The sequence below is a fragment of the Micromonospora sp. Utrum1 genome, from assembly GCF_057197805.1.
This window is the reverse complement of sequence record NZ_CM170071.1, coordinates 7385359-7435118: the sequence shown is the minus strand read 5'-3', so window position 1 is coordinate 7435118 and position 49760 is coordinate 7385359. Positions and strand designations below refer to the sequence as shown.

Genomic DNA, 49760 nt, shown 5'->3' with positions numbered 1-49760 from the left:
GGAAGCTCCTTGTCGCAGGTTCAGCGGATGGGGCGCGGGATCGGCGGTGGACGCCCGCTTCAGCCGGCGACGTGCCGGGCGGCGAGCCGCTGGACGCGGGCGCGCCACTCGCCGTAGTCGGCCGGGGTGGCGCCGGCCCGGTCCAGGCCGTGCCGGGCCTGCCAGGTCCACTCGGCGGCGGTGTCCGCGGACACCCCGGTCAGCGTCCGGGCGGCGTCGACCGCCGGGCCGGCCGTGCCGTCCGCCCGGCGGGCCTCCGCCGCGAACGCGGCGCCCTGGGCCAGGGCCGGCCGGTGGTTGCCGGCGAGCCGGAGCAGCAGGGCGTGGTCGTCCGGCGAAACCCCGTTGGCGTACGTGGCGGCGAGACCGACGCCGCTCCACACGTCGCCGCGGTGCGAGGCCGGCAGGCCGGCGATCCGCTCGGCCAGGGCGGCCGGGTCTCCGCAGTCGCGGAACCAGAGACAGCGGCCCAGCCCCTGGTAGCGGATGGCGCACGTCGGGTCGCAGGGCTTCCGGTGCCGGCGCCAGCCGGCGAGAGTCGGATCCTTGACGAAAAAGACCTTGAAAAAGCCATAGCCGTCGTACGCCAGCCAGCGGAGCAGCCCATTCTCCGAGCCGAGCCGGCCGAGCCGTCCCAGCGCCCCGGCCGAGATGGCGTCCAGCTTGGCCAGCGCCCAGCCCGCACCGACGTGCAGCAGATAGTCGTGGCGCGGGTGCCCGCGCAGTTGGGCGGCGAAGCGGCCGTGCCGCCGCGGGGACAGCCGATCCAGCAGGACGGCCGACATGGCCGACCCCTCGGCGGCGAATCCGCGCAGCTCAGCGGGGATGCCGTCCAGTGTGGTGGGCTGCCCGTAGGGCGTGTCTAGGCCCCGGTTGTAGCCGTTCAGGAAGGCGGTGGCGGCGCGTTCCAGCACCGCTCTCGTCTCGGGCCGATCGGTCCGGAAACCCCGGTTGGCGAAGTCGACCAGATCCGGACTCAGGGCCAGCCGGCTCCGCCAGCCGCCGGGTCGGTGCACCGCGTCCCGCGCGAGCGTCGATGTCATGTGGCTCCCCCTTGGTCTGCGCCCGGCGCAAGTTCCACGCCGGGGGCGGCAAACATGAAGCAGCCTGACACGAGCGGTATGCAGCATTCTTGAAGCGCATATAGTGGGACGCTCACGCGCCGCAACGATCCATGTCTGGAAAGTGATCGCCGTAGTGCCTACGCTGCTGTGGAGACAGGCGACCGGAAGGATCACCGATCCCGTGAAACGTCAGCTGTCGGTCACCGTGCTCGGCGCGGTCCAGGTCCACGACGGCACCGCCCCGGTGGATCTCGGCCCGTCGAAGCAGCGTGCCCTGCTCGCCCTGCTGGCCGTGCAGGTGGGCGAGAACATCCCCGTCGGCACGCTCAGCCTGGCCCTGTGGGGCGAGAACCCCCCGCCCAGCGGCAGCCACCTCCTGCACACCTACGTGGCGCGGCTGCGGCGGGCCCTGGAACCGGGCTCGCCCCGGCACGCCCGGACCAACGTCATCGCGTCGTCGCCGCGGGCGTACCGGTTGCAGCTCTACGCCGACCAGGTCGACCTGGCCCGGTTCCGCCGGCTCACCGAGGCCGCCCGGGAGCTGGTCCGCCGGGACCGGCGCTCGGCCGCGTTCGAGCTGCTGGTCGCGGCCGCCGCCATCTGGACCGACCCCGACCTGACCGACCTGCGGGCCCTGCTGCCCGGGGAGGAGGCGGTCGCCGCGCTGCGCCGCGAGTGGGTCAGCGCCTGCCTCGACCTGGTCACCCTCGGGCTCGAGCTGGACCGGCCGACCGAGGTGCTGGCCACCGCAACGCACCTCGCCGCCGCCGAGCCGCTGCACGAGGCGGTGCAGGCGCGGCACCTCACCGTGCTGGCCCGCACCGGCCGGCGGGCGGCGGCCCTGGACCGGTTCGCCGAGATCCGCGCCCGGCTCGCCGCCGAGCTGGGCATCGAGCCGGGCCCGGAGCTGACCGCCGCCCATCGCGAGCTGCGGCACGGGCCCGCCGCCGCCCGGCCCGAGGCCCCGCCGGCCCGCTGCGTGGTGAGCCGGCCCCGACCGCCCTGGCGGGGCCCGCGCCCCGACGCCACCGAGCTGATCGGCCGGGAGACCGACCTGGCCCGGGTCGCCGGGCTGCTCGCCGACCACCGGGTGGTCACCGTGGCCGGGCCGGCCGGCTGCGGCAAGTCCGCGCTGGCCCTGGCCGCCGCCCGCCGGGCCCACCCGGAGTACGCCGACGGCGTCCTCTCCGTCGACCTCGCCGCGGCCCGTACGCCCGGCGACGTCACCCGGGAGATCCGCCGGCTGCTCCGCCAGCCCGGCCCGGAGCGGGGCGGGCTGCCCCGGCTGCTGGCCGACCGCCACCTGCTCCTGGTGCTGGACAACGTCGACCACCTCACCGACAGCTGCGCCGGCCTGGTCGACGGCGTCGTGCAGGTGGGCCGCCGGGTGTCGGCGCTGGTCACCTCGCGGGAGCCGCTCGGCCTGGCGTACGAGTCGGTGTGGCGGCTGCCGCCGCTGCCGGCGCTCAGCACCGGCCCGGACGGCGTGCGGGGGATGCCGGCCGTGCAGCTCTTCGCCCGCCGGGCGGCCCAGGCGCGTCCCGGCTTCGAGGTGGGCGCCAAGGAGGTCGGTACGGTGGCCGTGATCTGCGGGCTGCTCGACCGGCTCCCGCTCGCCGTGGAGCTGGCCGCCGACCGGATGGCCGACGAGAGCCTCGACGAGCTGCTACGCCGGCTCGACGATCCGCTGACCACGCTGCGCCGGCCCGGCCGGCGGGGCCAGCCGGCCCATCAGACCTCGCTCTCGGCCGCCCTCCAGCGCAGCCTGGACTGTCTCACCCCCGCCGAGCGCTGGTGCTTCGTCCGGCTCGGCGCGCTGCCCCGGCTCTTCGGCCGCGACGAGGTGGACCGGGTCTGCGGTGCCGCGCCCTGGTGGCGGCTGCGGACCAGCCTGGTCCTCGACGGCCTGGTGGCCAAGTCGCTGGTGACGGTCCGCCACCACGCCGGCCGCCCCACGTACACGATGCTGCGTACCGTGCATCAGTTCGCTGCCCGACTGCTCGCCGGCGAGCTGGGCCAGTACGCCGCCGCCCCGGCGCTGTCCGGCCGGGCGGGCTGAGTGTCCCCGCCCGGCGTCCGGCCGGCCGGCGTGCTGCTCGCGGCCGGCGCCGGCCGCCGGTACGGCGGCCCGAAGGCGCTGGTCCGGCACGGCGACGGCCGGCTGCTGGTGGAGCGGGCGGCCGGGGTGCTGGCCGACGGCGGCTGCGCGCCCACGGTGGTGGTGCTCGGCGCGGCCGCGGCCGAGGTGCGGGCCCGCGCCGACCTGTCCGGCGCGGTGCTGGTCGACAACCCGGAGTGGGCCGGCGGGATGGGCTCCTCGCTGCGCGCCGGGCTGGCCGCGCTGGGCCGCACCGACGCGCCGGCGGCGGTCGTGCTCCTGGTCGACCTGCCCGGCGTCACCGCCGCGGCGGTCCGCCGGGTGGCCCGGCGCGCCACCGCCGACAGCCTGGTGACGGCCGGCTACCCGGCCGGCCGCCGGGGGCATCCCGTGCTGCTCGGCCGCCGGCACTGGCCCGGCGTGGCGGCGGTCGCGGTCGGCGACACCGGCGCCCGCGCCTACCTGCGGGCGCACCACGACGAGGTCCGGGTGGTCGACTGCGCCGACGTGGCCGACGACGCCGACCTCGATTTGCCGCCGGGGCCGGCGGATGCGTGACGTCCTGCCCGACCTGCTGCGCTGGTGGCGTGCCGGGGCGCCGGTCGGCATGGCCACGGTCACCCGCACCTGGCGCAGCGCCCCGCGCCGGCCGGGCGCCGCGCTGCTGGTCGGCCCGGGCGGCAGCGCAGCCGGCAGCGTCTCCGGCGGTTGCGTGGAGGCGGCGGTCTACGAACTGTGCCGGGAGGTCGTCGCCGACGCCACGCCCCGGCTGGTCCGCTTCGGGGTGAGCGACGACGACGCCCTCGACGCCGGCCTGACCTGCGGCGGGACCGTCGAGCTGTACGTCGAGCGGGTCGACCGGGCGAGCTTCCCGCAGCTCGACCTGGTCGCCGCCGAGGTGGCCGCCGGCCGGCCGGTGGCGGTGGCCACCTGTGTGGACGGCCCGCCCGGGCGGCGGGGCCGGCGGATCGTGCTGGCCGGGCAGGACCGGCACGGCACCCTGGGCGCGTCGGCCGTGGACGCGGCGGTCGACGCCGAGGCACGGGCGCTGCTGCGCGCCGGCCGTTCCGGCGTGGTCCGCCCCCGGTCGGCCGAGAATCTGTCCGTGCTGGTGGTGGCCCATCCGGCGCCGGCCCGGATGCTGGTCTTCGGGGCGATCGACTTCGCGGCCGCGGTGGCCCACGTCGGCCGGTTCCTCGGCTACCGGGTGACCGTCTGCGACGCCCGGCCGGTCTTCGCCACCGACCGGCGGTTCCCGCAGGCGCACGAGGTGGTGGTCGACTGGCCGCACCGCTACCTGGCCGCCGAGGTCGCGGCGGGCCGGGTCGACGAGCGGACCGTGGTCTGCGTGCTCACCCACGACGCCCGGTTCGACGTGCCGGTCCTGCGCCACGCGCTGGACCTGCCGCTGGCGTACGTCGGGGCGATGGGCTCGCGGCGCACCGCCGAGGACCGGCGGCGTCGCCTGCGCGAGGCCGGGGTGGGCGAGGCGGCGCTGGCCCGGCTGCACGCCCCGATCGGCCTGGACCTGGGCGGGCAGAGCCCGGAGGAGACCGCGGTCAGCATCGCCGCCGAGATCGTGGCGGTACGCCGCGGCGGTGGCGGCGCGCCGCTCTCCGCCCGGTCCGGCAGCATTCACGGCGAGGGCCGGGTCCCGCATCCCTAGCGGATTGTTCAGTCCGCCCGGTGCAGCGGCCCCCACTCCGTGGACGGCTGCGCCTCCACCGCCCGGTGGGCCTCGCGCAGCGCCCGTTCCGACACCCAGGCCACCGGGCGCCGGCACTGCACCAGCGGCTCGTTGTCCGGTCCCCGCCCGCACTGCTCGCCCACCAGCACCCAGGGCCGTACCCCCGGCCCGCGCAGGTCGCGCAGGTGGCAGTAGTCGTAGAGCCGGCGGGCCACCCAGAGCCGCAGCGGGCGGTCACCCCACCAGGGCTCGACGGCGAGCGGGTTGGCGGAGAGCCCGGGCAGCTCGATGCCGGTCAGGGCATCACGGCTCGACTGCGCCGACCCCGGCCCGTCCGGCAGGTCGGCGACTGGGCCCTGGGACCACCGGACGTACAGCTCCTCGTCCGGCGCGCTGTTCCGGATCAGGGCGACGAGCCGGTCCAGGTCGTCGACCACCGGCATCACGGAACCTTCCCGCACGTCGCGCATGACCCCCATGTGCCCGGCCGGGCGTCGCCCATTCATCCCGGTTTCGGGTCACAGCCGCTCCGGGGTGCGGATGCCGAGCAGGTAGAGGCCCTGCGCGAGCACCCGTGCGGTCAGGTCGCAGAGCGCGAGCCGGCTCTCCCGGACCGGCTCGTCGGCCCGCAGCACCGGGCAGCGTTCGTAGAACGCGCTGAACGCGGCGGCGAGCCGGGACAGATACCCGGTCAGGTGGTGGAACTCCAGGTTCTCCGCCACCGCGCCGACCACCGCCCCGAAGCCGACCAGCTCGAAGGCGAGCGCCCGCTCGGCCGGCTCGGCGAGCGAGATCCCCGCCTCCGGCCGGGCCGCCACCCCGGCCCGCCGGAAGATCGACCGGATCCGGGAGTACGCGTACTGGAGGTAGGGCGCGGTGTTGCCGTCCAGCGACAGCATCCGCTCCCAGTCGAGCACGTAGTCCTTGTGCCGGTCGCTGGAGAGGTCCGCGTACTTGACCGCGCCGATGCCGACCGCCCGGCCCACCTCGGCCGCCTCCGCCTCGCCCAGCTCCGGGTTCCGCTCGCGGGCCAGCGCGGTGGCCCGGGCCACCGCCTCCTCCAGCAGCCCGACCAGCTTCACCGACCCGCCGGCCCGGCTGCGCAGCATCCGCCCGTCCGGCCCGAGGATCGAGCCGAACCCGACGTGCTCGGCCCGCGCCGGCGGGGCCAGCCAGCCGGCCTGCGCGGCGGCGGCGTAGACCATCTCGAAGTGCCGCCGCTGCGGCAGCCCGACCACGTAGAGCATCCGGGTCGCGCCCAGCGTGCCGGTCCGGTGGCGGATCGCCGCCAGGTCGGTCGCCGGGTAGCCGTACCCGCCGTCGGACTTGCGCACGATCAACGGCAGCGGCTCCCCGTCCCGGCCCACCGAGCCGGGCGGGAACACGCAGGCCGCGCCGTCGCTCTCGCGCAGCAGCCCGAGCCGGTCCAGCTCATCGACCACCGGGGCGAGCAGGTCGTTGTAGCTGCTCTCGCCGTGGAAGTCCCGCTCGGTGAGGGTCACGTCGAGCAGGTCGTACACGCTCAGGAAGTAGCGCTCGGACTGCTCCACGAGGAGCCGCCACAGCCGCAGCGTCGCCGGGTCGCCGCCCTGCAACGCCACCACCCGCAGCCGGGACCGCTCGCGGAACGCCGCGTCGGCGTCGAACTTGGCCCGGGCCGTCTTGTAGAACGAGTCCAGGTCACCCATCGACAACTCCTGCGTCGCCTCGGCCTCGCCCAGGTCGACCAGGTGCTCGATCAGCATGCCGAAGGGCGTGCCCCAGTCGCCCAGGTGGTTGGCCCGCAACACCCGGTGCCCCAGCCACTCCAGCAGCCGGGCCGCCGCGTCCCCGATCACCGTCGAACGCAGGTGCCCGACGTGCATCTCCTTCGCCACGTTCGGCGCCGAGTAGTCGACCACCACGGTCTCCGGCGCGGCGGCCACCGGCACCCCGAGCCGCGGGTCCGTGGCCAGCGCGGAGACCAGCCCGGCCAGGGCGCCGTCGGCCACGGTCAGGTTGAGGAAGCCCGGGCCGGAGACCTCCGTGGCGCTGCACAGGTCGGCCAGCTCCGCGCGCTCCAGCACCTCGGTGGCGATGGCGCGCGGCGGCCGGCCGAGCCGCCGGGCCAGCGCCAGCGCCGCGCCGGACTGGAAGTCCGCGCGCTGGGAGCGCCGCACGACCGGGTCCACCGGCCCGCCGGCCACCGTCGCGAACGCCGGCGCCAGCCGGTCGGTCAGCAGTTTCTCCAGATCCATGGGTACGCCGATCTCGCTCGGATCCGCCTCACGCGGATCACCGGAAGGGGATGCGGGCGGACCGAGGACGATCGGAGATGACCGGCGGCTCGATCCGCCGGTCGCAGGTGAGGAATGCTCAGCGCAGGCGGTCGCGGGACCGCCGGCGTCGCAGCGCGCCGAACAGGACGTCGGAGGACGCCGTCGGGAACGCGTGCGAGCTGGTCATGCGAGCAGCCTAGCGGGCCGGCCCGGGGGCGGCGCAAGGCCGTACCCGGGCCGGCCGGCCGGCGTACCCGGAATCTCAGGCCGGCGTGCCGACGGCCTTGCGGTAGCGCTCGGCCCGCCGCCGCACCTGGGTGTACGCGCTGGTCAGACCCATCGCCCGGCGGACCTCGACCAGGGTGCGGCGCACCTCGGCGCGGGTCCGCTCGGTGCCCTCGAAGATCAGCTCGTCGACCAGGCCGGGCTGCCCCTCGAACCGGGCCCGCCGCTCCCGGATCGGGTCGAGGAACCGGTTGAGCGCGCCCGCCAGTTCCTCCTTGACCTCGACGTCGCCGACCCGGCCGGCCCGGTAGCGCGCCTTGAGCTCGTCGACCTTCGGCCGGTCCGGGTGGAACACGTCGTGGTACGCGAAGACCGGGTTCCCCTCGACCGTGCCGGGCACGTCGGCCCGGACCCGGTTCGGGTCGGTGTACATCCCCATCACCTTGCGCCGCACGGTGGCCGGGTCGTCGGAGAGCGCGATGGCGTTCCCCTTGCTCTTGCTCATCTTCCCTGCGCCGTCGGTGCCGACCAGGGTGGGCGTCTCCGATATGATCATCTCCGGCACCGGGAAGACCTGGCCGTAGAGGTGGTTGAAGCGCCGGGCGATCTCCCGGGTCACCTCCACGTGCGCGGCGTTGTCCTTCCCCACCGGCACGACCTGCCCCTTCACGCAGAGGATGTCGGCGGCCTGGAGGACGGGATAGCCGAGCAGCCCGTAGGGCATCTCGTCCTTGCCGGCGTCCCGGCTCATCTCCTTGAGCGACGGGACCCGTTCCAGCCGGGGCACGGTGACCAGGTTCTGGAACAGGGTGTTCAGGTCGCCGACCTCGGGGATCGCCGACTGGAGGTAGAAGGTGGCCCGGTCCGGCTCGACGCCGGCGGCGAGGATGTCGGTGACCATCTCGCGGGCGTTGCGGGAGACCTGCTCGATGTCCTCGCGGCTGTTGCGCGTGGTGAGCATGTGCAGGTCGGCGATGATGAAGAAGCTTTCGTAGCGCTGGTGCAGCTTCACCCGGTTGGCGATGCTGCCGACGTAGTGGCCGAGGTGCAGCCGCCCGGTCGGGCGGTCACCAGTGAGCATCCGTGCTGCGGACATGGTCGTACGCCTCTCGTGCTGTTCGGTAAGGACGCGCGGGCGCGCGGAGAAGACCCGGGGTGTGCCCGGATCAGTGGGGTTGGCTCGTCAGTGCGAGCGCCGCCATCGCCCGCCGGCGCGGAACCGCAGCCCACCGGCACGGAGGACGTCGAGGATCTGCTCCCGACCGTCGTCGACACGGGCCGGGAGAACCGGAGCGGCAGCCGCCGGGAGACCGTCGAGGGTCTCCGGGGCGCAGGTGCTCGGCCGGACCATGCCTGACACGGTAGCCGGTCCATCGCTCTGTGCGCAGACCGGAACGCGCGACGGCCCTACCGCCCGCCGCGTGCTCCGCCCTGCTCAGTCCCGCCGGTAGCTCTCGGCGTAGTAGTTGCCGACCTGCTCGCGATACTCGACGCGGCGGAAGCCGTCCGGGTCGAAGGCCGGTGACTCCTTGACCTGTTGCCGGGTCCGGTCCACGTGCACGACGCGCTCCAGGTGGTCGACCCGGGCCACCGTGCCGGCCGGCAGCAGCACCTTCCGGCCGAAGATCCACGGCCCGGTGTCCACCACCAGGTAGCCGGCGCCGGCGTCCTCGCTCGCCTCGTCGATCGCGCCGATCCGGCCGTCGGTCGCCTCCACCCGGTAGCCGGTGAGGTCGATCGGGGTGCCGGGGCCGGGCGCGTCGGGGCCGTCGTCGGCGCCCGTCGACCGCTGCCGCGGCACGTCGTCCGGGCGGGTCTGCTCGTAGCCGCCGGCGAGTGCGGACGGGTCCCGCCAGGTCCACGGATTGAACGGCTGCATGGTGACCACCTCCGTGTCGTCCTGCTGGAACAGTGCCCTCCGATCGAATGCGGGAAACACGAATGCAATTTCAGTTTCATCCGGAAACGGTTCTGCGAGATACCTCATAATCGGTGTCCGCCGATGCGAAGCGCCGCTCCCGCCCAGGCGAGCGGCCGTTCCGCAGCCTGCTCGCACACCGGAACGCGGGCCGGAGTGTCCATCGCGCACATTCGTCCGGGCCCGCGACCACACCATTCTGGTCCCGTACCAGCCGGCACGAGGAAAGGGAATGCAGATGCAGCGGGTCATTCGACGAATCGGGATCGCGGTGGCCGGGGCGGCCGTCCTGGTGCCCGTGGCGGGCACCGGCGCGCAGGCCGCGGTGGTCAACCCGTACACCCCGGAGTCGCTCTGCGGTCCCGGCTTCGCCGCGGTCGACCAGGACCCGATCCACGACGCCGCCGGCGCGCGGCTCGGCACCGTTCACCTGCTGCGCAACCCCTTCACCGGATACGGCTGCACGGTCACCGTCAAGTCCGCGTACGTCGGCACGCTCACCGGGACCCGGGTCTACCTGGACCCGGAGTGGACCACCTTCGGCGTCGACGAGGGCAGCCGGCGCTACGCCGCCGGCCCGGTCCACCGGTACCTGGGCGCCGGCTGCGTCATCTGGGGCGGGTCGATGACCGACCCCGCCGGCGCGGTACACCACCACGACCGGGCGAACCCCGCGATCGGTGGGGCGGTCACCTGCTTCTGACCCCGTGCGGCGGCCCGGGTTCGCGCGGCGCGCGGCCCGGCCCGCCGTTAGGTTCGCCTGGTGGGCAGGATGCGGGGAATCCACGAGCGGCCGGCGGGGCTCACCTACCAGCCGGACCTGGTCGACGACGACGAGGAACGCTCCCTGCTCGCCACCCTCGACGCGCTCGACTTCCGCGAGGTCCGGATGCACGGGCAGATCGCCCGCCGCACCGTCCGGCACTTCGGATACGACTACGACTACGGCTCATTCCAGCTCACCGCCACCGAGGCCCTCCCGGTGGCGTTGCGCGGGGTCCGCGAGCGTTGCGCGGCGCTCGCCGGGGTCGACCCGGAGGCGCTCGCCCAGACCCTGGTCACCCGCTATCCGCCGTACTCCGTCATCGGCTGGCACCGCGACGCGCCCGCCTTCGGGCCGACCGTCGTCGGCCTGTCGCTGGGCTCCGCGTGCCTGTTGCGGTTCCAGCGGGGCAGCGGGGAGAACCGCCGGGTGTACGAGCTGGAGCTGGCCCCCCGCTCGGGCTATGTGCTGACCGGGGCGGCCCGGTCGACCTGGCAGCACAGCATTCCGCCGGTGCCGGCGCTGCGCTATTCGCTGACCTTCCGCATGCTCAGGTCCGCACACTCCTGACCGCGGCCCGGGCCGATACTTCGCTGGCATACTGGCCAGCCATGGTGCTGTCGCGTGGCTGGTCACTGTTCCTGGTCGGAGTCGGGGTCTGGACCTGGGTGATCTGGCCGAGGTTCGCGGTCGCCATCTGGAACGACCCGCGGGCGTGGTCGGCCGGCACGGTCGGCGAGGGCAGCCCGACCAGCTTCCTCTGGGTGCACGCGCTGCTCATCGCGGCGTCGCTGGCGATCGGCACGACCGCCGGGGTGCCCGGCGTCCGAGGCTGGCTCGCGGCCCGGCGCCGGACGACCACCGACTGAGCGCCACCCGACGCCGCCGCCTCGCGAACTGCGGGGACTTCGCCGCCGGCCGGGAATGCCGAGGCCACCTGGAGCGCTATGCCTCCTGCACGCGGGTGTCCGGCCGGACCGGACCGGGGAATCCCCGTCGTAGCATCGTTGAGCAGGGAAGATAGTCCTGCGGTGATGATGTGACGCGGGACGCCACCCCTGGATTTGACGATCAAACCCGAACCCGCGTAACTTTCTCTCTGCCAGCGCGGAACGGGGCAAACAGGACGAAGGTCCTGGGGCTCACGAGTCGGGAATGGCACCGGGTCCGAAGGGGTTGTGCCTTTCCACGGAGCCGGACCGGGCGGGGCCCGCCGAAACGCCGCAGGGCGGATTTGGCGGAGCGGAACCGACCGGGTAAGGTTGACGACCGGCAGGGCACCGGGCGAGCTAGCGGGAAACCGCAGCGGCCGGCCTGCCAAATCCGATGACCAAGCACAGCGGTTCGCCGCTGCGCGAGTTCAGCGGCGCCGACCCGTACGGAGCGTGACAGACCGGGACACACGGTTTGACACGGCAGAGACGGGAAGGTAACGTAGTAAAAGTGCCCGGCGCGAGAGCGGCGGGCGGTTGAACGAAATGCCCCGGATGGGGGTCCTGCTGGTGCGGGGTTTCCGGATGGTGTGTGGTTGTTCTTTGAGAACTCAACAGGGTGCTTGTTAAGCCAGTGCCAAATTGATTTATACCCCGGACTGGTCAGGCTTTTGGTTTGGCTGGTTGGGATTCCTTTGGCAACACTTTTGTTGTCAGGATGATTGTTCAACAAAGATTTTTGTTGGAGAGTTTGATCCTGGCTCAGGACGAACGCTGGCGGCGTGCTTAACACATGCAAGTCGAGCGGAAAGGCCCTTCGGGGTACTCGAGCGGCGAACGGGTGAGTAACACGTGAGCAACCTGCCCTAGGCTTTGGGATAACCCCGGGAAACCGGGGCTAATACCGAATATGACCTGGCCTCGCATGAGGCTTGGTGGAAAGTTTTTCGGCCTGGGATGGGCTCGCGGCCTATCAGCTTGTTGGTGGGGTGATGGCCTACCAAGGCGACGACGGGTAGCCGGCCTGAGAGGGCGACCGGCCACACTGGGACTGAGACACGGCCCAGACTCCTACGGGAGGCAGCAGTGGGGAATATTGCACAATGGGCGGAAGCCTGATGCAGCGACGCCGCGTGAGGGATGACGGCCTTCGGGTTGTAAACCTCTTTCAGCAGGGACGAAGCGTAAGTGACGGTACCTGCAGAAGAAGCGCCGGCCAACTACGTGCCAGCAGCCGCGGTAAGACGTAGGGCGCGAGCGTTGTCCGGATTTATTGGGCGTAAAGAGCTCGTAGGCGGCTTGTCGCGTCGACTGTGAAAACCCGCAGCTCAACTGCGGGCCTGCAGTCGATACGGGCAGGCTAGAGTTCGGTAGGGGAGACTGGAATTCCTGGTGTAGCGGTGAAATGCGCAGATATCAGGAGGAACACCGGTGGCGAAGGCGGGTCTCTGGGCCGATACTGACGCTGAGGAGCGAAAGCGTGGGGAGCGAACAGGATTAGATACCCTGGTAGTCCACGCTGTAAACGTTGGGCGCTAGGTGTGGGGGGCCTCTCCGGTTCCCTGTGCCGCAGCTAACGCATTAAGCGCCCCGCCTGGGGAGTACGGCCGCAAGGCTAAAACTCAAAGGAATTGACGGGGGCCCGCACAAGCGGCGGAGCATGCGGATTAATTCGATGCAACGCGAAGAACCTTACCTGGGTTTGACATGGCCGCAAAACCGGCAGAGATGTCGGGTCCTTCGGGGGCGGTCACAGGTGGTGCATGGCTGTCGTCAGCTCGTGTCGTGAGATGTTGGGTTAAGTCCCGCAACGAGCGCAACCCTCGTTCGATGTTGCCAGCGCGTTATGGCGGGGACTCATCGAAGACTGCCGGGGTCAACTCGGAGGAAGGTGGGGATGACGTCAAGTCATCATGCCCCTTATGTCCAGGGCTTCACGCATGCTACAATGGCCGGTACAATGGGCTGCGATACCGTGAGGTGGAGCGAATCCCAAAAAGCCGGTCTCAGTTCGGATCGGGGTCTGCAACTCGACCCCGTGAAGTCGGAGTCGCTAGTAATCGCAGATCAGCAACGCTGCGGTGAATACGTTCCCGGGCCTTGTACACACCGCCCGTCACGTCACGAAAGTCGGCAACACCCGAAGCCGGTGGCCCAACCCTTGTGGAGGGAGCCGTCGAAGGTGGGGCTGGCGATTGGGACGAAGTCGTAACAAGGTAGCCGTACCGGAAGGTGCGGCTGGATCACCTCCTTTCTAAGGAGCACCTTCACCCGAAAGGGTGTAAGGAGCCCGCGGCCCGCGAATGTCGGGTCGGGGTGCTCAATGGCGGAGACACTGGTTAGTCGGATGCCGGCAACGGTTACGGATGTCTAGTAGACGCCCTTCGGGGTGCAGGAACGACGGATGTGATGCGGCTGGGTTCGGCGTAAAGCACCCTGTTGGGTCCTGAAGGAACAACCATTGGTTGTCTTTCAGAGCCTTGAGCGGAGCGTGAGCTCCGTAGGCTGCCAGGCATGACCTGGCCTCGCATACCGCCGGCGGAATTGCCGGGCTGGTGTGGGGCGCATCAGGTTGTGGGTTGGTCGTTTGTTGAGAATTGCACAGTGGACGCGAGCATCTTTGTGGTCAAGTTGTCAAGGGCGAACGGTGGATGCCTTGGCACCAGGAGCCGATGAAGGACGTGGGAGGCCGCGATAGGCCTGGGGGAGCTGTCAACCAAGCTGTGATCCCAGGGTGTCCGAATGGGGAAACCCGGCACCAGTCATGTGGTGTCACCCACACCTGAACACATAGGGTGTGTGGAGGGAACGCGGGGAAGTGAAACATCTCAGTACCCGTAGGAAGAGAAAACAACAAGTGATTCCGTGAGTAGTGGCGAGCGAAAGCGGATCTAGGCTAAACCGGCTGCGTGTGATACCTGTCAGGGGTTGCGTGGTCGGGGTTGTGGGATCCCGCTGAGTGTACTGACATGCACTCGAGGAGTTACAAAGTTAGTGGCTAGTCGAACAGTCTGGAATGGCTGACCGTAGACGGTGATAGTCCGGTAGGTGAAAGTTGCTGACCTTCTGTGGGTGTTCCCGAGTAGCGGCGGACCCCTGAAATCTGCCGTGAATCTGCCAGGACCACCTGGTAAGCCTAAATACTTCCTGGTGACCGATAGCGGACGAGTACCGTGAGGGAATGGTGAAAAGTACCCCGGGAGGGGAGTGAAATAGTACCTGAAACCGTTCGCCTACAATCCGTCGGAGCCTTGCGGGGTGACGGCGTGCCTTTTGAAGAATGAGCCTGCGAGTTAGTGGCATGTGGCGAGGTTAACCCGTGTGGGGGAGCCGTAGCGAAAGCGAGTCTGAATAGGGCGCTGTAGTCGCATGCTCTAGACCCGAAGCGGAGTGATCTAGCCATGGGCAGGCTGAAGCGCGGGTAAGACCGCGTGGAGGGCCGAACCCACCAACGTTGAAAAGTTGGGGGATGACCTGTGGTTAGGGGTGAAAGGCCAATCAAACTCCGTGATAGCTGGTTCTCCCCGAAATGCATTTAGGTGCAGCGTCGCGTGTTTCTTGCCGGAGGTAGAGCACTGGATGGTCTAGGGGGCCCACAAGCTTACCGAAATCAGCCAAACTCCGAATGCCGGTAAGTGAGAGCGCGGCAGTGAGACTGCGGGGGATAAGCTTCGTAGTCGAGAGGGAAACAGCCCAGATCACCAGCTAAGGCCCCTAAGCGTGTGCTAAGTGGAAAAGGATGTGGGGTCGCATAGACAACCAGGAGGTTGGCTTAGAAGCAGCCACCCTTTAAAGAGTGCGTAATAGCTCACTGGTCAAGTGGTTCCGCGCCGACAATGTAGCGGGGCTCAAGCACACCGCCGAAGCTGTGGCATTCACATTTCAACCTCGCTGGGACTTGATTCCTTGTGCAGGTGTGTGGATGGGTAGGGGAGCGTCGTGCCGCGAGTGAAGCAACGGGGTGACCCAGTTGTGGACGCGGCACGAGTGAGAATGCAGGCATGAGTAGCGAAAGAAGGGTGAGAAACCCTTCCGCCGGATGACCAAGGGTTCCAGGGCCAGGCTAATCCGCCCTGGGTGAGTCGGGACCTAAGGCGAGGCCGAGAGGCGTAGTCGATGGACAACGGGTTGATATTCCCGTACCCGCGAAAGAGCGACCCTGACGAACCTCGTTGTGCTAACCACCCGAACCATCCAAAGTCTTCGGACTGCGGATGGGGAGCGTGGGAACCTGGCGGGTAGTAGTCAAGCGATGGGGTGACGCAGGAAGGTAGCTGAGCCCGGCCGGTGGTTGTGCCGGGGTAAGCGTGTAGGCCGTGCCGTAGGCAAATCCGCGGCGCATATAGGCTGAGACGTGATGCCGAGCCGATTCAGGTGAAGTCAGTGATCCTATGCTGCCGAGAAAAGCCTCTAGCGAGTTCTTAGCGGCCCGTACCCCAAACCGACACAGGTGGTCAGGTAGAGAATACCGAGGCGATCGGGCGAACTGTGGTTAAGGAACTCGGCAAATTGCCCCCGTAACTTAGGGAGAAGGGGGGCCGGAGACGTGAAGCCCCGCGCGGGTGGAGCGTTGTATGGCCGCAGAGAGCAGGGGGAAGCGACTGTTTACTAAAAACACAGGTCCATGCGAAGAAGTAATTCGATGTATATGGACTGACGCCTGCCCGGTGCTGGAACGTTAAGGGGACCTGTTAGCTCTTCGGGGCGAAGCGGAGAACTTAAGCGCCAGTAAACGGCGGTGGTAACTATAACCATCCTAAGGTAGCGAAATTCCTTGTCGGGTAAGTTCCGACCTGCACGAATGGCGTAACGACTTCCCCACTGTCTCAACCACAGGCCCGGCGAAATTGCATTACGAGTAAAGATGCTCGTTACGCGCGGCAGGACGGAAAGACCCCGGGACCTTTACTATAGCTTGACATTGGTATCCGAATTAGCTTGTGTAGGATAGGTGGGAGCCGGTGAACCATCAACGCCAGTTGGTGGGGAGGCAATCTTGAAATACCACTCTGGTTGATTTGGGTATCTAACTTCGGACCGTTATCCGGTTCAGGGACAGTGTCTGGTGGGTAGTTTAACTGGGGCGGTTGCCTCCTAAAGGGTAACGGAGGCGCCCAAAGGTTCCCTCAGCCTGGTTGGCAATCAGGTGTTGAGTGCAAGTGCACAAGGGAGCTTGACTGTGAGACTGACAGGTCGAGCAGGGACGAAAGTCGGGACTAGTGATCCGGCACTGGCATGTGGAAGCGGTGTCGCTCAACGGATAAAAGGTACCCCGGGGATAACAGGCTGATCTTCCCCAAGAGTCCATATCGACGGGATGGTTTGGCACCTCGATGTCGGCTCGTCGCATCCTGGGGCTGTAGCAGGTCCCAAGGGTTGGGCTGTTCGCCCATTAAAGCGGTACGCGAGCTGGGTTTAGAACGTCGTGAGACAGTTCGGTCCCTATCCGCCGTGCGCGTAGGATACTTGAGAAGGGCTGTCCCTAGTACGAGAGGACCGGGACGGACGAACCTCTGGTGTGCCAGTTGTCCCGCCAGGGGCACGGCTGGTTAGCTACGTTCGGAAGGGATAACCGCTGAAAGCATCTAAGCGGGAAGCTCGCTTCAAGATGAGGTATCCCACCCACTTTGTGGGGTAAGGCCCCCAGCTAGACGACTGGGTTGATAGGCCGGAAATGTAAGCCCGGTAACGGGTTCAGTTGACCGGTACTAATAGGCCGAGGACTTGACTACCAAGCTGCTACGCGTCCACTGTGCAACTCTGAACGAGCGAACAACCACGGGTTGTTTTGACATGTTCATAGAGTTACGGCGGTCATGGCGGAGGGGAAACGCCCGGTCACATTCCGAACCCGGAAGCTAAGCCCTCCAGCGCCGATGGTACTGCACTCGGGAGGGTGTGGGAGAGTAGGACACCGCCGGACAACCTTTCCAGTCAGGGCCACCCTTCGGGGTGGCCCTGACTGCGTTTGTGGCCCGCTTCGGTGAATCGCCCCGGGCACCCGGCCGCGTCTCGTACCGTCGGTGCGGGACCGCCCGCCTGCCCCGTCAGGCGGGTGGAAAACGTGACGTGTTGTACGCGTCGTCCGACGATCGGGGCGGACCGGTCCGGGTACCTGCTGATGGTTCGGCCGGAACTGACCGCCAGGCGCTGGCGGAGGCAGGAGTGGTCATGAAGATCGGAATCATCGGGTCGGGGCACATCGGAGGCACCCTCACCCGTCGGCTGCGCACGCTGGGCCACGACGTCGCGGTGGCCAACTCACGCGGGCCGCAGAGCCTGGCCGACCTTGCCGCGGAGACCGGCGCCAGGGCCGCCAGCCTGGAGGAGGCCGTCCAGGGCGCGGAGCTGGTCGTCATCGCCATCCCGCTCAGGGCCGTGCCGGAGCTGCCGGCGGCGCTCTTCGACGGCAAGCTGGTCGTCGACGCGGACAACTACTACCCCGAGCGGGACGGCGACATCCCCGAGCTGCTCGACCGCAGCCTCAGCTCCAGCCGCTGGACGGCGGACCATCTCAAGGGCGCCCGAGTCGTGAAGGTCTTCAACAACATCCAGGCCGCGTACCTGATGGACGGCGGGAAGCCGGCTGGCACGCGGGACCGGATCGCCCTCCCGGTGGCCGCGGACGACGCCGACGCCAAGCGGGTGGTCATGGAACTGGTGGACGAGCTGGGCTTCGACCCGGTGGACGCCGGCACGCTCGACGAGAGCTGGCGCCAGCAGCCGGGCACCCCCGTCTACGGCACCGACCGCGGCGCGGACGGCGTACGGCGCGGGCTGGCCGAGGCGCGGCCCTGAGGGCGTACGACAGCGGAAAGCCCCGCCGGTGACGTGGCCCGGCGGGGCTTTTCCGTGCGTGCGCTCAGCGGTCGTCAGGCGGGCGGCTCGGCGCAGATGAAGCGGGGCTCCGGGTCGTAACGCCAGCTGAACTTCTCCCGCTTCACCACCTTGCCGTCCTTCTTGATGACCCGGTAGGCGTCCTGGGCGAAGCCGACGCTGCCCGCGGCGGAGATGCAGTCCGGGCCGGGATCCAGGTAGACCGTCCTCGGCTGGGTGATGTTCCGGCGCGGGCCGTACTCGGTCTTGACGCTGTCGTAGATCTTGGTGCTCCACATCGAGACGGTGATCGTGCTGGACGTGTAGGACGTGTCGATGAGGACGCCGTACGGCGTGTTGTTGCGGAATTTGAAGTCGAGCTGAGGCCAGTAGATGGTCGACTCGATCACTGCGGGGTAGCGGCTGAAGTAGAACGAGTGCGGCTTGTGCTCGACGTCCTCCAGCCCGGCGTAGTAGCTGGCGTTGAAGAGCGTCGTGGTGAACTGCGAGACGCCGCCGCCCACCCCCGGCACCAGCTTGCCGTTCACGATGGTCGGCGCGTCCTTGTAGCCCTGGTCGTAGCCGCGCTCGCCGGTGTGGCCGTTGAGCGAGAACGTCTCACCCGGCTGCACGATGGCGCCGTCCACGTCCTTGGCGGCCTGGACGATGTTCTGGCTGCGCGGCGAGGAGAGACCGCCGGGGAACCGGGTGGTGAAGGTGGAGACCCGCTCCTTGATGCCCAGCTCGGCGAGCTTGGCCTCGGTCAGTTCGGGCTCGGCCGGCTTCAGCGCCGCGGTTACCGTGCGGCCGTCCGCCTTCGGCAGGACCGCGAGCAGGTCCCGGCCGAGCGCCGCGGCGTCGACCTGCCGGCCGGCCCGGGCCGGCACCACCTTCGGCTTGCCGCCGCTGATGGTCAGCCCGGCGTCCTTCGGCGCGACCTCGAGCTTCGCCAGCCGGTCGCCCAGCGCGGCCCGCAGCCGCTTCACGTCGACGCGGGCGTTCAGCTTGCCGGCGTCGTCGGCCGAGAAGCGCAGCCCCCGGGCGATGGCGGCGGGCGGGATGGTGACCGAGCCGCCCTCGGTGGTCAGCGTGACGGGCGCCGCGACGGCCGGCCGGGCCAGCTCGGCGAGGAGCCGGTCGACCTCCTCGCGGCTGCTCGCCGGCCACTTCTCGACCAGCGGCACGGCGACCGGCGCGCCGGCCAGCCAGCCGGCCTTCACGGCGTGGGCCGCGCCGGCCGCGTCGACGGTCAGCGCCGGCTTCGGGTAGACCGGCTTCGGGGTGGTGCCGGTGAAGATGATGGCCGGCATGGTCATCTCGCGGCCCTGCGCGCCCATGGCCTGGCGCAGCGCGGCCTCCAGCCGGGCGGTGTCGACGGTCACCACCGGCTCGACCGTGCGGGAGCCCACGAGGCGGCTCACCGGGTGCGCGTCGGCGGCGGCCGCCGCCGCCACGGTGGCGTCCACGTCGATCGCGAGCCCGACGTCGGCCGGCTTGAGCTCGGCCGTCTTCTCTCCCACGGTGACGGTGACGGGGGCGTTCAGCGCCGCCGCGCGGCGCGCCAGCTCGGCGTGGAGCGCCCGGGCCGCCTCGGCCCGGCTCCGCCCGCCCAGCTCGGCGCCGAGCACGGTGGTGCCCCGGGGCACGTCACCGGCGTACGCGTAGGCGCCCACGCCGGTGCCGGCGGCCAGCACGGCGGCGACGATCCCGCCGGCGAGCAGCATCCGCCCGCGGCGGAACCGCCCCGGCTTCCCGGGACCGCCCGGTGTGGGTGCGGCGGCCGGATCCGGCTCGACGTCCGGCCAGCTCACCGCCGTCACCTTCACGGTCGGCCGGTCGTCGGCGGAAGGCACCTTTTCGCCGTACAGCGTCACAGCAACCTCGATCGGAAGTACCACGTGGGGACCGCTTCCCCCACGGGAGACACCTACGTTAACCAACGCCCGGGCCGGCCGGGAGTCACAGCTCCGGCGGCCGGCCGGGTGGCGCCGTCCGCCGTTCGCAGGTGTCGCCGTCATCACCTCGTGGCGGGGTGCCCACGCCGGTCCGGATCGTGGGACGGTGGCCGGGTGTGGACGGACGAGCGGACCCTGGCATACGGCGGTGGCTGGCTGGACCGGGCGGGGGCGCTGCGCGCCGACCCGGCGTGGACCGAGGCGCGGCTGACCGACCCGGAGACCGTGCTGCTGCCGCTGTGGCGGGACCGCTGCCTGGTCTCGGTCGACCGGGCGCCGGTGCGCCGCTCCGCGTCCGGGGCGGCCGGGCTGCGCGCCGCCGCCGACGAGATCGTGTTCCTCGGGCTGGACGCCGGCCGGGCGGTGTTCGCCGTGGACCTCTCCGGCCTGGGCGAGGCCGAGGCGCGCGAGCTGGCCGGCGCGGCCGAGGCGGTGGACGTGCGGGCCCTGGTGGGCGGGCTGGGGCCGGCTGAGGCGGCCGTCCAGGCGTACGCCAGGGGGTTGCTGCACTGGCACCGGGGTCAGCGGTTCTGCGGCGGCTGCGGGGCCGTGACGGTGGCCGGCGAGGGCGGCCATACCCGGTCCTGCACCGGCACCGCCTGCGGGCGGCTGCTCTTCCCCCGGATCGAACCGGCGGTCATCGTGCTGATCGAGGCGCCGGGCGAGCCCGAGCGGTGCCTGCTGGCCCGGCACCGTGGCGCGGCGGAGGACTCCTGGTCCACCCTGGCGGGCTTCGTGGAGGTCGGCGAGAGCCTGGAGGACGCGGTCCGCCGGGAGCTGGCCGAGGAGGCCGGGGTGACGGTGGTCGACGTGGCGTACCAGGGCTCGCAGGCCTGGCCGTTCCCGGCCGGGCTCATGGTCGGCTTCCGCGCGACGGCTTCCTCGACCGAGGTGCGGGTGGACGGCGAGGAGCTGGTGGAGGCGCGCTGGTTCACCCGGGCGGAGCTGCGGGCGCGGGTGGCGGCGGGACGCCCGCTGGGCCGGATCGACTCGATCGACCACCACCTGCTGTGGTCCTGGTTGGACGGCCGGAGCTGACCAGCCGCCGGACGGTCAGCCGGGTCGGCCGGACGGGTGAAGGGACCATCACCCTCAGCGGCTTGTCAGCTGTCCGTTACCGAACTGTGACGAAGGCCGGTGATCGCTACCACAGGTGAAACGTCTCTGCCTTCCTGTCGTAATAGGGCCGTTTTGCCCTGAGCCCGTTGCTGTCGGGATGTTAACCGTTGGTAACCGAGGGCGATCTTGATACCACGGTTGTGTTACCCGCCAGTAGCAAGGGACTTGTGAGGTCTGTCGCTTCGCGGGAGCATGCAATCCGCGTACCGCGCGGTCCGTCGGCACAACGGCCCCGCGTCGCCCCGCAGCTTTCCCCGTCCCGCGTCGCGTCCCGCGCCGGTGACGCACCCCTGTCGAGGAGGACCTCGTGAGTGAATCGGACAACCGTCAGGTGAGCGGCGGCACCCGCTGGCGTCGCTTCGCCGCAATGATGGTGCCCGCCACCGTCGTGGCCGGCGGCATCGTGCTGGGCATGGCCAACGGCGCCATCGCGGCCTCGTTCGCCGTCTCGGGCACCACCTTCAAGGTCGGCGCCTCGAAGCTGGAGGGCACCGGCTTCAAGCAGTACGGCGGCATGGTCGAGGAGAAGAGCAGCCACAGCCAGCACCCGGTGGCCGTCTCCGAGATCGCCGACGCCAAGCTCTACGACCTCTGCCAGTCGGTCAACGCCAGCATCCCGGGTGTGCCGATCGTGCTGACCATCAACGCCGGTGGCGGGGGCAAGCCGGCCACCGCCACCAACCTGCTGATCGACATGGACTCCCTCGAGGGCGACGCCAGGTTCGAGAACATCCAGATCGGTCGCGACGCCAACGAGCTCAACCCGACGAAGGGCCAGCCCGGCGGCTTCGGGCAGAGCGCCGACACGGTGACCATCACCGACCTGGAGCAGGTCGCCCGTTCCACCAGCGCGGGCGTCTTCACCCTGAACGGCCTGAAGCTGAAGGTCAACGTGGGCAAGGACGCCAAGGAATGCTTCTGATCTGATGTCGAGGCCCGCGGAGGGCGCCCTCCGCGGGCCTCGTCCTTGTCTCACGCCGTCAGCACTGCCAGGAGGAGTACGTGACAACCGCCGATACGCAGCAGGCCGGGCCCGGTCGGGCCGGCCAGGCGTGGCGCGACTTCCGCCGGTGGCGGCGGACGCGGCCGTTCTGGGGCGGGCTCTTCACCGCGCTGGCCGGCCTGGAGATCTTCGGCACCACGCAGATGAGCCTCAACGGCCTCACCTTCCAGATGGGGCCCACCGGCTTCCTGTCCTGGCTGATCCCGGTCATCCTCTTCGCCTGCGGCATGCTGCTCTGGTTCAGCCCGCAGCAGCGGATGTTCTACTCGGTGGTCGCCGCGGTCACCGCGCTCTACTCGATGATCGGGGTGAACCTCGGCGGCTTCTTCATCGGCCTACTGCTCGGTATGGTCGGCAGCGCCCTCGGCTTCGCCTGGGTGCCGCGGAAGCAGCCGGCCGAGGAGCCGGCCGACCCCGTGGAGCCGGCGGAGGAGGACGACGCGGCCGGGGAGCCGGAGCCGGCCCTGGTCGACGAACTGCTGCCCCGGCAGCGCGAGGACGAGACCACCGGCGTCCTCACCGACATCCTGCCCGAGCCGCGTAACCCGCTGCGCGAGGCCGCTCCGGTGGACCCGGCCGGCCCCGCCGACAGCACCCAGGTGCTGCCCGCCGTCGGGCCGGACACGCCGCGCGGCGGCGGGCACCGGGACCCCAGGGCGTACGCGATCCTGTTCGTGGTCGCCACCGTCTCCGCGGCCGGCCTGCTCGCGCTCCGCGGCCAGGAGCCGGCGATAGCCGCGCCGGCCGCCTGCCCGACCGCCACGGCCCCGGCCCCGCGCCCGAGCGCGTCCGCCTCGGCCTCGGCCTCGGCGTCCGCGTCGCCCAGCCCGAGCACCGCGCCGGCCGAGGAGCAGAAGGACTCGGACGGCAACCTGCTCACCGACATCGTCGACGGCATCACCGACCTGTTCACCGGGGGCGACGACGCCGAGCCCTCGCCCAGCCCGAGCACCTCGTCCGCCCCGGCCGCGGCCGCCGAGCCGGCGGCGACCGAGACCACCACCGGGGCCACCCCGACCGGGAGCGCCACGACCACCACCGAGCCGACGCCGAGCGGCAGCGCCACGACGAAGCCGGCCGACCCGCCGAAGCCGGACGCCGACTGCGACAGCCCGGCGCCGACCAAGCCGAAGCCGGTCGAGGCGGGCAAGCCGCTGCCGAAGCTGGCCGCCGACCCGGACCAGCCGATCGTCGCGGACCCGCCGTCCAAGCTCACCGGCTCCAAGGTGACCATGACCGGGCTGCGGTTCGAGGGGATCGTCGAGCTGCCCACCCATGACGGCATGCTCAAGTGCCTGAAGTTCACCATGGACAAGGCCGTGACGGACGACTTCACCCTCCTGGCCAGCGGCCCGGCCGGCAAGAAGCAGCGGTACGTCACCGACCGGCTGACGGTCGAGGGCGACGTCGCCTTCTACGCCACCCGCTTCGTCGGGCACCTGCTCGGCATCAAGATCACGCTCACCCCGGACCTTCCGTTCCCCGACGGCCTCCCGATCACCTCGCCGATCCCGATCACCTTCACCGACCCGGTGATGGATCTGGCCTACGAGAACTCCAAGACGCTCACCGCCCGGCCGGTGCTCAAGCTCGACCTGGCCTGACCCCGACGGCCAAGCGAAACGGCCGGGAGCCGGAGGATTCCCTCCGACCCCCGGCCGTCGTCGTTCGCTCAGAGCCGGGCCAGCGCCCGCCGCAGCGGGTCGAGCCCCAGCGAGCCCAGGTCGAGGGCCTGGCGGTGGAACTCCTTGAGGTCGAAGTCGGCGCCCTTGCGGGCCTTCACCTCCTCGCGGGCCTGGAGCCAGATCCGCTCGCCCACCTTGTACGAGGGGGCCTGCCCCGGCCAGCCCAGGTAGCGGTTCAGCTCGAAGCGCAGGTTCTCGTCCGGCACCCGGCAGTGCGCCCGCATGAACTCCCAGCCCAGCTCCGGCGTCCAGCGCTCGTCCGGGTGGAAGCCGAACGGGTTGTCCGCCGGGATCTCCAGCTCCAGGTGCATGCCGATGTCGACGATCACCCGGGCGGCCCGGAACGCCTGCCCGTCGAGCATGCCGAGCTTGTCGCCCGGGTCCTCCAGGTAGCCCAGCTCCTCCATCAGCCGCTCGGAGTAGAGCGCCCAGCCCTCACCGTGCCCGGAGACCCAGCAGAGCAGGCGCTGCCAGCGGTTGAGCAGGTCGGCCCGGACGGCGGTCTGGGCGACCTGGAGGTGGTGACCCGGCACGCCCTCGTGGTAGACCGTGGTCACCTCGCGCCAGGTGGAGAAGTCGGTGATGCCCTGCGGCACCGCCCACCACATCCGGCCCGGCCGCGAGAAGTCCTCGCTCGGCCCGGTGTAGTAGATGGCGCCGTCGCTGGTCGGGGCGAGGCAGCACTCGATCCGGCGGACCTGCTCCGGGATGTCGAAGTGGGTGCCGTGCAGCTCGCTGATCGCCTTGTCGGCGAGCGCCTGCATCCAGTCCCGGAACGCCTCCTTGCCCTGGATGGTCCGGGCCGGGTCCGCGTCGAGCGCGGCCACGGCCTCGTCGATGCTCGCGCCGGGGCCGACGATCCGGGCGGCCACCGCCCGCATCTCACCCTCCAGGCGGGCCAGCTCCGCGAAACCCCAGGCGTACGTCTCGTCGAGGTCGACCCGGGCGCCGAGGAAGTACTGCGAGGCCAGCTCGTAGCGCTCCCGGCCGGCGGCCTGCTTCTGCCGGCCCTGCGGGGCCAGCTCGGTGCGGAGGAACTGCCCGAACTCGGCGGTGGCCGCCGTCGCGGCGGCCGCACCCTTGCGCAGCTCCGCGCCGATCGCGCCCTCGGCGCCGAGCCGCTCGGCCAGGCCGTGGAAGAAGTTGTCGCCGTTCGGGTCGACCCAGATGTCGCACTGCTTGGCGACCTCGACCAGCTGCACCTGCGAGCTGACCCGGCCGGCCGCCGCCGCCTCGCGCAGCGTGCGCTTGTAGCCCTCCAGCGCTCCCGCGAAGCGGTTGAGCCGGGCCGCCACGTTCGCCTTGGCGTCGTCGCCCTCGGTCGGCATGAGGTCGAAGACCATGCGCAGCTCGTGCAGCCCGCTGGCGATCACGTTGACCTCGCTGCTGGTCTCGCCGGCCTCGTAGCGGGCGAGGTCCAGACCGAGGCGCTCCTGCATCGCCTCCTTGGCGGTCCGCTCCGCCTCCGAGTCCGGCTCGGTCACGTCGAGGTCGGCCAGGGTGCGCCGGGTCAGGTCGGCGCGGGCCGCGTATCCCTCGGGGGTGAGGTCGTCGAGCTGGTCGTCGTAGCCGGCGATGCCGACGTAGGTGGCGCCGGTCGGGCTCAGCGGAGCCCAGTCGGCCACGTAGCGGTTGGCGAGGTCATCGATTCGTCCCACGTTGCGACCCTACGTGACCGTGCCACCCCGTTGTCGACCGTCTTTGCCGTGGTCGTCTGCACCCGCTCGCACAGTGGTTGCTGTGGCGGTCGACACGGCGTCCGAATTTCGCGGGACTTCGTCGTACCCCTGCGGCAGAGTGTCAGGGGTGACAGCCGATATCACTCCTGACCGGGCCCCGGCCCGGAGCTGGCTGCCCGGGTTCCTCGCGCTCGGCGTGATCTGGGGTTCCAGCTTCCTCTTCATCAAGGTGGGAGTGGCCGAGCTGCACCCGCTGCACCTCACCCTCTACCGGGTGGCCACCGGCGCGGTGACGCTGCTGGTGGTGCTGGCCCTGCTGCGCGACCGGCTGCCCCGCGAGCCCCGGGTCTGGGCGCACCTGCTGGTGGTGGCCGCCTTCGGCGTCGCGCTGCCGTTCACCCTCTTCGGCTTCGGCGAGCAGCGGGTGGAGTCGATGCTCGCCGGCATCTGGAACGCCACCACGCCGCTGATCGTGCTGCCGCTGGCGGTGCTGGTGTTCCGCACCGAGCGGCTGACCGTGCGGCGCGCGGTCGGGCTGGGGCTGGGCTTCGCCGGCGTGCTGGTGGTCCTCGGCGTCTGGGAGGGCGTGGGCGGGTCGCACTTCACCGGCCAGCTCATGTGCCTCGGGGCCGCGGCCTGCTACGGGGTGGCCATCCCCTACCAGAAGAAGTTCATCGCCGGCAGTTCGTACTCCGGGCTGTCGCTGTCGGCGGCGCAGCTGCTGGTGGCGACCGCGCAGCTCGCGGTGGTCGCGCCGCTGGTGGCGGGCGCCCCGCCGGTGCCCACCGGGCTCTCCGCGAAGGTGGTGGCCTCCGTGCTGGCGCTCGGCGCGCTCGGCACCGGGCTGGCCTTCGTGATCAACCTGCGCAACATCCGGGTCGCCGGGGCGAGCACGGCCTCCACCGTCACCTACCTGATCCCCGTGTTCGCGGTGCTGGTCGGCGCGGTGGTGCTCGACGAGCGGATGAACTGGCACCAGCCGGTGGGCGCCCTGGTCGTGCTGCTCGGCGTGGCCGTCGCGCAGGGGATGCTCGGCCGGCGCCGGCCGGGTCCCGTGCCGGCCGTCGCTCCCGCGGCGCGGGCCGCCGAGCCGGCGGCCCAGGGCTGACCCCTCAGCGGCGGCCGGCGGTCCACTTCACCAGGCGGTCGGCCTTCCAGGTGTTGACCACCCGGTTCGCCGGTACGCCGCAGAGGGCGGCGCGTTCGCAGCCGAAGCGCTGCCAGTCGAGCTGACCGGGGGCGTGCGCGTCGGTGTTGATGGCGAACTTGCAGCCGGCCTCCAGGGCGCGGCGGATCAGCCGCTTCGGCGGGTCCTGACGCTCCGGCCGGGAGTTGATCTCGACGGCCACGTTGTGCTCCGCGCAGGCCGCGAAGACCGCGTCCGCGTCGAAGTCGCTCTCCTTGCGGGTACGCGCCCGGTGCCCCCGGTCGCCCGGGCCGGTCACTCCGGCCGGCCGGGAGGAGACCATCCGACCGGTGCAGTGGCCGAGGATGTCGAGGTGCGGGTTGGCGATCGCGGCAAGCATCCGGCGGGTCATCTTCGCCCGGTCGTCGTTGAGGCCGCTGTGCACCGAGCCGACCACCACGTCGAGCCGGGCCAGCAGCTCCTCGTCCTGGTCCAGCGACCCGTCGGCGAGGATGTCCACCTCGATGCCGGTGAGGATGCGGAAGCCCTTCGGCAGCGCCTCGTTCACCGCGGCCACATGGTCGAGCTGCTTGCGCAGCCGGTCCGCGGTGAGCCCCCGGGCCACCGTCAGCCGCGGCGAGTGGTCGGTGAGCACCACGTACTCGTGCCCCAGCTCGACCGCCGCCAGCGCCATCTCCTCGATCGGAGAGCCGCCGTCGGACCAGTCCGAGTGGGTGTGGCAGTCGCCGCGCAGCGCGTCCCGCAGCTTCGCCGCGGTCTCGCCCAGGTCGGTGCCCTCGGTGGCGACCAGGCGGCGCAGGTAGACCGGCTCCTCGCCGGCCAGTGACTCGACCACGCAGCGGGCGGTGACGTCACCGACCCCGGACAGCTCGGTGAGCTTGCCGCTGCGGGCCCGCTCGGCCACCTCGCCGGCCGGCAGGGCGCCGAGCGCCTTGGCCGCCGACCGGAACGCCCGGACCCGGTAGGTGGCCTCGTTCGCCCGCTCCAGCAGGAACGCGATCCGCCGCAGGTCGGCGATGGGATCCCGCGCAGTCATGCCCTGCAACCTACGCGCCCGCGCCGCCGGCCGCGCGGTGCTGTGCGGAGGTGTCGGGAGTGGACGCCGGTCAGCCGGCCGCGGCGGAGCCGCTCGGCGCCTTCGGGCAGCCGTGCCGACGCTGCCAGGCGGTCACCTCGGCGGCCGGCCCACGGTTGCCCCGCCCGCGCCACGAGTCGAGGTACTTCGCCGGCCAGACCACGCCCCGCCGGATCCACCAGTCGTCGTGGCCGGTGCACTTCGGGGAGAGCCCGAAGTGCAGGTGGCACACGTTGTTGGCGTTGCCGGTCCGGCCCACCTTGCCGAGCTGCTGACCGGCCCGGACGCGGACGCCCGCATCGACGCCGCCGGCGATCGCGCTCAGGTGCGACCCGTAGTAGCGGACCCCGTCGTCGCCGAGCAGCGAGACGGACAGCCCGCCGTTGTACGGCCCGAGCGGTCCCCGCCGGCTGAACCGGTCCACCCGGCTCACCTCCAGGATCACCCCGTCGGTGACCGCCACCACCGGCTCGCCGCAATCGGCGAAGATGTCCGTCCCCGGGTAGCCGGAGTGGGTCGGGTGGTAGTCGACGTTGCCGGCGCGGACCGGGAAGACGTGCCGCAGCTCGGCGCGGCTCGGTGCCGGCGTGGGCGTGGGCGGCGCGGCCGACACCGGGGCGGTCGGCTCGACCGGCTGCGCGCCGGTGGCCGGCGCGCTCGGGCTCTGCCACGAGTTGCCCGGCGCCGCCGTGGGGCGGTCGGCCGGGGCGCACCCGGCGGCCAGCGCCACCACGAGCAGCAGGACCGGGTACGCCGGACGCGCGCGGCGTCCGATCGATGGCGAGCGCATCCGGTCATCCTGACAGACCACTACCGTAGGGACGAACGCTGAGAGCGGTCCGTCCCGAACGGTAGCTCTGCGTGACCTCGGTACGTCTACGGTCCGTGAAGGGGGCAGCGGTGACGAACGGGTGGCACGGCGTACCCGGGAAGCCCGGTGCCGGTCCGGTGCGCCCGCTGCCGCGTACCCCGTCGGGGCTATTTCCGTCCGGGGCGCCGATGCGGCCGAGCTACCGCGAGCCGTACCCGGTGACCGGCGCAGGCGTGGCGGTCGGCGCGGTGACCGCCTTCGCCTGGCTGCTGCTGTTCGGCCTGCTCGGCCGGGATGTGCCCGGCTACGCCTGGTGGACGCTGTTCGCCGGGGGGCTGGCCTGGCTGGCCGCCGCGGTGCTGGTGCGCCACGGCGACCGGGGGATGGCCACCGGGGTGGCGATCGTCACCGCGGGTGGCTGGAGCATCGCCGCGGCGATCATCGCGGTGCGCTGGGGGCAGACCGGCAACTGGCCGCTCTGGTGACGCTGCGTGCCGGTCTCGCTGCGCAGTGAAGGCCACCTTGACGTACGCGCGGTGACGGTCCACGCTCGCGGTATGGCCTGGACCACCCCGCCGCGGCTCGACCCCGAGCGGAGCCGCCGCCGCCTGCAGCTCCTCGCCGAGTTGGCCGGTGCCCGCACGGTGCGCCAGCGCAAACGGCCGCAGCGGGCCCGCACCGAGCGCCTACGTGAGCTGATCGCCACCCGCCGGCGCATCGCCGGCTGACCGACTTTCTCCAGGAACGGCCGGCCCTTCGGGGCGTTGACCGGTCGCCTGCCGACCCGACCGGTTAACGTGCAACGCGTGACGAGTCGGCGTGCTGCCGAGGCCAACTTGGGGGGACCGTGTCGTACTTCGCTGCTGCCGTGGCGCGCGTCGAGGGCGCCTGGACCGCCGAAGAGGTGAACCTGCGGGGGGTCACCGACATCGAGGAGGTGGCCGACCGGCTGCGCGACGTCGAGCCGGACGCCGACCTCTCCCTGCTCTTCGTCGAGGCCGACGACACGTACCTGGTGATCCTTCGCCTGGACGAGGGGGAGGACCTGCGGGTCTTCGGCTCCGACTCGGCGTACGCGGAGGAGTCGCGGCTGGGCGCTCTGCTGGTCGGCGACCTGAAGACCTCGGTCACCGGGCTGGAGGACGCCGACGAGCCGCGGCCGGCCGCCGCCGGCGACGAGGAGACCGAGCAGCCGGCCGTCGACCCGGAGGCCGACCCAGTGGGCGACGCGGACATCCTCGCCGACCTGGGCATCCCGGCGCCGAAGCTGCTCGCCCTCTGCGGCCACGAGGGGATGATGCCGGCCGACGTCACCGCCGAGATCTGCCAGGTGCTCGGCTGCGGCGACGAGGTCGAGGAGCTGCGTGAGGTCTGAGCCGCCCGGGTCGGCGTGGACCGGCGGGGCGGAGCCGGCCGACGCCACCGATCCGGCGCTGGAGACCGTACGCCCGGGGCAGCCCACCCCGGGCCGGCCGGCCCGGGTCGGTCCGGGCGCGGACGAGGGGTTCGCCGACCTCGACGGCGTGGGCCGCCGGCAGCGGCACGAGCTGTGGATGCGCCGGGCCCTGGAGGTCGCGGTGACCGGCCCGGACAGCGTGCCGGCCGACGGCGCCGACGCGATCGAGGACGTCCCGGTCGGCGCGGTCGTCTACGGCCCGGACGGCGCCGAGCTGGCGATCGGCCGCAACGAGCGGGAGCTGACCGGCGACCCGACCGCGCACGCCGAGGTGCTGGCGCTGCGCCGGGCCGCCGAGCGGCTCGGCCGCTGGCGGCTGGAGGGCTGCACCCTGGTGGTGACCCTGGAGCCGTGCACCATGTGCGCCGGGGCGATCTCGCTGGCCCGGATCTCGACGGTGGTCTTCGGCGCATGGGAGCCGAAGACCGGCGCCGTCGGCTCGCTCTGGGACGTGCTGCGCGACCGCCGCATCACCCACCGCCCTGAGGTGTACGGCGGGGTGTGCGAGGCGGAGAGCGTCGCGCTGCTGCGCGCCTTCTTCCGCTGACCCACCGGCCCGCTCAGGCGGGTTGCGGGGCGGGACGCAGCAGGGTGGCGGCGACGGCGCGCGCGGCCTCGGTCCAGGCGGTGGGGCGCAGGGTGGCCGGATCCAGCCGGACGATCGACCGGGTGCCCTCGGCGTAGACGGTGGCGCCGTCCACCGAGCGGAACTCGAAGGCGTAGCGGGCGCTGCTGGTGCCGAAGTGCTCCAGCCAGAAGTGCACCGCCACCGGACCGACGCCGGTGACCGGGGCTCGGTAGGTGATGGTGAACTCGCGGACCGCGTGGAACACGTCGGGGGCGCCGCGCAGGTCGCCGCGGAAGGCGACGCCACGCTTGGCCCAGTACGGCGTCAGGGCGCGTTCCAGCAGCACCGCGTAGCGGGCGTTGTGCAGGATGCCCATGGCGTCGAGGTCGTCGAAGTGCACCGGGACGTGCTCGACGTGACCGAACTCGTGGCTCATGACTGGCCTTCCGCTAGCAGGGTCGGATCCGGGCAGAGCGCCCGCAGCCGGTTCAGCAGGCCCTGGCGGGCGTGCCGGTAGGTGGCGTCCGGGTCGAGCATCCGAGACCGCATCACCGCGCTGATCCCCAGTGCGTCGATCTCGTACGCCAGCAGTGGCCCGTCCAGGTCGGCGGGGAGTTCGCCGAGCTCGACGGCCTCCTGGACGAGGCGTTCGAGGAACGCGGTCCACCGGCCGAACGCCTCGGAGAGCCGGTCCCGGACGGGGCCGGGGCGGGCGTTGTACTCGAACTCGGTGTTGGCGAAGAAGCAGCCGCCGGGGAGGACCCGGGCGGCGTAGAACTCGATCCGGGCCTCGTGCAGCGCGCGCAGCCGGCGGACGCCCCGGGGGGCGCGCAGGGCCGGGGCGACGATCCGCTCCTCCCACTGCGCCACGGCCCGATCGACGGTGGCGAGTTGCAGCGCCTCCTTGGAGCGCCAGTGCGCGAAGAGCCCCGACTTGCTGACGCCGAGCCGGTCGGCGAGCTGGGCGAGGGAGAGCCCGTCCAGGCCGACCTCGGTGGCCAGTGCCACGGCGGTGTCGAGCACCGCGGTGCGGGTGCGGTCGCCGCGGGCGATGCGGCCGTCGGAGGTCATGCCGGCAGCGTAACGGAAACAAGAACGACCGGTCGTATTCTCTTGTGTGACACCGGTAACGCGAGCGCCCCGCCACCGGTCGGTGGCGGGGCGCTCGAGGGTCGGGTCGGGTCAGGCGATGACGGTGTCGAGGGCGATCTCGACCATCTGGCCGAAGGTCTGCTCGCGCTCCTGCGACGTGGTCTTCTCGCCGGTCTTGATGTGGTCGCTGACCGTCAGGATGGTCAGCGCGCGGGCCTTGAACCGGGCCGCGATCGTGTAGAGCGCCGCCGACTCCATCTCCACCGCGAGCACTCCGTAGTCGGCGAGGGAGTCGTAGAGGTCCGGCCGGTCGGTGTAGAAGGCGTCCGCGGCCAGGATCGGACCGACCCGCATGGTGATGCCGCGCCGCTCGGCCACCTCGACCGAGGTGCGCAGCAGCCCGAAGTCGGCCACCGGGGCGTAGTCGATCAGACCGTCGAACCGCATCCGGTTCATGTTCGAGTCGGTCGACGAGCCGATCGCCGCGACCACGTCGCGCAGCTGGAGGTCCTCGGTCAGGGCGCCGCAGGAGCCGACCCGGATCAGCGTCTTCACGCCGTACTCGTTGATCAGCTCGTGCGCGTAGATGGAGGCGGACGGCATGCCCATGCCGGAGCCCTGGACGGAGACCTCGACGCCGTTCCAGCGGCCGGTGAAGCCCAGCATGCCGCGAACCGTCGTGTAGCAGCGGGCGTCCTCGAGGTAGGTCTCCGTGATCCACTTGGCCCGCAGCGGGTCGCCCGGCATCAGGACCCGCTCGGCGATCTCTCCCGGCTCAGCGCCGATGTGCGTACTCATGGCAAAGATCCTGCCAGGCCGGGCCCGGGGATACCGGTTCGGCGTCCGGACCCGGGGTCCTGTAGCCTACTCGGCGGTGGCGTGTCCGAGTGGCCTAAGGAGCACGCCTCGAAAGCGTGTGAGGGTTTACGCCCTCCGCGGGTTCAAATCCCGCCGCCACCGCTCGTGAGATACGCGAACGCCCGGTTGATCCGTGAGGATCGGCCGGGCGTCCGTCGTTCGGAGCCGGCACGACTAGGCGTCGAGCGGATGCGCGGGGATCACGAGGCGTCCGCCCGATTCGATTGAATGTGCTGCCGCGCTGGACGGCTTGCGTTCTGCCTGGTTTTCGAATGAGGCTAGGAACTCGGTGGCGAAGTCGAGTCGGGGGTACCGGTCGAGCACGCTGTTCCTGAGCGCTTCGGAAAATTCCTCGGGACGTCGTCCTGCCACGTCCCAGGCCGTTGCGACCTGCAGCAGGTGGGACTCGGCGTCCTCGGCGGCGGACACGTGGGCGCGCATGTGGATGACGACGATGTGTTCCACGCGGGCCGCGCGGGCCTCGGGCCAGCCGGCGGCGACCGCGAACACCCACGCGAGGTGCCCGCCGGCCTCCTCGAACGGGAGCGCATGACTGTCGAACGGCTCGGTGAGCCCGGTGTCGTGCAGGAGGGCCGAGACGTAGTACAGCTCGTCGTCGAAGGCGATTCCGTGTGCGCGGGCGTACATCGCCCCCCACACGTAGGACCGGATGGAGTGGTTGAGCAGCGCAGGCGAGAGGTAACGGGTGGCCACGGAGAGCGCCGCCGTCGCCGCAGGCGTACGGGGAAGATCCGGCAATTCGGAAGATTCAGGCATGGGTGGATCGTAGTTCCGGCGCCTCTGACATCAGGTCCAACCGTTGCGGGCGCCCGGGAGATCCCGGGCTCCCTGTCGCACCTCCCGCCGCCGGGCCTGCCCGGCGGCGCGGGACCGCAGCAGCGGCATGTCGGCCTCCGCGCGCTCGGCGAAGTGGTCGAGCAGTTCCCGGTGCACGAAGATGTAGCCGTCGCCGACCTGGCGCAGGAAGAGGCACTGCACCGCGTGGTCGAGGAACGGCAGCAGCGGGTACGGCACCAGGTCCGCCCGGGCGAGCCTCCGCCGGACCAGCGCCTGCTCGACCATCGGGGAGAACGCGACCACGGTGAGCAGCAGGAGGGTGGTGCCGCCGCCGAGCAGCACCGCGAAGCGGAGCGACTCGGCCGCGCCCCGGGCCAGCGCGACCGGCACGAAGCCGAGCGCGGCGACCATCAGGCCCAGTGCCACGAGGTCGCCGGCCATGACGGTCAGCCGTTGCCGCAGCAACGGGCTGGGCAGCTCCCGCCGGTCGGTGGGGGGCGGCGGCGGCCGGAAGTGAAGCTGCACCTGGGCGCTGTCGAGGGCGATCAGGGAGACCACGGTGGCGAGGAAGAACCCGGCGCCGTAGCCGAGGCCGGCGGCCCAGCTCGGGCCGCCGGGGGTGAACAAGCCGGTGAGCCCGCCGACGGCCGTGCCGGCGACGAGCGCCGAGACCAGGATGAGCCGTTCCAGCTCGGCGACGCTCGTGGTCCAGGCGGCCACCCAGCTCTCCGGCGGCCGGTCGCGGCGGTCGCGGATGGCCCGGGTCAGCTCGAACAGGTCGTCGTAGTTGACCGTGTGCATCAGCACGGCCAGCCCCAGCAGACCACCGGCGACGACCAGGCCGGCCACCGACCCCAGCGCCCAGCCCGCCGAGCCGAGCAGCGCGGCGAGCGCGGCGCAGCCGAACAGGCGGGCGAGCGCCGTGGAGGTCCACCACACGGCCGGACGCCGTGCCGACCAGGACTCGTCGATCATGTCGAGCACGAAGACGGTCTGGTCACGCAGGCTGAGCGCCCGGGCGAGGCTGGCGAGGTGGCCGGCGGTCCGCTCGGGCCGGTACCGGGGGTGCGGCCGGCGGCGCAGCATGGTGTCGACGTACCGGGTGAAGAGGCGCTCGCGGCCGGAGCCGTTCCGGGTCGTGCCGGGGCCGAGGGCGAGCGGCTCGGCGTACGCCAGCGCCATGATGCTGAGCATCAGCGGCGAGTCGGCGAGCTGCCACAGCTCGGGGTCGGCGTCGAGCGCGTCCCGCAGCCCGCCCAGCCCCGGCCGGTCGACGTACCGCTCGATCTGCGACCGGTCCAGCGGTTGGATGGCGACGGTGCCGTAGAGGGGTAGTTCCGACCGGAGCCCTGCGTATTCCGCCTGCCGGCAGCAGACGGCGATCGGGGTGAGCGGTTGCCGGCCGTGGAACGCGGCGATCGCCTCGGCGCAGGCGTCGCGGTGCTGCTCGGCCACCTCGTCGAGGCCGTCCAGCAGCGGCAGGATCTGCCCCGCCGCGACCCAGGCGGCCCCCTGTTCCGCCGGGATGCCGTACCGCTCGGTGAGCTGTTCGACGAGCCACTGGTCGAGGGGCCGGCGGAGGGTCGCCCAGGAGGAGAGGTTGAAGACCGCCGGCATCGGGGCGTCCGGGTCGTGGCCGGCGCGGTCGAGCAGGTCCCGGGCGAGTTCCAGCAGGGTGGTCGTCTTGCCGGCCCCGGGCGCGCCGACGATGACCACCGCCTGGTCGAGCTGGTCGAACAGGGCCGACATCGAGGTCTGGTCGTCGAGCGAGCCGGTGAAGCCGTCCCGGTGGCTGGCCCGCAGGCTCCACGGGTGCCGGCGGTCGTCGGCGGTGGCGGCGATGCCCAGCTCGATGCGGGCCTCCTCGTGGAGGGACCGGTCCAGCACGCTGGTCACCCAGTAGCGGCGGACCCGGTCCAGCAGCACCTTCCGGGCCCGCGCCGCGCCGGCGGTCCCGGTTTCCCGCGGCTCCCGGCCGCGGTGCACCTCGATGACCACGAGGACCGACACCAGCAGCAGCACCAGCGGCCAGGCCAGCCAGAGGTACGGGGACCAGCGCTCGGGTAGCGCGCCGGTGGCGACGTTCGTGGCCACGCCCAGCAGGGCCACGACGATCACCGACAGGCCGACCATGACCACCCGACGCATGCGTCGTCTCTACCGTCCGAGGGGCGGGCGCACAACCCACCGGCGGGTCAGCAGGGGCCGTAGCCCTCGTCGAAGAGGCGGCGGGCCCAGTCCGCGTACCCGGCGATGATCTTCCGGACCGTGGCGCCGTCGTGCAGGAAGAGGTACGCCCGGTCGCCGCTGCGGGCGAGCAGCCCGTCGAAGCGGTGCATCCCCTGTGGAGCGTCGAGGTCGACCACCGACGGGTACGCGGTGTGCACCACGTCGACCGGCGTGCCGACGGTGATCCCCTCGGGTGTGCTCATCGGGTCGTCGAGCCAGAGCAGGACGAGCCGGTCGTCGACGAAGACCGGGCTGACCGAGCCGTGGCCGGACAGCGTGGGCCCGCACGCGTCCTCGTCGGTGCGCAGCACGCCACGCCGGGTCAGGTCCTCCTCGGTGGCGCCGAACTCGGCGTTGCCCAGCCCGTGGAGGCTGACCACCCCTGCGGCGCCGACCGGCCGGGCCGGCACGTCCGGCCCCTGTGGACGGACGCCGCTGCCGGCGATCGAGGCGGCCGTCATCAGCGCGGCGATGAATCCGAATTGTCGCAGTTTCATGCAATCCCCCAGTCCCCAACGGGACCGGGGCGATGAGGTTGCTGGTGCTGGTCGGATTGCCGTAGTTCCCACTCCTCGGCCAGCTCGTCCCAGTAGTCCGCGGAGAGCCCGCGCCGCCCGTGCGCCAGCCAGCCGGCCGTGTCCCGCTCCAGGTGCAGGCCCAGTTCGGCGAACGGGTCGATCCACGGCCCCGGCTCGGCGCCCAGCCGGGCGAGCGCCGCGTTGATCGGCCACTCGGCGCGCGGCCGGTCCAGCCGGTCGTCGAAGCAGGGCCCCCAGCTCGGCTCGCCGCCCAGCCAGACCGCCGCGGCCTGGTGGCCGAGGCCGCCGGCGAACTCCGCCTCCAGGTACGCCACCGGTCCCCGCCGGGACCAGCGAGCCAGCAGCTCCGACAAGTCCGGCTCGCCGCGCCGCGACCCGGAGTCGTCGTCCGTCGGGGCGGCCGAGAGGACGAGTTGGAACGGCTGGTCCGCCGAGGGCTCGCCGATGGCGAAGTCCGGCAGCCGGCCGGTCAACTCCTCGACGAGCTGCGGGGTGACCGGCAGCAGCGCGAAGTCCTGGCGCAGCGCGGCGAGCACCGCGTGATCCAGGTCGGCGGTCTGCTCCCGGAGCAGCTCGACGTCGGCGACCACCGCGCTGAGCTGGTAACTCATCCGATCCCCTCGGCGTCCACAGGCTGTGGATGGAACATGTGTACGACGGTCGGTCAGCCCTCGGCGGCCGACGGCCGGTCGGTCATCTCGAAGGCCATGAGGGTGGCGCCCACCCGGACCGTACCGGGCGCGTGCGGCGGCTGGGCGGCGTCGTGCAGCTCGGTCATGATCGCGTGCAGCCGCCGGCGCGCCGCCGCCCAGGCGTCGGGGGACACCCACAGCTCCGCGTCGGTGGTGACGCCGGTCGTCCCCGGGGCGCGGTCGGCCACCCGGTCGAGGAGGTTGCGGGCGAGGGACTCGGCGAGCAGCGGCTGCCCCTCCTGCTGCTCGGTGAGCCAGGGCCCGCGTACCGCCCGGTAGCGGCGCTCCCGGCCGCCGCGCCGGGCCCGGACGTCGGCCAGCTCGACCAGGCCGGCGGCGTCCAGCCGGCGCAGGTGCTGGCTGGCGAGGGCGTGCGAGACGGCCAGCTCCCGGGCGAGCGCGGCGGCGGAGAGCGGCGCGCTCCACAGCAGCGAGAGCATGCGCAGTCGCAGCGGGTGGGCCAGCGCGCGCAGGCGTGGGTCGGTGGTGCTCACGGCCGCCATTGAACCCCACCCGCTCGTCGCACTCACCCCCAAGCATTGACTTGGGGGTCGGGTGTGGACAGAATCGCACCGCACGGGGGAGGTGCCATGAGCTGGGGTACGACCAGGGTGCTGGGCAACCGCGACGCCGGCCGCTACCTGACCAGCGTGCTGGTCTCCGGCTTCGGCACGGCGGCCATCCTGCTGGTGGCCGGGATCTGGGTGAAGGACCTCACCGGGTCGAGCAGCGTGGCCGGGCTGGTCACCCTCGGCACCTGGGGGCCCACCCTGGTCGCCCCGCTGATCGGGGTGCTGGCCGACCGGTTCCGCCGCCGCCCGCTGCTGATCGCCCTGCACCTGGCCATGGCCGCCCTGCTGCCGGTGCTGCTGCTGGTCGACTCCGCCGCCCGGGTCTGGCTGATCTTCGCCGTGATGGTCGCGTACGGGGTCAGCTTCGTGTTGATCGACTCGGCTGGTGCCGGCCGTGGTCCCGGGGGACCTGCTCGGCGACTTCAACGGGCTGCGGATGACGGTCAACGAGGGCATGAAGCTGGTCGCCCCGCTGGCCGGCGCCGGCCTCTTCGCCGCGTACGGCGGGCACCCGGTGGTGCTGCTCGACGCCGCCACGTTCGCCCTCGCCGCCCTGCTGCTCGCCCTGATCCGGATACGCGAGGCGCCTCCGGCCCCGCCCGAGCCCTGGACCCGCCAGCTCGCCGAAGGGCTCGGGCACCTCCGCCCGCCCACCCCGCTACGGCACCTGGTCGTCTGCACCGGGGCCGCCATGCTGCTGATCGGGATCAACGGCGCCCTCGCGTACGCCGTGGTGGACGACGGTCTGCACCGGCCGCCGGAGTTCAACGGCGTGCTCGGCACCATGCAGGGCGTCGGGTCACTGGTCGGTGGCCTGGCCGCGGGGACCCTGCTGCGCCGGCTCGGCGACCAGCGGGTGACCGCGGCGGCCATCGCGCTCCTGGCCGCCGGTCTAGCGCTGCGGGCCGCGCCCGGCCTCGTCCCGGTGGTCGCGGGCACCCTGGCCGTCGGGGTCGGGGCTCCGCTGGTGCTGATCACGGTCTGGACGGCGGTGCAGCGGGAGACGCCGAACGCGCTGGTCGGGCGGGTCTCCGCGACCGTGAACACGCTGACCTTCGGCCCCGGCACGCTGGCCGTGCTCGCCGGCGCGAGCCTGCTGGTCCTGGTCGATTACCGGGTGATCCAGCTGGTCGGCGCGGCGGGCGCGGTGCTGCTCGCCGGCTGGGCGCTGCGCGGCGGCCCGCGCCCCGGTGCACCGGCCGCGCCGCCGACCGACCACCCGGCGGAGACCGCACCGGCACCGGCCACGTCGCCGACCACCGGGGAGGAGGTCGCGCCGGCACCGGCCACCCCACAGACCGCCGCCCCCGCCGCCGGGACGGCGGAGCGGGGCTGACGGCGTACCCGGAAGGGGCCGACCCGGGTGGAGCCGGCCCCTTGCCCGGTGCCGGTCAGCCGGCGAAGCCGCCGTCCGCGTTGATCGTCGCGCCGGTCACGTAGCCGCCGTCCGGACCGGCCAGGAAGGCCACGACGGCGGCGATCTCGGCCGGCGCGGCGTAGCGGCCCAGGGCGGTGAAGCCCCGGATCGCGTCCGCGTTCGGCCCGTCCGCCGGGTTCGCGTCGGTGTCGGTCGGCCCCGGGTTGACCAGGTTCACCGTGATCCTCCGGCCGCCCAACTCCCGGCCGAGCCCCCGGGTCAGGCCGATCAGGGCCGTCTTGCTCATGGAGTAGAGGGCGAGACCCGGAAAGACGGCCCGCTCGGCCACGTTGCTGCCGATGTTCACGATCCGGCCGCCGTCGGTCATGTGCCGGACCGCCGCCTGGGCGAACACGAACGGCGCCCGGACGTTGACCGCGATCGTGCGCTCGACCTCGTCCTCGCCGAGCTCCGTCACCGGGCCCACGAGGAACACCCCGGCGTTGTTGACCAGCACGTCCAGCCGGCCGAACTCCCCGGCGACCCGGTCGACCGCCGCGCGCACCGCCGCCGGGTCGCCGCTGTCCGCCGGCACGGCCAGGGCGCGCCGCCCCACCGCCTTGATCTGCTCCACCAGCTCGGCCGCCCGGTCGGCGCGCCGTTCGTAGGTCAGCGCCACGTCGGCGCCCTCCCGGGCCAGCCGCAGAGCCACGGCCGCCCCGATACCCCGGCTGCCGCCGGTCACCAATGCCACTTTTCCGTCCAGAACTCCGTTCATGCCACCAGCCTGCTCGGCGGCGGGCGGATAGTCTGGCGGCGATCAGACGCCGCGTTGGCTGACTCCGGCGGAACCGGGGGAACCGGCTCTCGGGGGCCGGGCGTGGTTCGCTGGGGGCGCCTGACGTGCCGAGCCCCAGAAAGATCCCGATTCCTTTGACGACGTCCGCGCCCGTACGGGTGTCTTCCCCCATGTGACGACCGTAATGAAGCACCCACCGGCCGGGACGGCGATCGGCGAGGAGCACGATTCTCGGGTTTTCGTCCAGGGGATCGCCGCATCGTTGCACCGCACGGCGTACCTGCTGTGCGGGGACTGGTACCTGGCCGACGACCTTGTCCAAGAGACCCTGGCGAGGGCGTACAGCCATTGGCGCAAGGTCCAGCGGGCCGATAGTCCGTCCGCGTACGTGCGACGCATCCTGATCAACGAGTCGCGACGCAGCTGGCGCCGGAACCGGAACGTCACCGTGCATCCCGACGTCGACCTGGCCGACATCACCGCCGTGGACATGTCCGACGAGGTGGTGAACCGCGACGAGTTGCTCCAGGCGCTGCAGTCGCTGCCCGCGCGGCAGCGGGCGACCGTCGTCCTGCGGTTTCTCGAGGGGCTCAGCGAGCGGGAGACCGCCGCGGTCCTCGGGTGCAGCGAGGGCACCGTCAAGAGCCAGACGAGCCGGGCGTTGATCAAGCTCAAGTCCGTACTGAACCGAGGAGACATCTGACCATGTCGTACGACACCGAGGCACGTCTGAGCGCGGCACTGCAGGGCATCGCCGGAGACCGGCCGTACGCACCCGACCTCGACCACATCGAGAGCCGCGGACGGAAGCTGCGGCACCGCCGCCTGGCGTGGCGCGCCACCGCCGGCACCGGCTTCGCGCCGCCATCGCGGCGGTCGCGGTGGTCACCGCCGGCGCCGGCACCCAGGCCCCCGCGCCCAACCTCGCCGCCCCGAACCCGGCGACCAGCAGCGTGACCGCCGAGAACGCCCCGCTGGTGAAGCTGGTCGGCTATCTGACCACCGCCCCGCAGCCCGAGGGCGACGCGACGCTCGTGCTGCGCGACCAGGTTTACACGAACGGCCTCAAGGTCGATGTCTGGGACCTGTTCGCCGACAACGGCGACCTCTACTTCGGCAAGACCCGCGATGCCCTCTCGGCACAGGTGAAGGGGAAGCACCCGACGGGTGGCGAGGACGAGGCCGGGCGGAAGAAGGCGGTCGCGGCGGCGGAGTACGCGGCCAAGGGCGATCTCAACGAGGCCCGCAAGATGATGGCGCTCGCGTACGTCAAGGATCCGAAGACCGCGCCGGCTCTGGAGGCGCCCGGCGTCAAGCCCTCGATCGATGCGAAGATCGCCGCGAAGCTCAAGGCCACCCATCAGGACGCATCCACGGTGGGCAATCTGACCGACAACTGGGTCTGGGAGAACTCGCTGGACGCGCTGAAGGCGGGCGCCGGCAGCCCGACGGTCCGCGCCGGGGTGGTGCGGCTGCTGGGGCAGATGCCCGAGGTCAAGGTGACGCAGGGCACCCTCTACGGCCAACCGGTGATCACCCTCGCCGCCGGCGCGCTGATCACCGGCGGCGGCACTGACAGCCTGACCATCGACGCCGACACCGGCCTGCTGATCAAGTACGTCTCCGACAGCGTGGGCGTGACCGTCAACTACACGGTGGCCCGCGTGACCCTCGCGGACGTGGCCGCGGGCAAGTTCTGACCCGCACCCACTGATGCCAGGGCCGGTCCGTCCACCGGCCCTGGCGTCAACGACTGAGAGATCGACGGTAGCGACGACTCAGGGCCGGTCCCCGTGGGGCCGGCCCTGTCGTTTTTCCTGCTCAAGCGAGCGGAGGATACGAGATTCGAACTCGTGAGGGTGTTAACCCAACACGCTTTCCAAGCGTGCGCCCTAGGCCTCTAGGCGAATCCTCCGCGAGCCAGAATACAGGTCTCCGACGGGCCAGCCACCCCACCACCCCCTGAAGATCCACGCCGGGTCGGGTAGGCTTGGCGTCACCTCCCGTGCGGCGGTATCTCGTGAACCTCCCCAGGGCCGGAAGGCAGCAAGGATAAGCGAGCTCTGCCGGGTGCACGGGAGGCCTTTCTGTCTCCGGGTGCCGGTAACCTTCCTGCGGGTCAGGTCGCGGGGTGGTGGGTGGTCACCCACGCCCGACCGGCGCAGAATGGCTCGGTCGAGAGGAGGCGGTACGCGTGACGCTGGCGCTTTACCGCAAGTACCGGCCGCGTACCTTCGCCGAGATGATCGGCCAGGAGCAGGTCACCGAGCCGCTGTCACAGGCGCTGCGCAGCGGCCGGCTCAACCACGCCTACCTCTTCTCGGGGCCCCGGGGCTGCGGCAAGACCTCCAGCGCCCGGATCCTGGCCCGCTCGCTCAACTGCGAGCAGGGGCCCACGCCCGAGCCGTGCGGGCAGTGTGACTCGTGTCGCTCGCTGGCCACCGACGGCACCGGGTCGATCGACGTCATCGAGATCGACGCGGCCAGCCACGGCGGCGTCGACGACGCCCGCGAGCTGCGCGAGAAGGCGTTCTTCGCGCCGGCCCGGAGCCGCTTCAAGATCTATATCATCGACGAGGCGCACATGGTCTCGTCGGCCGGCTTCAACGCCCTGCTCAAGTTGGTCGAGGAGCCCCCGGAGTACGTCAAGTTCATCTTCGCCACGACCGAGCCGGAGAAGGTCCTCGGTACGATCAAGTCGCGGACCCACCACTACCCGTTCCGGCTGTTCCCGCCGAAGGTGCTCCGGCCCTACCTGGAGCAGCTCTGCGAGGCGGAGGGGGTCAAGGTCGAGAAGGCGGTCTTCCCGCTGGTGGTGCGCGCCGGCGGGGGCAGCATGCGGGACAGCCTCTCGGTGCTCGACCAGCTCATCGCGGGCGCCGGCCCGGAGGGGGTCAGCTACGCCCGGGCCGCCGCGCTGCTCGGCGTGACCGACTCGGCGCTGATCGACGAGATGTGCGACGCGCTGGCCGCCGGGGACGGCGCCGCCGCGTACGCGACCGTCGACCGGGTCGCCGAGGCCGGGCACGACCTGCGCCGGTTCGCCTCCGACCTGCTGGAGCGGCTGCGCGACCTGATCGTCCTCCAGCAGGTGCCGGACGCCGCCGCCAAGGGCCTGATCGACGGCCCGGCCGACCAGATCGAGCGGATGACGGCCCAGGCCCAGCAGCTCGGTCCGGCCACCCTGTCCCGCTGCGCCGACATCGTGCACAACGGCCTGGTCGAGATGCGCGGCACCACCGCGCCCCGGCTGCTGCTGGAGCTGATCTGCGCCCGGATGCTGCTGCCCGGCGCGGACGACTCCACCGGCGGTCTGCTCCAGCGCCTGGAACGGATGGAACGCCGGCTCACCCTGGGCGGCACCGAGCCGCCGCCGGCCGCCGCCGGCCCCGCGCCGATCGCCCCCGCCCCCGAGGTACGCCCGGCGCCTCCCGCCCCGACCGCGGCTGCCGCCGCGCCCGACCCGGAGACCGCCGGCACGCCGGCGGCTGCCGGCGCCCCGACCGGGGCGGCCGCCGCCCGCGCCGCCGCCGCGGCGGCCGGTGCCCGGTCGACCCCGACCCGTCCGGCGGACGGGTCCGCCAACGGCCCCGCCCAGCCCGGCCCGGCCGCCCGCCCCGCCGCGAACGGGGTCGCCGCCCAGCCGGGTCCGGCTCCTTCCAGCCCTACGCCCGGCACCGACTCCGCGGCGTCCGACGCGCCCGCCCGGCGGCCGGTGCCGGCCTCCGCGGTGCTGCCCGATCCGGCTACGCCCGCCCCGCCCCGCCCCGGCGCGGCCCCGGCTGGCGCACTGGACGCCGTCGCGGTGCGCCGGGTCTGGGCGGAGGTGGTCGGCAAGGTCAACCGGAGCAACAAGCGGATCGCGGCGCTGATGCGCGACGCGGTGGTCCGCGACCTGGACGGCGACACGCTGGTGCTGACCGTGAAGTCGACGGTGCTGGCGAAGATGATGGCCGACCACGCCGCCGTGCTCACCGACGCGCTCTACGAGGAATTGGGCGGCCGCTGGCAGATCCGGTGCGAGGTGGCCGGTGAGCGGGGCGCGGCCTCGCTCGGCGGCCCGTCCCGCCCCTCCGGCGCGGCCCGCCCGGCGTCCGACGCCGCCCCGGCACGTTCGGCGGCCTCATCCGACAGCGCTCCGGCCCGTCCGGCGCCTGCCTCGTCCGCCTCGTCCGACGCCGCGCCGACGCGCCCCGCGTCCGGTCCCGCCCCGGCGCGCCCGGCGTCCGGTGCGTCCGACGCCCCGGGGAACCACACCGGTGGCGCGGCGCAACCGGCCAGCGGCCGGCCGGGGAACCCTGCCGGCCCGTCCGCCCAGGCGTCGGCGTCGTCCGGTGGCCCGGCGCGGCGACCCGCCGAGCCCGAGGCTGCCGCAGGCGGGGACGACGAGGAGGACTGGCCGGAACCGGCCCGACCGGGTGGCTCCGGAGAGCCCGCGTCTACCGGTGACGCTCCGACGGCTGCCACCGACGGCGGGGACGGCTGGCCCGAGGCCGCCCGCCCGGGTGGGGCGGCAGCCGTGACCACGGCCGGCACGTCTAGCCCTACCGTGCCGACCGCCTCGGTGTCGGTGGCCACGGCGCCGGCCGTACCGAAGCCGGCCGGACCACCGGGTGCGGCGCCGGCCGTACCGAAGCCGGCCGGGCCATCGGGTGCGGCGCCGGCGGGCGGTGGCACGCCGAAGAACAGCGCGATCGCGGCGGCGCGGGCGGCTGCGGCGGCCGCTGCCGCCGGTGGCGGGCCGAGCAAGGGCCCACGGGCGGCCCAGGCGACCCGGAAGACCGCGGACGCCGACTGGGCCGGGGAACCGCCCTACGACCCGGACTACGACGGGCCTGCCGGCGGCCGCTCGGCGGGCGCGGCCCCGGCGGCGCCCGTCTACGAGGGCTTCGACCCGGGCGATGAACCGCTGGACGATGTCATCGACGAGCAGACCGCCCGGCAGTCCGGCGAGGAGCAGGCGGTGCAGTTGCTCCGCGAGGCGTTCGGGGCCGAGAAGATCGACGAGGTCGACGCGCGCTGAGCGCGCGTCGACCGACGAGGAGCAGTGCCGCCGCCCGACTAGGCTGGGCGCGGCCGATCAGACGAGTGCGAGAAGGAGCCATCCGTGCGCCCAGGTGGACAGCCGAACATGCAGCAGATGCTGAAGCAGGCGCAGAAGATGCAGCAGCAGATCGCCAAGGCTCAGGCCGAGCTGGCCGAGGCCGAGCTGACCGGCACCGCCGGTGGTGGCCTGGTCACCGCCACCGTCGCCGGCACCGGTGAGGTGAAGGCGATCAAGATCGACCCGAAGGCGGTCGACCCGGAGGACGTGGAGACGCTGGAGGACCTGGTCGTCGCCGCCGTGCGCAACGCCGCCGAGGCGGCCCGGGAGCTGACCGAGAAGAAGATGGGCCCGGTCTCGGGTGGGATGGGCGGCCTCGGCCTGCCCGGGTTCTGAGCCCGCAGATGTACGAGGGTGCCATCCAGGACCTGATCGACGAGCTGGGCCGGCTGCCGGGCGTGGGCCCGAAGAGCGCCCAGCGGATCGCCTTCCACGTCCTCTCGGCGGATCCCGCCGACGTCAACCGGCTGGCCGGCGCGCTGCGCAAGGTCAAGGAGCTGGTGCGGTTCTGCACCACCTGCTACAACGTGGCCGAGTCGGAGCAGTGCCGGATCTGCCGTGACCCGCGGCGCACGGACGAGGTGCTCTGCGTGGTCGAGGAGCCGAAGGACGTCGTGGCGATCGAGCGGACCGGAGAGTTCCGCGGCCGCTACCACGTGCTCGGCGGCGCCATCAACCCGCTGGAGGGCATCGGCCCGGACAACCTGCGGATCCGGGAGCTGATGACCCGGCTGGGCGGGGGCGCGGTTCGTGAGCTGATCCTCGCCACGGACCCGAACACCGAGGGTGAGGCGACCGCCACCTATCTGGCGCTCATGGTGAAGCCGATGGGCATCGCGGTGACTCGGCTGGCCAGCGGCCTGCCGGTCGGCGGCGACCTGGAGTATGCCGACGAGATCACCCTGGGTCGCGCGTTCGAGGGCCGCCGGGCGATCTGACCGGAGCGACGACCAGGCCGGCCGGTCCCGTGCGCGGGGCCGGCCGGAGTCGTCCGCCCATCCGGAATGTGGGACGGGTGCGATTCGCCACGTGCGCACCACCCGGCCGGCGGCTGGCCGGTTTTGCGGCGATCCGTCCGATCTCACTATCTGCTTCGGGCTGTGACAGTGCTGTTTGTCGGGAGATCGGAAGCTGTCAGACCCGCCACTTGGTGTCGGCTTGATAGCGATTGCCTCGCGGGCGTTCCGCATTCTGTGTGTCGTGTCATAGCCTCCCGCACACGGACTGAGTCACAACTCGGCGTGGAACATGCGCATGACAGAGGTGAGAGATGCAGGCGAGCAGGCTTAAAGCGGCCGTGGCCCTCGCGGCCGCTGCCGCTCTGGCGGTCGGAGCGTCCGGCTGCGCCAAGAGCGAGCGCGACGAGGACAGCGGTGGGGCCAAGACCGGCGGCACCTTCGTCTTCGCGGGCGCCGGTAACCCCAAGAACTTCGACCCGATCTTCAACGACGACGGCGAGTCGTTCCGGCCGATCCGCCAGATGTACGACACCCTCGTGCAGAACAAGCCGGGTACGGCCGATCTGCAGGGCGCCCTGGCGGAGAGCTGGGAGCACGACCCCGAGGGCAAGGTCTGGACCTTCCACCTGCGCAAGAACGTGAAGTTCCACGACGGCACCCCCTTCAACGCCGCCGCGGTCTGCTTCAACTTCGACCGCTGGTTCAACATGAAGGGCGCCGCCGCCCAGTCGCAGATGATCTACTACTCGGACGTCTTCGGCGGCTTCGCCAAGAACGAGGCCGAGGGTGTCGGCGAGCCGGTCTACAACAAGTGCGAGGCGAAGGACGACGGCACCGCCGTCGTCACGATGAACCGGTACAAGGGCGCCTTCCCCGGCGCCTTCGCGCTGACCGCGCTGTCGATCGCCAGCCCCGAGGCGCTCAAGAAGTACGACGCCGACACGGTGAAGCAGAACGGCGACTCGTTCGAGTACAGCGCGTTCGCCAACGAGCACCCGGTGGGCACCGGCCCGTTCACCTTCGGTGGCTGGGACAAGGCCAAGGGTGAGATCACCCTGAACCGGAACCCCGACTACTGGGGCGAGAAGGCCAAGGTCGACAAGCTCGTCATCAAGATCATCGAAGACGAGAACACCCGGAAGCAGGAGCTGCGGGCGGGCACCGTCCAGGGCATCGACTTCCCGGCCCCGGCCGACCGCAAGGCGCTCTCGGGCGAGGGCTTCCAGGTCCTCGACCGCCCGGCGTTCAACATCCTCTACCTCGGCTTCAACCAGAAGAACCCGAAGCTGAAGGACCTGCGGGTGCGCCAGGCGATCGCCTACGCCCTCAACCGCCAGCAGCTCGTCCAGACCAAGGGCCCGGGTGGCACCAAGGTCGCCGACGAGTTCATGCCGGACACCGTGCTCGGCTACGCCCCGGACGTGCAGAAGTACGAGTACAACGTCGACAAGGCCAAGCAGCTGCTCAAGGAGGCGGGCGCCGAGAACCTGACGCTCAACTTCTACTACCCGACCGACGTCTCGCGGCCGTACATGCCGAACCCGCAGGAGATCTTCACCGTCCTGGCCAACGACCTGCAGGCCGTCGGCATCAAGGTCAACGGTGTGGCCCGCCCGTGGAACGGTGGCTACAAGGACGACGTGCAGCAGTTCGGCAAGCACGACCTGCACATCCTCGGGTGGACCGGTGACTACAACGACCCGGGCAACTTCGTCGGCACCTTCTTCGGCCGGGCCAAGGTCGAGTTCGGCGACCAGGCGATGACCGAGATGTTCGACGCCATCACCAAGGCTGACGGCACGGTCGACGACGCCGGCAAGAAGGCCGCGTGGGAGCAGGTCAACCGCGACATCGCCGCCAAGTGGCTGCCGGCCGTGCCGGTCTGGCACGCCCCGCCGGCCATCGTGGTCACCAAGGACGTCAAGGGTCTGGTCGCCAGCCCCCTGACCGACGAGCGGTTCAACACCGTCAGCGTCGGCTGAAGCGCCACGGACCGCTGACGCCGTACGCGGAATCGGCCCGGGCCGGGCTCTCTCTCCCGGCCCGGGCCGACCCGCTGTTACCGAGAATCTGGTGTGTGAGAGATGTTGCGAGTCATAGTTCGCCGCCTGCTGCAGCTGGTGGTGACCCTGATAGGGCTGTCCGCGCTGGTCTTCGTCTGGCTGCGGAACCTCCCCGGCGGCCCGATCGAGGCGCTGCTCGGTGAGCGGGCCACGCCGGAGCGGCGCGCCCTGCTGGTGAAGGCCCTCGGCTACGACCAGCCGATCCTGGTGCAGTACGCCAAGTTCATGCAGCGGCTGCTGACCGGCGACTTCGGCAACTCGATCCGGAGCGGTGACCCGGTCACCGAGGTGATCGGCCGCGCCTTCCCGGCCACCATCGAGCTGGCCGCGGCCGCCATGATCATCGCCATCGGGCTCGGCGTGCCGCTCGGCTACATCGCCGCCCGGCACCGCGGCCGGCTGCTCGACAACCTGAGCATCGCCGGAACGCTGCTCGGCATCTCGATCCCGATCTTCTTCCTGGGCTATCTGCTCAAGGACGTCTTCACCCAGAACGTGCACTGGTTCCCGCCCTCGGGCCGGATCAGCACCGGGGTGGACAACACCGACGTGACCGGCTTCTTCGTCCTCGACGGGCTGCTCACGCGGGAGTTCGACGCCGCCAGCGACGCGCTGTGGCACCTGATCCTGCCGGCGCTGACCCTGGCCACCATCCCGCTCGCGGTGATCGTCCGGATCACCCGGGCCAGCGTGCTCGACGTGCTCAACGAGGACTACGTCCGCACCGCCGAGGCGAAGGGCCTGCGGCACAAGACCATCCGGGGCCGGCACATCCTGCGGAACGCCCTGCTGCCGGTGGTCACCACCATCGGCCTGCAGACCGGCGCGCTGCTCTCCGGCGCGGTGCTCACCGAGCGGGTGTACAACTGGGGCGGCCTCGGCACGCTGATCTACAACTCGATCAGCGGCGGCCGCGACTACCCGGTGCTCCAGGCGCTGATCCTGCTGGCCGCGCTGGTCTTCGTGCTGGTCAACCTCCTGGTCGACCTCTCCTACGCCTTCATCGACCCGAGGGTGCGTGTGCGATGAGTGACCCGATCACCCGGCCCACCGTGGGCACTCCGCGCGAGAGCGTGGACCCCGCCGCCGTCGAGGAGAAGCGCGAGGGCACCCTGCCGCGCGGCATCGACCGGCTCGGCGAGCGCAAGCGCGCCCGGCTGGAGCAGCTGGCCCAGTCGACCGCCGAAAAGGGCGGCGTGAGCCTGGTCCGGGACGCGTTCCGCCGGCTGCGGCGCAACCCGACGGCGATCGTCGGCGCGTCCATCGTGGCGCTCTTCGTCCTGGTCGCGATCTTCGCGCCGCTGCTCGCGCCGCACGACCCGGCGCAGCGCTTCGACGAGCTGACGAAGAACCTCACCGTCGACAACATCCCCGGCGCCAGCAGCGAGTTCCCGCTCGGCTCCGACCCGCTCGGCCGGGACTTCCTGTCCCGCATGATCCACGGCAGCCGGCAGACCCTGTTCGTCGGCGTGCTCGCCACGCTCATCGGGTTGGCCCTGGGCGTGCTGGTCGGCGCGATCGCCGGCGCCTTCGGCGGCTGGGTCGACAACATCCTGATGCGCTTCACCGACGTGATGCTGGCCCTGCCGGCCCTGCTGCTGGCGATCAGCCTGGTGGCCATGGCCAGCCGGTCCAGCCAGTGGACGGTGATCATGGCGGTGGCCATCGTCAACGTGCCGATCTTCGCCCGGCTGCTGCGCGGCTCGATGCTCGCGCAACGGGAGAGCGACCACGTGCTGGCCGCCCGGGCGCTCGGCGTCAAGCAGGGGTCGATCGTGCTGCGGCACATGCTGCCCAACGCGATGACCGCCGTGATCGTGCAGGCCACGCTGACCCTCTCCACCGCGATCCTGGAGGCGGCGTCGCTCTCCTTCCTCGGTCTCGGTGACCCGGACATCAACCGGGCCGAGTGGGGCCTGATGCTCGGTGTGGACGGACAGCGCTACTTCGAGGTCCGGCCGGAACTGGCCTACTTCCCGGCCGTCGCGATCATCGTGGTCGCGCTGGGCTTCACCCTGCTGGGTGAGGGCATGCGCGAGGCGATTGACCCGAAGAGCCGGCGGTGACGGCGATGGGGACAACGGACCAGCACGGTGAGGAAGTGACCCGATGAGCCTGCTCGACGTACGCGATCTGAGCGTGGTGTTCCAGCGGCGCGGTGAGCGGCCGTTCACGGCGGTCGACAAGGTCAGCTTCAGCGTGGAGCCGGGGCAGACCGTGGGCCTGGTCGGCGAGTCCGGCTGCGGCAAGAGCGTGACCAGCCTGGCGATCATGGGCCTGCTGCCCCGGCGGGGCAACAAGGTCACCGGCGAGGTCAACTTCGACGGCGCCGACCTGCTGAAGCTGCGCCCGGACGACATGCGGGACCGGCGCGGCCGGGACATCGGCATGATCTTCCAGGACCCGCTCTCCTCGCTGAACCCGGTCGTGCCGATCGGC

Annotated in this window: 44 protein-coding genes, 2 tRNA genes, 3 rRNA genes and 1 other RNA gene (1 of these 50 running past the window's edge); 30 read left to right on the top strand and 20 right to left on the bottom strand. The window is 71.6% G+C overall.

The annotated features are described in order from the left end of the window. Positions 1–59 precede the first annotated feature (59 nt). A complete protein-coding gene (locus AC0OLQ_RS35075) occupies positions 60–1043 on the bottom strand; it encodes a DUF1702 family protein (protein WP_484529686.1) in 984 nt (327 codons plus the stop codon). A gap of 202 nt (positions 1044–1245) precedes the next feature. Between AC0OLQ_RS35075 and AC0OLQ_RS35070 the strand changes: the two genes are divergently transcribed. The 3 genes from AC0OLQ_RS35070 to AC0OLQ_RS35060 are packed head-to-tail and all read left to right on the top strand — an operon-like array spanning position 1246 to position 4828. After that, a complete protein-coding gene (locus AC0OLQ_RS35070) occupies positions 1246–3123 on the top strand; it encodes an AfsR/SARP family transcriptional regulator (protein ID WP_484529685.1) in 1878 nt (625 codons plus the stop codon). After that, on the top strand, positions 3124–3720 hold the full coding sequence (locus AC0OLQ_RS35065; RefSeq protein WP_484529684.1) for a nucleotidyltransferase family protein: 597 nt from the start codon (positions 3124–3126) through the stop codon (positions 3718–3720). Beyond that, positions 3713–4828, top strand: a complete 1116-nt coding sequence (locus tag AC0OLQ_RS35060) for an XdhC family protein (RefSeq protein ID WP_484529683.1) — start codon at positions 3713–3715, stop codon at positions 4826–4828. Before AC0OLQ_RS35065 ends, AC0OLQ_RS35060 begins: the two co-directional genes overlap by 8 nt. 8 nt (positions 4829–4836) lie before the next feature. Here AC0OLQ_RS35060 and AC0OLQ_RS35055 read toward each other — a convergent pair whose 3' ends face one another. The 5 genes from AC0OLQ_RS35055 to AC0OLQ_RS35035 form a co-directional block, all read right to left on the bottom strand. Further along, positions 4837–5292, bottom strand: a complete 456-nt coding sequence (locus AC0OLQ_RS35055) for a DUF6098 family protein (RefSeq protein ID WP_357343632.1) — start codon at positions 5290–5292, stop codon at positions 4837–4839. 75 nt (positions 5293–5367) lie between these two features. Continuing rightward, a complete protein-coding gene (gene argS / locus AC0OLQ_RS35050; RefSeq protein ID WP_484529682.1) occupies positions 5368–7086 on the bottom strand; it encodes an arginine--tRNA ligase in 1719 nt (572 codons plus the stop codon). A 283-nt stretch (positions 7087–7369) separates the two neighbouring features. Beyond that, the gene (gene trpS, locus AC0OLQ_RS35045) at positions 7370–8428 is read right to left on the bottom strand and encodes a tryptophan--tRNA ligase (protein WP_484529681.1); all 1059 of its coding nucleotides are present in this window, start codon (positions 8426–8428) and stop codon (positions 7370–7372) included. 87 nt (positions 8429–8515) lie between these two features. Beyond that, positions 8516–8683: a hypothetical protein gene (locus AC0OLQ_RS35040; RefSeq protein ID WP_167364291.1), complete on the bottom strand. Its 168-nt coding sequence runs from the start codon at positions 8681–8683 to the stop codon at positions 8516–8518. An 84-nt stretch (positions 8684–8767) separates the two neighbouring features. Next, positions 8768–9211: a PRC-barrel domain-containing protein gene (locus AC0OLQ_RS35035; RefSeq protein ID WP_484532513.1), complete on the bottom strand. Its 444-nt coding sequence runs from the start codon at positions 9209–9211 to the stop codon at positions 8768–8770. Positions 9212–9482: 271 nt separating this feature from the next. Here AC0OLQ_RS35035 and AC0OLQ_RS35030 point away from each other — a divergent pair, with 271 nt between their 5' ends. The 7 genes from AC0OLQ_RS35030 to AC0OLQ_RS35000 all read left to right on the top strand — a co-directional run bounded on the left by AC0OLQ_RS35030 (position 9483) and on the right by AC0OLQ_RS35000 (position 17743). Beyond that, on the top strand, positions 9483–9953 hold the full coding sequence (locus AC0OLQ_RS35030; RefSeq protein WP_484529680.1) for a hypothetical protein: 471 nt from the start codon (positions 9483–9485) through the stop codon (positions 9951–9953). Between the two features lie 69 nt (positions 9954–10022). Next, the gene (locus AC0OLQ_RS35025; RefSeq protein WP_484532512.1) at positions 10023–10583 is read left to right on the top strand and encodes an alpha-ketoglutarate-dependent dioxygenase AlkB; all 561 of its coding nucleotides are present in this window, start codon (positions 10023–10025) and stop codon (positions 10581–10583) included. A gap of 41 nt (positions 10584–10624) precedes the next feature. Beyond that, a complete protein-coding gene (locus tag AC0OLQ_RS35020; protein ID WP_484529679.1) occupies positions 10625–10882 on the top strand; it encodes an SCO4848 family membrane protein in 258 nt (85 codons plus the stop codon). Between the two features lie 802 nt (positions 10883–11684). Further along, positions 11685–13199 (top strand): 16S ribosomal RNA (locus AC0OLQ_RS35015). A 370-nt stretch (positions 13200–13569) separates the two neighbouring features. Beyond that, positions 13570–16677 (top strand): 23S ribosomal RNA (locus AC0OLQ_RS35010). A gap of 74 nt (positions 16678–16751) precedes the next feature. Further along, positions 16752–16868, top strand: a 5S ribosomal RNA gene (gene rrf / locus AC0OLQ_RS35005). The 16S, 23S and 5S rRNA genes sit together here, the layout of an rRNA operon. A 248-nt stretch (positions 16869–17116) precedes the next feature. Next, positions 17117–17743 (top strand): NADPH-dependent F420 reductase, encoded by a 627-nt coding sequence (locus AC0OLQ_RS35000; RefSeq protein ID WP_484529678.1) that lies wholly within the window; start codon positions 17117–17119, stop codon positions 17741–17743. Between the two features lie 74 nt (positions 17744–17817). On the opposite strand, the gene AC0OLQ_RS34995 is transcribed toward AC0OLQ_RS35000, so the two are convergent. Further along, positions 17818–19635, bottom strand: coding sequence for a VanW family protein (locus tag AC0OLQ_RS34995; protein WP_484529677.1), 1818 nt, complete (start codon positions 19633–19635; stop codon positions 17818–17820). Between the two features lie 195 nt (positions 19636–19830). Here AC0OLQ_RS34995 and nudC point away from each other — a divergent pair, with 195 nt between their 5' ends. The 3 genes from nudC to AC0OLQ_RS34980 all read left to right on the top strand — a co-directional run bounded on the left by nudC (position 19831) and on the right by AC0OLQ_RS34980 (position 23442). Next, on the top strand, positions 19831–20754 hold the full coding sequence (gene nudC, locus AC0OLQ_RS34990; RefSeq protein ID WP_484529676.1) for an NAD(+) diphosphatase: 924 nt from the start codon (positions 19831–19833) through the stop codon (positions 20752–20754). A gap of 448 nt (positions 20755–21202) precedes the next feature. Then, positions 21203–21757, top strand: coding sequence for a DUF6230 family protein (locus AC0OLQ_RS34985; RefSeq protein ID WP_484532511.1), 555 nt, complete (start codon positions 21203–21205; stop codon positions 21755–21757). Between the two features lie 80 nt (positions 21758–21837). After that, a complete protein-coding gene (locus tag AC0OLQ_RS34980) occupies positions 21838–23442 on the top strand; it encodes a DUF6114 domain-containing protein (RefSeq protein WP_484529675.1) in 1605 nt (534 codons plus the stop codon). Between the two features lie 68 nt (positions 23443–23510). Here AC0OLQ_RS34980 and AC0OLQ_RS34975 read toward each other — a convergent pair whose 3' ends face one another. Next, on the bottom strand, positions 23511–25181 hold the full coding sequence (locus AC0OLQ_RS34975) for a DUF885 domain-containing protein (RefSeq protein WP_484529674.1): 1671 nt from the start codon (positions 25179–25181) through the stop codon (positions 23511–23513). A 148-nt stretch (positions 25182–25329) separates the two neighbouring features. On the opposite strand from AC0OLQ_RS34975, the gene AC0OLQ_RS34970 reads away from it, so the two are divergent. Beyond that, on the top strand, positions 25330–26310 hold the full coding sequence (locus AC0OLQ_RS34970; RefSeq protein WP_357333896.1) for a DMT family transporter: 981 nt from the start codon (positions 25330–25332) through the stop codon (positions 26308–26310). Between the two features lie 4 nt (positions 26311–26314). Here AC0OLQ_RS34970 and AC0OLQ_RS34965 read toward each other — a convergent pair whose 3' ends face one another. After that, complete coding sequence (locus AC0OLQ_RS34965) at positions 26315–27385, bottom strand: PHP domain-containing protein (RefSeq protein WP_484529673.1); 1071 nt, start codon at positions 27383–27385, stop codon at positions 26315–26317. A 70-nt stretch (positions 27386–27455) separates the two neighbouring features. Then, positions 27456–28214, bottom strand: coding sequence for a M23 family metallopeptidase (locus tag AC0OLQ_RS34960; protein ID WP_484529672.1), 759 nt, complete (start codon positions 28212–28214; stop codon positions 27456–27458). A gap of 209 nt (positions 28215–28423) precedes the next feature. Between AC0OLQ_RS34960 and AC0OLQ_RS34955 the strand changes: the two genes are divergently transcribed. The 4 genes from AC0OLQ_RS34955 (at position 28424) to AC0OLQ_RS34940 (ending at position 30238) form a co-directional block, all read left to right on the top strand. Next, positions 28424–28720: a hypothetical protein gene (locus tag AC0OLQ_RS34955; RefSeq protein WP_484529671.1), complete on the top strand. Its 297-nt coding sequence runs from the start codon at positions 28424–28426 to the stop codon at positions 28718–28720. A gap of 72 nt (positions 28721–28792) precedes the next feature. After that, entirely contained in the window at positions 28793–28963 is a 171-nt protein-coding gene (locus tag AC0OLQ_RS34950; RefSeq protein WP_357333902.1) for a hypothetical protein, read from the top strand. 119 nt (positions 28964–29082) lie between these two features. Beyond that, a complete protein-coding gene (locus AC0OLQ_RS34945) occupies positions 29083–29610 on the top strand; it encodes a tRNA adenosine deaminase-associated protein (protein ID WP_484529670.1) in 528 nt (175 codons plus the stop codon). A 178-nt stretch (positions 29611–29788) separates the two neighbouring features. After that, positions 29789–30238: a nucleoside deaminase gene (locus AC0OLQ_RS34940; protein WP_484532510.1), complete on the top strand. Its 450-nt coding sequence runs from the start codon at positions 29789–29791 to the stop codon at positions 30236–30238. Between the two features lie 13 nt (positions 30239–30251). Here AC0OLQ_RS34940 and AC0OLQ_RS34935 read toward each other — a convergent pair whose 3' ends face one another. From AC0OLQ_RS34935 to deoD, 3 genes are all read right to left on the bottom strand, one after another. Continuing rightward, on the bottom strand, positions 30252–30695 hold the full coding sequence (locus AC0OLQ_RS34935; RefSeq protein ID WP_484529669.1) for an acyl-CoA thioesterase: 444 nt from the start codon (positions 30693–30695) through the stop codon (positions 30252–30254). Continuing rightward, positions 30692–31330 (bottom strand): TetR/AcrR family transcriptional regulator, encoded by a 639-nt coding sequence (locus AC0OLQ_RS34930; protein WP_484529668.1) that lies wholly within the window; start codon positions 31328–31330, stop codon positions 30692–30694. Before AC0OLQ_RS34930 ends, AC0OLQ_RS34935 begins: the two co-directional genes overlap by 4 nt. A 111-nt stretch (positions 31331–31441) precedes the next feature. Continuing rightward, positions 31442–32149, bottom strand: coding sequence for a purine-nucleoside phosphorylase (gene deoD, locus AC0OLQ_RS34925; RefSeq protein WP_484529667.1), 708 nt, complete (start codon positions 32147–32149; stop codon positions 31442–31444). Positions 32150–32224: 75 nt separating this feature from the next. Here deoD and AC0OLQ_RS34920 point away from each other — a divergent pair. Continuing rightward, a tRNA-Ser gene (locus AC0OLQ_RS34920) sits at positions 32225–32311 on the top strand. 72 nt (positions 32312–32383) lie between these two features. On the opposite strand, the gene AC0OLQ_RS34915 is transcribed toward AC0OLQ_RS34920, so the two are convergent. Genes AC0OLQ_RS34915 through AC0OLQ_RS34895 form a run of 5 tightly spaced genes read right to left on the bottom strand, consistent with a single transcriptional unit; the run spans position 32384 to position 36961 of the window. Then, entirely contained in the window at positions 32384–32986 is a 603-nt protein-coding gene (locus AC0OLQ_RS34915; protein ID WP_484529666.1) for an HD domain-containing protein, read from the bottom strand. Positions 32987–33016: 30 nt separating this feature from the next. Next, entirely contained in the window at positions 33017–35155 is a 2139-nt protein-coding gene (locus AC0OLQ_RS34910; RefSeq protein ID WP_484529665.1) for an NACHT domain-containing protein, read from the bottom strand. 47 nt (positions 35156–35202) lie between these two features. After that, a complete protein-coding gene (locus AC0OLQ_RS34905; protein ID WP_484532509.1) occupies positions 35203–35697 on the bottom strand; it encodes a hypothetical protein in 495 nt (164 codons plus the stop codon). 32 nt (positions 35698–35729) lie between these two features. Next, entirely contained in the window at positions 35730–36386 is a 657-nt protein-coding gene (locus AC0OLQ_RS34900) for a hypothetical protein (protein ID WP_484529664.1), read from the bottom strand. Positions 36387–36439: 53 nt separating this feature from the next. Further along, the gene (locus AC0OLQ_RS34895; protein WP_484529663.1) at positions 36440–36961 is read right to left on the bottom strand and encodes an ArsR/SmtB family transcription factor; all 522 of its coding nucleotides are present in this window, start codon (positions 36959–36961) and stop codon (positions 36440–36442) included. Between the two features lie 463 nt (positions 36962–37424). Between AC0OLQ_RS34895 and AC0OLQ_RS34890 the strand changes: the two genes are divergently transcribed. Continuing rightward, positions 37425–38375 carry an MFS transporter gene (locus AC0OLQ_RS34890; RefSeq protein WP_484529662.1) on the top strand — a complete coding sequence of 317 codons (951 nt, stop codon included), beginning with the start codon at positions 37425–37427 and terminating at the stop codon, positions 38373–38375. Between the two features lie 55 nt (positions 38376–38430). Here AC0OLQ_RS34890 and AC0OLQ_RS34885 read toward each other — a convergent pair whose 3' ends face one another. After that, the gene (locus tag AC0OLQ_RS34885; protein WP_484529661.1) at positions 38431–39174 is read right to left on the bottom strand and encodes an SDR family NAD(P)-dependent oxidoreductase; all 744 of its coding nucleotides are present in this window, start codon (positions 39172–39174) and stop codon (positions 38431–38433) included. Between the two features lie 205 nt (positions 39175–39379). On the opposite strand from AC0OLQ_RS34885, the gene AC0OLQ_RS34880 reads away from it, so the two are divergent. Then, positions 39380–39898, top strand: coding sequence for a SigE family RNA polymerase sigma factor (locus AC0OLQ_RS34880; protein ID WP_484529660.1), 519 nt, complete (start codon positions 39380–39382; stop codon positions 39896–39898). Positions 39899–40025: 127 nt separating this feature from the next. Beyond that, a complete protein-coding gene (locus AC0OLQ_RS34875; protein ID WP_484529659.1) occupies positions 40026–40895 on the top strand; it encodes a hypothetical protein in 870 nt (289 codons plus the stop codon). A 130-nt stretch (positions 40896–41025) separates the two neighbouring features. Here the strand turns inward: AC0OLQ_RS34875 and AC0OLQ_RS34870 are convergent. Further along, positions 41026–41110, bottom strand: a tRNA-Ser gene (locus tag AC0OLQ_RS34870). Between the two features lie 82 nt (positions 41111–41192). Between AC0OLQ_RS34870 and ffs the strand changes: the two genes are divergently transcribed. The 8 genes from ffs to AC0OLQ_RS34830 form a co-directional block, all read left to right on the top strand. Then, positions 41193–41282: signal recognition particle sRNA small type (ffs, locus tag AC0OLQ_RS34865), an RNA gene on the top strand. 107 nt (positions 41283–41389) lie between these two features. Next, a complete protein-coding gene (locus AC0OLQ_RS34860; protein ID WP_484529658.1) occupies positions 41390–44218 on the top strand; it encodes a DNA polymerase III subunit gamma and tau in 2829 nt (942 codons plus the stop codon). A 108-nt stretch (positions 44219–44326) separates the two neighbouring features. After that, the gene (locus AC0OLQ_RS34855; protein WP_484532508.1) at positions 44327–44635 is read left to right on the top strand and encodes a YbaB/EbfC family nucleoid-associated protein; all 309 of its coding nucleotides are present in this window, start codon (positions 44327–44329) and stop codon (positions 44633–44635) included. Positions 44636–44643: 8 nt separating this feature from the next. Beyond that, complete coding sequence (gene recR / locus AC0OLQ_RS34850) at positions 44644–45237, top strand: recombination mediator RecR (RefSeq protein ID WP_091316841.1); 594 nt, start codon at positions 44644–44646, stop codon at positions 45235–45237. Between the two features lie 332 nt (positions 45238–45569). Further along, positions 45570–47240 (top strand): ABC transporter substrate-binding protein, encoded by a 1671-nt coding sequence (locus tag AC0OLQ_RS34845; RefSeq protein WP_357333936.1) that lies wholly within the window; start codon positions 45570–45572, stop codon positions 47238–47240. Between the two features lie 102 nt (positions 47241–47342). Continuing rightward, the gene (locus AC0OLQ_RS34840; RefSeq protein ID WP_357333938.1) at positions 47343–48350 is read left to right on the top strand and encodes an ABC transporter permease; all 1008 of its coding nucleotides are present in this window, start codon (positions 47343–47345) and stop codon (positions 48348–48350) included. Next, positions 48347–49387 (top strand): ABC transporter permease, encoded by a 1041-nt coding sequence (locus AC0OLQ_RS34835; RefSeq protein ID WP_484529657.1) that lies wholly within the window; start codon positions 48347–48349, stop codon positions 49385–49387. Before AC0OLQ_RS34840 ends, AC0OLQ_RS34835 begins: the two co-directional genes overlap by 4 nt. Positions 49388–49430: 43 nt before the next feature. After that, positions 49431–49760: the start of an ABC transporter ATP-binding protein gene (locus AC0OLQ_RS34830; protein WP_484529656.1), read on the top strand. Its footprint extends 657 nt past the window's final position; 330 of the gene's 987 nt are visible here — the first part of the coding sequence; the start codon lies at positions 49431–49433; the stop codon falls past the right edge of the window.

Bases quoted from the DNA above. Each gene is read 5' to 3' on its own strand.
- AC0OLQ_RS35075 (WP_484529686.1), bottom strand. From the start codon at position 1,043: ATGACATCGACGCTCGCGCGGGACGCGGTGCACCGACCCGGCGGCTGG.
- AC0OLQ_RS35060 (WP_484529683.1), top strand. From the start codon at position 3,713: ATGCGTGACGTCCTGCCCGACCTGCTGCGCTGGTGGCGTGCCGGGGCG.
- AC0OLQ_RS35055 (WP_357343632.1), bottom strand. From the start codon at position 5,292: ATGCCGGTGGTCGACGACCTGGACCGGCTCGTCGCCCTGATCCGGAAC.
- argS (WP_484529682.1), bottom strand. From the start codon at position 7,086: ATGGATCTGGAGAAACTGCTGACCGACCGGCTGGCGCCGGCGTTCGCG.
- trpS (WP_484529681.1), bottom strand. From the start codon at position 8,428: ATGTCCGCAGCACGGATGCTCACTGGTGACCGCCCGACCGGGCGGCTG.
- AC0OLQ_RS35040 (WP_167364291.1), bottom strand. From the start codon at position 8,683: ATGGTCCGGCCGAGCACCTGCGCCCCGGAGACCCTCGACGGTCTCCCG.
- AC0OLQ_RS35035 (WP_484532513.1), bottom strand. From the start codon at position 9,211: ATGCAGCCGTTCAATCCGTGGACCTGGCGGGACCCGTCCGCACTCGCC.
- AC0OLQ_RS35030 (WP_484529680.1), top strand. From the start codon at position 9,483: ATGCAGATGCAGCGGGTCATTCGACGAATCGGGATCGCGGTGGCCGGG.
- AC0OLQ_RS35025 (WP_484532512.1), top strand. From the start codon at position 10,023: ATGCGGGGAATCCACGAGCGGCCGGCGGGGCTCACCTACCAGCCGGAC.
- AC0OLQ_RS35020 (WP_484529679.1), top strand. From the start codon at position 10,625: ATGGTGCTGTCGCGTGGCTGGTCACTGTTCCTGGTCGGAGTCGGGGTC.
- AC0OLQ_RS35000 (WP_484529678.1), top strand. From the start codon at position 17,117: ATGAAGATCGGAATCATCGGGTCGGGGCACATCGGAGGCACCCTCACC.
- AC0OLQ_RS34985 (WP_484532511.1), top strand. From the start codon at position 21,203: ATGATGGTGCCCGCCACCGTCGTGGCCGGCGGCATCGTGCTGGGCATG.
- AC0OLQ_RS34965 (WP_484529673.1), bottom strand. From the start codon at position 27,385: ATGACTGCGCGGGATCCCATCGCCGACCTGCGGCGGATCGCGTTCCTG.
- AC0OLQ_RS34960 (WP_484529672.1), bottom strand. From the start codon at position 28,214: ATGCGCTCGCCATCGATCGGACGCCGCGCGCGTCCGGCGTACCCGGTC.
- AC0OLQ_RS34955 (WP_484529671.1), top strand. From the start codon at position 28,424: ATGCGGCCGAGCTACCGCGAGCCGTACCCGGTGACCGGCGCAGGCGTG.
- AC0OLQ_RS34950 (WP_357333902.1), top strand. From the start codon at position 28,793: ATGGCCTGGACCACCCCGCCGCGGCTCGACCCCGAGCGGAGCCGCCGC.
- AC0OLQ_RS34940 (WP_484532510.1), top strand. From the start codon at position 29,789: ATGCGCCGGGCCCTGGAGGTCGCGGTGACCGGCCCGGACAGCGTGCCG.
- AC0OLQ_RS34935 (WP_484529669.1), bottom strand. From the start codon at position 30,695: ATGAGCCACGAGTTCGGTCACGTCGAGCACGTCCCGGTGCACTTCGAC.
- AC0OLQ_RS34930 (WP_484529668.1), bottom strand. From the start codon at position 31,330: ATGACCTCCGACGGCCGCATCGCCCGCGGCGACCGCACCCGCACCGCG.
- deoD (WP_484529667.1), bottom strand. From the start codon at position 32,149: ATGAGTACGCACATCGGCGCTGAGCCGGGAGAGATCGCCGAGCGGGTC.
- AC0OLQ_RS34915 (WP_484529666.1), bottom strand. From the start codon at position 32,986: ATGCCTGAATCTTCCGAATTGCCGGATCTTCCCCGTACGCCTGCGGCG.
- AC0OLQ_RS34910 (WP_484529665.1), bottom strand. From the start codon at position 35,155: ATGCGTCGGGTGGTCATGGTCGGCCTGTCGGTGATCGTCGTGGCCCTG.
- AC0OLQ_RS34905 (WP_484532509.1), bottom strand. From the start codon at position 35,697: ATGACGGCCGCCTCGATCGCCGGCAGCGGCGTCCGTCCACAGGGGCCG.
- AC0OLQ_RS34900 (WP_484529664.1), bottom strand. From the start codon at position 36,386: ATGAGTTACCAGCTCAGCGCGGTGGTCGCCGACGTCGAGCTGCTCCGG.
- AC0OLQ_RS34885 (WP_484529661.1), bottom strand. From the start codon at position 39,174: ATGAACGGAGTTCTGGACGGAAAAGTGGCATTGGTGACCGGCGGCAGC.
- AC0OLQ_RS34880 (WP_484529660.1), top strand. From the start codon at position 39,380: ATGAAGCACCCACCGGCCGGGACGGCGATCGGCGAGGAGCACGATTCT.
- AC0OLQ_RS34855 (WP_484532508.1), top strand. From the start codon at position 44,327: ATGCAGCAGATGCTGAAGCAGGCGCAGAAGATGCAGCAGCAGATCGCC.
- recR (WP_091316841.1), top strand. From the start codon at position 44,644: ATGTACGAGGGTGCCATCCAGGACCTGATCGACGAGCTGGGCCGGCTG.
- AC0OLQ_RS34845 (WP_357333936.1), top strand. From the start codon at position 45,570: ATGCAGGCGAGCAGGCTTAAAGCGGCCGTGGCCCTCGCGGCCGCTGCC.
- AC0OLQ_RS34840 (WP_357333938.1), top strand. From the start codon at position 47,343: ATGTTGCGAGTCATAGTTCGCCGCCTGCTGCAGCTGGTGGTGACCCTG.
- AC0OLQ_RS34835 (WP_484529657.1), top strand. From the start codon at position 48,347: ATGAGTGACCCGATCACCCGGCCCACCGTGGGCACTCCGCGCGAGAGC.